Here is a 56,142-nt window from a genome sequence, read left to right as displayed (position 1 = left end):
CATCTCCCAGATCAAGGGAACCCAGCGGCTTTCGGCCATCCGCGGCCTCACCGAAACCCATCCGGTCCTCGGCTGGGGTCTGGTGATCAGCGTTGCAGCCATTGCCGGCCTGCCACCCATGGGCGTCTTCATGAGCGAGTTTCTGCTTGTCAGCTCCACCTTCGCGCGACATCCCCTGCTGGCCGTGCCGTTGGTGTTCGGGCTGCTGGTGGCGTTCGGGGCCTTGTTGCTGCGGCTGACGGGCGTCGCCTTTGGCCAGCCGCGCGGCAGCCGGAAACCAGCCGATGCCTCTTATCTGCCGATGTATTCGCATCTCGTGCTGGTCCTGATCGCCGGCATCTATCTGCCGCCGCCGCTGGTCGCCTGGTTCCAGCATATCGCCAACCTGCTCCGATGAAGGACTGTTTGTCATGCCGGCCTTGATCGCCACCGCCCCGGAGAGCCGTCTGGTCGGGCACCATCGTCCATGGCCGCGCGCGGTCGCCAATGCTGCGGGCTGGATTGCGGTAACCGAGACCCTTGCAGACAGGCAAAGGACATTGCTCGGGCTCTGGGGAGAAGCGGATGCCGTGCACATGGCGGTGTTCGACGAGGCCGACGGCACCGTCGGCGTCATCAGCCTGGAAGGGCTTGAAGGCTACTATCCTTCGGTGGCTCGCCGTCATCCTCCCGCTCTTCGGCTGGAGCGAGCGCTCCGGGACCTGACCGGCCTTGAACCGGAGGGCCTGCCCGACAGCCGGCCGTGGCTCGACCATGGCCGCTGGACCCTGCGCTTTCCGCTGGGTGAGAAGGCCATCAGGCCTGCGGAAGCTGTGCCTTACGAATTCCTGCCGGCGGAAGGCGAAAGCCTGCACCGGATCCCGGTCGGTCCGGTGCATGCGGGCATCATCGAGCCGGGACATTTCCGCTTCACGGCCAACGGCGAGACGGTCGTCCGCCTCGAAGAGCGCCTCGGTTATGTCCATAAGGGCATCGAAGGTCTGATGACGGGGGCCGATCTCGGCAGGGCACTCCAGCTTGCCGGCCGGACCTCCGGCGACAGCACTGTCGCCTATGCCTATGCCTTCTCGCGGGCGGCCGAGGCAGCGCTCGGGCTCGACATCCCGCCGCGCGCAGTCTGGCTCCGGGCGCTGATGGCGGAGTTGGAACGGCTCGCCAACCATCTCGGCGATATCGGCGCCATCTGCAACGACGCCGCCTTCCCGCTGATGCTCGCCCATTGCGGCGCGCTGCGTGAGCGTGTGCTGAGGGTTGCCGATGCCGCTTTCGGCCATCGCCTGATGCGCGACTGCATCGTGCCCGGCGGCGTCGCCGCCGATCTCGACGAGGCCGGTGCGGCGGGCCTGCGCACGCTGCTTGCCGAGATCCGCAGAAAGTTTCCGGCGCTGGTGGATCTCTATGACAATACCGCATCTTTGCAGGACCGGATGGTGGGCACAGGCATCCTCGTGCCGGATCTCGCCCGTCTTTACGGCGCCGGGGGCTATGTCGGGCGTGCGTCCGGGCGCGCCTTCGATGTCCGGCGCGCTTTGCCCTATCCGCCCTACGATGTTCTCCGCTTCGATGTGCCGGTACTCGACCAAGGAGACGTCAACGCGCGCATCTGGATCCGCATCCGTGAGGTCGAGCAGAGCCTCTCGCTCATCGAACAGATTCTCGACCAGTTGCCGCCCGGCCCCACACGGCATGACGTAGCCGACAACGGGGAGGTGCGCGAAGGCATGGCCGTCGTGGAAGGTTTTCGCGGCGACATCCTTGTCTGGCTCAGGCTTGCCGGCAACCGGGTGGATCGGTGCCATCTGCGCGATCCTTCGTGGTTCCAGTGGCCGTTGCTGGAAGCCGCCATCGAAGGGAACATCGTTGCCGATTTCCCGCTCTGCAACAAATCCTTCAACTGCTCCTATTCCGGCCACGATCTCTAACGGAGGCAGATAGCCATGCGCAGGCTCCTTTTCGAAAGTCTGATCCGGCCGCCGCTCACAGAAGCGGCCCCGCGACAATCCGATGCGGCGATAGAGGAGCTTGCCACGGCCGTCGACAGGTCGGCCCGTCGCCGGCTTGGCCGCAGCCTGTCGATCCGCGCTGTCGACGCAGGCTCCTGCAACGGCTGCGAATTGGAAATGCACGCGCTGAGCAACGTCTTCTACGATATCGAGCGTTTCGGCATCCGCTTCGTCGCCTCGCCGCGGCATGCCGACGTGCTGATGGTCACCGGTCCGGTGACGCGGAACATGGCCGAGGCGCTGGAACGGACCTACAACGCTACGCCCGGTCCCAAATGGGTCGTGGCGCTCGGCAGTTGCGCCCGCGACGGCGGCTGCTTCGCAGATAGCTATGCGGTCATGGGCGGGGTTTCGAAGGTCGTGCCGGTGGACCTTCATATTCCAGGCTGCCCGCCGCCCCCGACAGAGATCCTGAAGGGCCTGCTTGCATTGCTCGATCAGGCGGACAAGGGAGCCCGCGCTTCGTGAGGCTACTCCAATGGCTCGACGTCTTCAGACCACAGGGCGAATGACAGGTATCCGGAAGGGGCCGGTCGCGGCGCTGTCTTGCAGGTTCGCCGTCGTCCGGAGCCTGCTGTGGCCCGAGCAGCCTCCACGTCTTCAGGTGCTATATTGGCTGGGCCTGGAGCATCCGACATCTATCGGCCGATATTGCGCCACGTGCGGACGTCCTCGGACGTCACGCGAATATGGCCGGTCGGATCGAATTGTTTTCCGTCGAACTTGTCGCTCGCAATCCGGCTGAAGACTTCGATATGTTCCTGCAGCCTGAATTCATCGGCGCGTGGGGGATCGGCGATGGCCTCAAGCGCATTGTGGGTAACCACGACGACTTGGTCGCCGATCCCTGTATCCATCAACAGGCGACCCTCCTGTCCGGAGGATGTCAAGAATCCTGACTTCAATTTCAGCGGCATGGTAACCTCCCTTTTGGGTTAAAAGGTGAAACTACGCGCATCAGCAGCGTCATCAGTGATCGAGATCAATCCGGGCACTATTTTCGAGTGCTCACGGGATCGGATGCGCGGCGACCGGTCGCTACTTCGCGCGTGCTGATTTCCCTTCGGAGGCCGACCTTTTTTTAAACATCTTGGTCCGGTCTTCTTTCCTGGAACAAAGCCTCAGGTCGTGCGTTGCGGCTCCATGTCCGGCTGACGGCCGAATGGCACGATGGGTGCTTGTCGAATGGATGATGACCGCTTGACCGGCGTTGGCCGGCCAATCCGATCAGGACGAGACATCGGCCGGGACGGCATTTCGGGCGGCCATCGGCCGGCAATCCGAGCCACGATCATCCTTCTTCTGTTTCCGCTTTTGGCGTCATGTTCCGGCGTCCAGTCGGCACTCGATCCGGCAGGCAGCGAGGCAAGCGCGGTCGCAACCCTCTTTTTCGTCATGCTGATCGGCGGCGCGGTGATCTGGGCGGGCGTCGTCGGGCTGCTGTTCCATGCCGCGCGCAAGCGTCGAACCTATTCGGAAAAAGGCGCGGGGCAGCTCATCCTCTGGGGCGGGGCTGTTTTGCCGTCGGTCATCCTTGCAGCCCTCCTTTCCTATGCCGTCTGGCTGATGCCCAATGTCCGGCCCTGGTTCCAGGCAGAAGATCGCGGCCTGCGGCGCGTCGAGGTGACCGGCGAGCAGTTCTGGTGGCGGGTGCGTTATCTCGATGACGGTGGCGCGGTCGTTTTCGAAACGGCCAATGAAGTGCGCGTACCGACCGGAGAGCGCGTCGTCTTTCTGCTGAAATCGCCCGACGTTATCCATTCCTTCTGGATACCCGTGCTCGGCGGCAAGATGGACATGATACCCGGCCGTGAGAACCGCCTCACATTGCAGGCGGAAAAGCCCGGTACCTATCGGGGCGTCTGCGCAGAGTTCTGCGGCGCCAGTCACGCGCTGATGGCTTTCACCGTCCATGCGATGGAACCGGAAGCGTACGAGGACTGGTACAAGGCGCGGCAGGCATCCTCCGGCACCCGTGACGCACAGGGGTTGGAGCTGTTCCTCAGACATGGCTGTGGTGCCTGCCATGGCATTTCCGGCACCGAGGCACGGGGAGCGATAGGCCCCGATCTTACCGCCTTCGGCGAGCGTGGCTCGGCCGGAGCCGGAACCCTGGCCAACGAGAAGGATCAAATTGCGCGATTTCTGCGCGATCCCGATGCCGTGAAGCCGGAGGCCCGCATGCCTCATTTCAGCATGCTGCCGGAGGCCGAGATCGATCGGATCGCCGCCTACCTGAAGGGGCTCAGATGACCATGGAGCTCGGCAATTTTTCGCCGGAGGAGAGGGCGGCGCAGGAGGAACGGCTCCGCAAGGTATGGGAGACGCCGAAGGGCATCCGCTACTGGACCTCTGTCAACAACAGCGAGATCGGCCTTTGGTACGGCGTCACCGCCTTTGCCTTCATGCTGTTCGCCGGCCTGCTCGGGCTCCTGATGCGCCTGCAACTGGCGGTGCCGCAGAACGACCTCATCTCCGCCGAACTCTTCAACCAGGCCTTCACGCTGCATGGCACGGTGATGATGTTCCTGTTCGCGGTGCCGATCTTCGAAGCCGTCGCGATCTTTCTGCTGCCGTCGATGCTCGGCGCCCGCGAATTGCCGTTCCCGCGGCTGTCCGCCTTCGGCTTCTGGAGTTTTCTCATCGGCGGCGTCTTCGTCTGCGGCTCGATCTTCTTCAACGCCGCCCCGAACGCCGGCTGGTTCATGTATCCGCCGCTTGCGACCGACGACGAATATGCCGGCATCGGCGCGGATATCTGGCTGCTCGGCCTGTCCTTCATCGAGGTGGCGTCGATTGCCGCAGCCGTCGAGATCATCGTCGGCATCATGAAATGCCGGGCGCCCGGCATGCGTATCAACATCATGCCGATGTTCGCCTGGTATCTGCTGATCGTCGCGGGCATGATCCTTTTTGCCTTTCCGCCGTTGATCGCGGGCGACATCCTGTTCGAGATGGAGCGGATGTTCGACTGGCCGTTCTTCGACGCGAGGCGAGGCGGCGATCCGCTGCTTTGGCAGCACCTGTTCTGGATCTTCGGCCACCCGGAAGTCTACATCATCTTCCTGCCCGCAATCGCTTTGATGGCGATGATCGTGCCGACCTTCTCGCAGCGGCCGATCGTTGGTTATTCGTGGATCGTCCTGGCTGCCGTCGGTACGGGTTTCCTAAGTTTCGGGCTCTGGGTGCACCATATGTTCGCGACCGGCCTGCCGCAGATCTCGCTTGCCTTTTTCTCGGCGGCATCGGAGGCGGTGGCGATCCCGACCGGCGTGCAGATTTTCGTGTTCATAGCCACCATGCTCGCCGGCCGGGTGATCTTTTCGGTGCCGATGCTGTTCGGGGCCGGCGGGCTGATCATCTTCGTGATCGGCGGACTGACGGGTGTCATGGTGGCGCTCGTACCGTTCGACTGGCAGGCGCATGACACGTATTTCGTCGTCGCGCACCTGCACTACGTGCTGATCGGCGGCATGCTGTTTCCGGTCGTCGCCGGCATCTATTACTACTTTCCGTTCGTGACGGGTAAGAAGCTCAGCGATGCCTGGGGCAGGATCGCTTTCTGGCTGATGTTTGCCGGTTTCAACGTCGCCTTCTTCCCCATGCACTTCTCCGGCCTGCGCGGCATGCCGCGGCGGGTCTTCACTTATCCGGAAGATATCGGCTGGGATTGGTTCAACTTCATCTCGACGATCGGCGCCTTCGTTTTCGCAGCCGGTGTCGCGGCCTTCGTCATCGACATCTTTCGCCCGAAACAACAACCGGCAGGGCGCGATCTCAACCCTTGGAATTCCGGGACGCTCGAATGGACCAACGATCCATCGGAAAGCTGGGGCATGCGCTCGGTGCCGATCATCAACAGCCGTTATCCGCTCTGGGATCAGCCGAACCTGCAGGCTGATATCGAGGCCGGGCGCTTCTATCTGCCGGATGCGAAGTCCGGCAAACGCGAGACCCTAGTGACCTCTGTTCTGGATGCCAAGCCGATCCAGTGCCTGAGGGTCGGCGGCGTTTCCTACGTGACGATCATCGCGGCGATCGCGCTCGGTGGCGTGTTCATCGCGCTGACCTTCAAATTGTGGATCACGACGATCGTCTTCGCGATCATCACCTTCATCGCCATCATTCACTGGCTGTGGAAGGGGACTGCGCCGATCCCCGAAGCGTCGGAGATCGATGTCGGGCTTGGCCTTAAATTGCCGATCTATGTCTCCGGGCCGGCGTCAGTCGGCTGGTGGGCGATGTTCATCACCATGGTCGGCGACGGCACGGCGTTCGCGAGCCTGATTTTCGGTTATTTCTTCTACTGGACCATCCATGACAACTTCACCACGGTCGCCAATGGACCCGGCGTCCTGTGGCCGATGGCGGCGCTGGTGCTCTACGTCATCGCCTGGGGCCTGACGTTGCTGGCGCGTCAACTCAACGACAAGGGCCGGCCGGATGCGCGGTTGGCGCTCACCGCAGCCTTCGCCGTTTCGGTCGCCGCCTCGCTTGCGGGCCTTGCCGGTCCCTATCTGCATGGCATGGATCCGACAGCGAATGTCTATCCGGCCATCGTCTGGATCGTCGCAATCTGGACGGTGACGCACGGCGTGGTCGGCGCGATCATGCAGGCCTATTGCCTCGCCCGCAGCGTCGCTGGACGGATGACCGCGGAATATGACCAGGATAGCCGCAACGTCGCGCTCTACTGGCACTTCATGGCCTTTACCGCCGTCGTCACCTTCGCGGTCATCGGCCTTTTCCCGATGGTGGCATCATGAAAAGCATCATTCCGCGCGAAGTCGAAACGCTTTGGACCCTATTTACGGCGCCGACCGTCTGGGCGCTGCATTTCATCGCCTGTTACGTCACGGTTGCGGTGTTCTGCGCCAAGCGGCTGCCATCCTCGTTCACTTTCGACGGCGTGCGGATCGCACTTGTCATCGTGACTGTGCTGGCGCTGGCGATGATCGTGCTGTCGGGGTATCTCGCCTGGCGGCAATGGGGTTTCGGAGCGGCCGATCCGCCGCATGACGAGCCGACCCGCGATGCCCGTACCCTGTTCCAAGGCTTTGCGACACTGCTGCTGTCTGGCCTCAGCTTCGTCGCCGTGGTTTTCGCGTCGATCCCGCTGATCTTCATCGCCGAGTGTCAGCCATGACAAAGGCGGCGCTCACAACCGGCTTCGTCCTGCTGCTGTTGCTGTGGGGCATGTTTCTGCCCTTTGCCGACCGCAATTCCTTTTCCGTCCACATGATTGCGCATATGGGAGTGGTGGCGGGCGCCGCGCCGCTGGTTGCTGTCGGAATATCGGGGACGGAGCGGGATTTTACCGCCGGCCGGCCGTGGTTCACTCCGCTGCTTGCCTCTGTCATCGAGCTTTTCGCGGTCTGGGTCTGGCATATCCCGGCGCTTCGGGCGCTTTCCGAAAGCTCGATTGCTTTCGCGGCACTCGAGCAGGCAATCTTTTTCGGGGCAGGGCTGGCGCTTTGGCTCTCCTGCTTTGGCGGGTGGCAGGCCGGAAGGGAGGAGCGGCGCCTTGCCGGCACGTTCGGCCTGCTTTTCACATCCATGCATATGACCCTGCTTGGCGCTCTGCTGGCACTTTCGCCGCGCCCGCTTTATGGAGAAGGAGACGTGACCTGCCTCGGCGTTACGCTCGACGCGGCCGCGGATCAGCAGGTCGGCGGCGTTGTCATGCTGCTGGTCGGGGCTGCGGTCTATTTGGCCGGCGGCGTGGCGCTAATGGCCCGCACGCTGAACGCGCCGGTGCCGGATCGCTGAGTCGCGGCGGAAAAGTGGATATGCTCCGCTCCGGTTGGTTGGAAGAGCAGGTCCACAAGCCTGCGGTTGCGGGACAGCTCGCCTCCGGTCATTGGAGAATCCGATCTTACGGAGAACGTGTCGTTGTGGCGTGGAAAAGGCGGAGGAAAGAACGGTCGACCGTTGACATCGTCATTTGCATGACGCTGATCGATGCAATCTCTCCAGCCATCCGGCGCGGCGCTGACCTTCCTGCCCAAATTGGCGTTGCAAGTTTCAGGCTCTGGCTTATTTGATGGAACGTGAACAACGGATATCGGAGTATCAGTTGAATCAAACCCGGCCAGCGCTGCTTCTCGTTACTGCGTCGCTCATCCCGCTTATCATTCTCGCCGCAGTGATGGGCAGGTTCTTCATTCAGGAGCAGCAGAACGCGCTCGACGCCGACATTCGCAGCAAAGCGACGGCCATGGCCGCCACGCTTCAGCGCGAGCTTAAAAGCCAGATTCAGCTTCTGACCGTCGTTGCGGATTCGCCCCGTCTCGATCCGCCCATTCCCCGTTCCGCTTTCGCCGAGACCGCTCGACGCCTGCGGGAGCGAGTGCCTGAATGGGAGCAGATCCGGATATCGGACGAAAAGGGCGAGGTGGTGCTGTCGCTGCCGCCGCTGGAGGGTTCGGTTGAAAAACAGGTCGTCGACATCGAGAGCCATCAGGCCGTGGTTCGCACGGGCGGCGCGGTGATCGGCAATGTTTCGATCGGGCCTCGGGGGCAGGCGGCCTTTGCCGTAAGGGTTCCGATCCAGAGGAATGACAAGCTGCGAGCTATTCTGTCGGTCGTCATCCGCCCGACGATCGTGACAAACCTCCTCTACGCCAATGGGCTGCCGGAAAACTGGGCGGCCTGGATCGTCGATGGTCAGGACCGCCTTGTCGCTTCCACCGGCGCTCCTGCGCTCGCCGGTAACGCGGCAAGCGAGTTCGCAAACTTTTCCGGAACGGATTTTGGTCTGGCAACGCTCAAGAACGGGCAGGAGTTGCGGGTTGCCGAAGTTGCGCTGGGGGAAACCCCATGGCGGGTGAGGGTGGGTCTGCCGGTTGCCGAATATGACAGGCTGGCGCGTAAGGCGACCTTGCTGCTCGCCGCAGCCAGCTGCTTTACGCTGCTGCTCTCAGGCTCGGCTGCCTTTCTCTTTCACAGGGAGATTCGGGCCAGGAACCGCGAACGCGAAAGCATGGCAAACTGGCAGCGCATGGATGCGCTTGGAAAGCTGACGGGCCAGGCAGCGCATGATTTCAACAACCTGCTCATGGTGTTTCAGTCGGGCGTCGAGGGCATCAGGAGGAGGCGGAACGATGAGCAGCGGGTGACGCAGCTCCTTTCGCACATGAGTGACGGAGTGACGAGGGGAAAGACGATCACCCAACGACTGCTGTCTTTCTCCAGGCGCTCCAACCAAGGTGCCGGACATGTGGAGCTGGACATCAAGCTTGCCGAATTGAGACCGCTGCTGCGACAAGCCGTCGACGACACGATTGTCATGGACATCAACGTTCCGGATGACATCTGGCCCGTTCACGTGGATCCCGCGGGCCTCGAGATCGCGCTGATCAATTTCCTGACCAATGCGCGCGAGGCGATGGGCGGCGGCGGTCAGGTAACGATTTCGGCAAGGAACGTCCTCGATGGCGCTGTGGAAGATCCGACCCTCCAAGGGCAATTTGTTGCCTTGACGATCGCAGATACCGGAACAGGCGTCGCATCCGAGCATCTGGGGCGGGTGTTCGAGCCGTTTTTCTCCACGAAGAAGAATGGCGGCCCGGGCCTGGGGCTAACCCAGGTCCATAGCTTTGCGAAGGGGAGCGGCGGTGCCGTCAAAGTGTCGAGCGTGGTTGGCCATGGCAGTGCCTTCACGCTGCTGCTTCCCCGCTCAAGCGAACAGCGCATTCCACGCGAACCCGCAAAGCCGGGGGTAGATCTTCCTGGCCAGCTTTTGATAGTGGACGACACGCCATCATCGCTGGAATCGGTGCGCCTGGCTTTGGAAGGACTGGTTTCCACGATTTTCGTGGCGACAAGCGGCAGCGAGGCAATCGAGGTTCTCGAACGTCACCCGGAGATCGAGGCCGTGATCAGCGACATCATGATGCCGGGCATGTCCGGCATCGAGCTTGCCGAAGAAATACGTCGGAAGAACTCGCGCCTGCCGGTTGTTCTGATGACCGGCTACAGCGACAAGCTTGAGGCTGGCACGGAGGTCGGGTGCCCGGTTGTGGCCAAGCCGTTCAAGATCGAAGACCTGACTGCTTCACTGGAGGCGGCCCAGATTTCGACGGAGAAATCAACAAACGTCGTGCGCCTGGAGATCCCGGCGAAAAGCTGATCGGCGCGAGAGCGCTTCAACTTACCCGACCAGGCTAAGCGGTTTGTGGACCTGCAGCGGTTCGGGAGCCTCCAGAAGCCCCGTCAGATAGCGTCCATAGGCGCTCTTCCCATATTGCCTGGCGAGGCATTCGAGCTGAACGGCGTCGATGAAGTTCAGGCGATAGGCAATCTCCTCGGGGCAGGAAATCTTGACGCCCTGGCGGCGTTCCAGCGTCGACACGAATTCCGACGCTTCCAACAGGCTGTCCGGTGTTCCTGTGTCGAGCCAGGCATACCCGCGTCCCATCATCTCGACATGGAGCGTGCCGCGATCGAGATAGGCCCGATTGACGTCGGTGATCTCCAGTTCGCCTCGGGCGGAAGGTCTCAGGTTGGCAGCAATGTCGACGACGTCCTTGTCATAGAAATAGAGGCCGGTAACGGCCCAGTTCGAACGAGGGCGTTCCGGCTTTTCTTCAATCGAAGCCGCCTTCATCTGCTTGTCGAACTCGACCACGCCGTAACGCTGCGGATCGTTGACATGGTAGGCAAAAACCGTGGCGCCGCTTTCCCGCGCCATGGCGCTTTTGAAGAGGTCGGTAATGCCGTGGCCGAAAAAGATGTTGTCGCCGAGGACGAGGCAGGACGAGCTGGAGCCGATGAAGTCGGCCCCGATGATATAGGCCTGCGCAAGGCCGTCAGGAGAGGGTTGTTCCGCATAAGACAACGAGAGGCCCCATTTGGAACCGTCGCCGAGCAGCAGCTGGAAATTCGGGAGATCCTTTGGGGTCGAGATGATCAGGATGTCGCGAATCCCCGCCAGCATCAGCGTCGACAGGGGATAATAGATCATCGGTTTGTCATAGATCGGCATCAACTGTTTGGACAGCACCTGGGTCATCGGGTGTAGCCGCGTGCCGCTGCCTCCGGCGAGAATAATCCCCTTCATCATTTCACCTCCCGAACTTTCTGTTTTCAAGATCGGCCGGCTCCAGCAGGCGCCTGACGACATATCCCGTCGAGCCCCGCCAATCGGGCATGACGATGCCGTGGCGCCTGTAGAGTCTTGAACAGTCCAGTTGCGAATTGGCGGGTCGCCGGGCGGGTGTCGGGTAGGCGCTGGTGGGGATGCGGACGACCCTTGCGGAAGGCCCGCCATTTGCCGCCGAAATTTTGAAAATCTCGTCTGCGAAGTCTGCCCAGCTCGCCGCGCCCGTTCCGGCCATATGAAAGATGCCGCGCAGGGCACGGTCGTTTGAAGCCAGCAGATTTTGCCCGACGGCGATGATGGCATCGGCAATATCGATCGCCGAAGTCGGGTTTCCGATCTGATCCTCGACGACCTGCACCTCTTCCCTTGCCTCGGCGACCCTCAGCATGGTGCGCAAGAAATTCCGGCTGAACGGGCTGTAGACCCAGGCGGTGCGGAGGATGGCATGGTTTTCGGTTGCGGCCGCCACGTTCCGCTCGCCTACCAATTTGTCGCGGCCATAGACGCCAAGCGGTGCGACCGGATCGGATTCGACATAGGGGGAGGACTTGCTGCCGTCGAAGACATAGTCTGTGGACAGGTGGACGATCGGCACTTGGAGTGCTGCCGCTACGCGCGCCAGTTCCGCAGGACCTGTTGCGTTGACGGTAAAGGCCACCTCCCTGTCGATTTCGGCCTGGTCGACTCCAGTAAAAGCGGCTGCGGAGACGATCAGGTCGGGGCGAGCGGCCTCGACGGCTGCGGCAATGGTCTCCGGCATCGCTAAATCGAGTTCAGGGCGGCCAAGCGCAATGATTTCGACATCGATTCGCTTTTTCGTGTTTTCGAGGAGAGACTGAACGACCTGTCCCTTGAGTCCGGTGACCACGTATCGCTTGGGATTACCCATCATCCAGCACCGGCCTTGAGAAGCCCGAGGCGACTGCCGTCATATCCCTGGCGAAGCGGCGCCCACCACCATTCATTGTCGAGATACCAGCGCACCGTCTTTTCGATCCCGGTCTCGAAGCTCTCCTGCGCCCTCCAGCCCAGTTCCGTTTCCAGTTTGCTCGCGTCGATCGCGTAACGTGCATCATGCCCCGGCCTGTCGGTCACGAACCGGACCAGATTTTCATGGCGGCCTCCGCCCGGCCGCAAATCGTCGAGGATCGCGCAGATGTGCTTTACTACGTCGATATTGCTGCGCTCATTGCGGCCTCCGACGTTGTAGGTTTCGCCGACCCTGCCGCGCTCGGCGATGAGATCCAGCGCCCGGGCATGATCCTCGACGTAAAGCCAGTCGCGAATATTCGCGCCGCTCCCATAGACCGGCAGAGATTTGCCTTCGAGCGCATTGAGGATCGTCAGCGGGATCAGCTTTTCCGGAAAGTGGAAGGGGCCGTAATTGTTCGAGCAGTTGGAGACGATGACCGGCATCTCGTAGGTGCGTGCCCATGCCTTGGCGAGATGGTCCGATGCGGCCTTCGATGCAGAATAGGGTGAACTCGGATCGTAGGGTGTGGTTTCCGAGAACAGCCCATCCCGCTCCAGCGAGCCGTAGACCTCATCCGTCGAAACGTGCAGGAAGCGGAAAGCCTCCTTTTTCCGATGCTCAAGCGATGCCCAGTACTCCCGGGCACATTCGAGCATGGTGAAGGAGCCGAGAATATTGGTTTCGACGAATTGACGTGCGCCGAGGATGGAACGGTCGACATGGCTTTCGGCGGCCAGATGCATCACGCGGTCTGGCCCGAATGTCGAAATCGCGGAACTCACCGCCGCAGCATCGCATATGTCTATCTTGAAGAACCGATAGGACGGCTTGCCTTCAACCGACCTCAGCGACGTCAGCGTGCCGGCATAGGTCAATTTATCGATGTTCAGGACCTCGTAGCCCTTTTCGAGCACGAGGTGGCGGATGACCGCCGATCCAATGAAACCCGCCCCACCGGTCACAAGCACGCGCATGCCTTGAATTACCCCCAAGAGCTCTCGTCAACCGCTGCGGCTGAGTTTGCCGAATTGATCGTTGACGGCATAACTGAAGTTGGACTGAAGCTCGGCGAGCGTCGGCTGCCCCCGATCCTTTTCCGACAGGATCGCCTTGTCTGCCGCGACGGGCCATTCGATCCCAAGCTCGGGATCGTTCCAGAGCAGGCCACGCTCGTGTTCCGCGCTGTAATAGTCGGTCACTTTGTAGGTGATGACCGTATCTGCCGCCAGGGTGCAGAACCCATGTGCAAAACCCGGCGGCAGCCAAAGCTGAAGGGCATTCTCGGCCGATAGTTCCACCGCGACGAACTTGCCATAAGTCGGCGATCCGGCACGGATATCAACCGCCACATCCAGGAATGCGCCGCTCGAACACGAGACCAGCTTGCCTTGTGCACGAGGATGGATTTGAAAGTGGAGACCGCGGACAGTTCCCGCCTCTGCCGAGTAAGACCGGTTATCCTGAACGAACGTGAAAGGACCTACTTCCGATTCAAAAAGGCTTTTCCGAAAGGTTTCCAGGAAATAACCTCGGGAATCGCCGAATTTCTTCGGAACCAATAATAAAACGTCCTCAATGATCGTTCTATCGAAGCGCACAGGGCCCCCATGATCCTGAAACTGCGGAATGTTTAGCCATAAGGGCACATGGGAATTAGCAGCGCAATTCAGGCGCGGCTCATCAGATCGGCGATGGATCGTCCAATAGCGGTAGTGAAGCCTACGCCCGCTATCTTCCGTCGTTCCGACGGCAAAAGTGTTGGGGGAACGAATACGGGCAGATCGACGCCGCGGTAAATCGTCGTCTGGGTGCTCGACCGAGATCACCCGTTCGGGACGAAAGTGTTACCTATGTCTCTGGAGTAAACCGTAACCCATGTGTCCAGAACGGACCGACACAGCTTGGCTGGGGCGCCTGGATTCGAACCAGGGATGACGGTACCAAAAACCGTTGCCTTACCGCTTGGCGACGCCCCACCATGACGGCGGTGATGATACCGCCCAGGCAATGCGGCTTGCTCTAGCAAAGCTTCATTCGGCGAGCAATCACAGAACGGTCGTTTTTTGTTAAATCTCATACTTTCATTGGCTTCGGAAATTTACTCGAAACTGGTGCGCCGCCGCCCCGCGCTCCGAATGCCAGCGTTCACCTTTCGCAAAGCCTGCGCTCACCCCGAAAAGGTTGATAGGTGCAGTCGGAGGCCCGGAAAGAGCGGTAGCTGCGGGAGCAGGCGGTGATATTGCAGGAGGGCGCCGCGCCCGGCTCGCCGGTTGCCAGACCCTTGTTCAGGTCGAAACCGGGAGCGGGCTCGGCCATTGCCGCGCGGATGAAGTCCCGCCAGATCCGGGCTGGAAGCGAGCCGCCCGTCACGCCTTTCATCGGCGTGTCGTCATCATTCCCGACCCAGACGCCGACGACCAGGGGCTCGGTGAAACCGACGAACCAGGCATCGCGATTGTTCTGGCTGGTGCCCGTCTTGCCGGCCGCGAATGTGCCGGGATCTGCGTCACGGCCGGTACCGCGTTCGATGACGAGCTGCAGCAGGCCAAGCAGGTCGGACTCGTAGGGCGACAGATCGATGGAGGGCGTTGTCTTTTCGCCCACCCTGAAAGTCTGGGATTGCCCCGATGCTCGAAAATCAACAATCCCCCATGGCTCGACCGGCGCCTTGCCGAGGCGAACCGACGCATAGGCGCTGGTGAGGTCGAGCAGGTTCACCTCCGATGTTCCGAGCGCCAGAGATGGGGTCGGCGCCAGGGGCGTGTCGATGCCGAGTTCCTTTGCTGCGGCGACGACGTTGTCGAGCCCGACATCCTGGGCGAGGGCGACCGTTGCGGCGTTCAGCGAACGGGCGAAAGCTTCGGCCAATGTGACCCAGCCGCGGTAAGCGCCGCCGGAATTTTCAGGCGACCACCCGTCGATTTCGATTGGTGCGTCGAGGACGCGGTCAAAAAGGGTCAGTCCTTTCTTCAGGGCGGCGTAATAGACGAAAAGTTTGAACGTGGAGCCGGGCTGCCGCATCGCCGTGACGGCGCGGTTGAACTGGCTCGTCTTGTAGTCGTGCCCGCCGACCATGGCGACGACGGCGCCCTCTGGCGTCATCGCCACAAGCGCCGCCTGGCTGGCGCCAAGCGACTTTCCGTCTTCGTCGAGAGCCTGTGTTATCACCTTTTCGGCAATGCGCTGAAGACGCGGGACCAGGGTTGTGCGTACCGTCGTCGAGCCTGGGGTGGCGCCTGCGATCTCGCTTGCCTGCGGCGAAATCCAGTCGGCGAACCAGCTTCCCGAACGGGGTGTCGGCGTCGTCGGGCGGAGCTTGCCAAATTCCGCCCTGGCGGCGGCTGCTTCGTCTGGCGTCAGCTTGGCATTGTCAACCATCGCGGCGAGCACAGTCGCTGTCCGTTGGCGGGCGCCCTCGATATTGTCGATCGGGTTCAACTGGCTCGGCGCCTTCAAGAGGCCCGCGAGTAGCGCTGATTCCGAGACGTTGAGGTCTCGGATGTCTTTGTTGAAGTAAATCCGTGCGGCGGCCGGCATTCCGGTCGCACCCGAACCGAGATAGGCGGCATTCAGATAGCGGGTCAGGATTTCCTGCTTGCCCAGTTTCCATTCCAGCCAGAACGCAATGACCACTTCCTGGATCTTCCGCTTCAGCGTCCGATCGCTTTGCAGATATTGCAGCTTGATCAATTGCTGGGTGATCGTGCTGCCGCCCTGGACCACCGAGCCTGCCTGAAAATTCCTGACGAATGCGCGGCCGATGCCCTGCGGATCGACACCGTAGTGGGTCATAAATCGCCTGTCCTCGATCGACAGGACAGCGTCGACGAGGGACTGCGGAAACTGATTGTAAGCTGCATATGGTCCCTGATACGGGCCTTGCCGCACAAGCGGCGCGCCATCCGCCGTTTCAAGCACGATGACAGGCTTCAGTGTGCCTGCCGCGATCTCCCGCCACGGCACGTCCTTCAAGGCCCATACTAGAACGCCCGCCATGACGAGGACGCAGGCAAATGATGCGAGTGCAGCCACGGTTATCCAGGACAACCGTCTTGACTGCCGGTTCTGCCTTGAAATTGGCCGCCAATGCCGCAAGGCGACCATTGCGGAGAGGGCTTTACTGCGGAGGCCTGAAAGGCGTTCCGCTGCCGGCCTGGATGTCGGGTCGGGTTCTCGCTTTTTCGGCCTTGTGTATTTCTCCCGAACCGTAGCGGCGGCGTTCCTTATCCAGAGAGAGCCCGATCGCCACGACGTTCCGAGATCCTGGCGGAGCGCGGTCAGCAACTCACGGACGGCGCGCCCGCTTTGCCCAAAGACAGGGGCAGAATGACCGCTCGTTTTCTGATCGTCTGGCGGTTCGCCCGGATGCAAGCCTTCTTCGTGAAGGTCGCTCGTTTCCGGCACGTCTTTTGGTGCCGCCTCTGTGTCAGTCATCGGCGCGGGCTCGCTGAGGGCACGTTCATCCGGTTTCTTCGAGCTGTCCTCAGGGCTGGTCATTCACTGCGGTGCGGTTGGTTCTCTTAAATGAAATAGTGCATGACAGCACAAAAGGAAGGTGCTGCCGCGCCTATCGGTGATCGAAGCCGTGACGCTCTACTCCCAATGAAGTAAGCGCGGTCAAATAGATAGACGGCGAAAGCCGTGTCACTATCGGATCTGCAAGTTTGATCTGCAAGCGGAGGAAAAGCATGAAAAAACGGGTGATGAGCGATCCGAACTGGCCGGAGCCGGTGATCGTGACGGTCGGGCGAAGGTCTCCGGAAATTATTCGAACTCCCGCAGAGGCCTTGATCTACCTTACCAACAAATGGCCTGGCGCGCGCAACGAGCGCTACAGGACGGCAACCGAATTCTGCTCGGCTGCGCTGCGCAGACAGGTAGACGCCGCATCTGCACGTGAGACGTTTCTGTCCGCCGCACTCGAAGCGGGAATGCTCCAATAAGCCTGATCTTTTGCGATACAGCCAATCTTCATGGACCTGTTCGCGGATGGATATAGCGAAGCGCCGAAATATCCCGGGCGGCCAGACGGCGGCTGTCGAGCAGCGTCGGTTGCAGACTGGGTATACGGGCCGGAAGCGGTAGGTCACCTGCCATAGCGCGGTGACCATGCCATGTCGTTCAATCCCTGTCGTTCATGGCCGCACGGAGCGTATCGTTGATGCGATCCTGCCAGCCGGGGCCATCTTCCTGAAAATAGGCGATCACGTCGCTGTCGAGCTTCAGCGACACGAGTTCCTTGACATTGGGTGGCGCCCGCCGCTCGACGGCTGGAGCCGGGGCAGCCTTCTTGGCCGGCGAGAACAGCGCCTCGGCAGCTTCGAGTGGATTGACGGGCCGGCGCGGGGGACGTGTCATGATGATCTCCTTGGTCAAAAAGGGGAGGGTGTTCGCCGTCGCAGTTCTGGCCTGCAGACGCGGCTCTTTTCCCGAACTATCAGCAAGCTTGGCGAAATAGCAATCGCGGAGCAGGGCGGTCAGCGGGAAGAGGCATTGCCAATCGGCATGTGGGCCGTACCGGCTCCGCAAACCTCGGAAACCCACTATGGGATTTCTGATCTTGGTCGTATAACCGTCCTCGATCCCGAGAACGCTCTCCCGAGCACTTCTGTTGACGCACGCCGTCTCCGTCGATCGTCCTCGGATCAGTCCCGTTCGACTGGCCTCCGGTCAGTCTGTCCAAGTCCGAAGCCCATCCGTCTCACCCAAGGAGAACGACCATGGATCGCACCGCCGTTGAAAACCGCCGCAAGGCATCGTTGAACACTCCCTCCGATCTGCCCTCCAACGCCACCGCCGATATTGCCGGTGCGCTTGCGGCGCTGCTTGCGGACACGTTCGCGCTCTATCTCAAGACCAAGAATTTTCACTGGCATATGAGCGGCCCGCATTTTCGCGATTACCACGTGATGCTCGACGAACAGGGCGAGCAGATTTTTGCCATGACCGACGCGATTGCCGAACGTGCCCGCAAGATCGGCGGCACGACCATCCGCTCGATCGGCCATATCGGCCGGTTGCAGCGCCTTCTCGACAACGACGCCGATTTCGTCACCCCGCGGGACATGCTTGCCGAACTGAAGGACGACAACCAGCAACTCGTGTCGTTCCTGCGCCAGGCCCACGAAGTCTGCGCCGAACATAACGACGTAGCCACCACGAGCCTGCTGGAAGTCTGGATCGACGAGACGGAACGCCGCGCCTGGTTCCTGTTCGAGACGACACGCGGCGCCGAATAAATCGGTCACCAATTGAAATCTATAAAGCCCCCCCCCGGCGGCAACGGCGTCGCTGCCGCCGATCGTCGCGATGACATCTCATCCATCGTTCAGAACCCGTACAGGCATTTCATGATTCAAGACTTCTCCTCCATCATCGACCGCTTCGGCATCGGCAGCCGCGGAAGTTCGGCTGTCGTGCATCAAGGCACCGGCTACTTCGCCGTCACGCCTCAAGCCCCCTATGACGGTAATTTGAGCACCGCCGAACAGACCCGGCAACTGCTCGCCAAAGCCGAAGCGCGGCTTGCCGAAATCGGCAGCGCCAAGCAGGGCCTGATCTTCTGCGCGATCATATTGGCCGACATGGACGGTTATGCCGAAATGAACGAGGTCTGGGACGCCTGGGTTTCGGGCATGGCTCCGCCCGCCCGGGCCTGTTTCGAGGCGCGGCTTGCCAATCCCAATCTGAAAGTCGAGATGATCATGGTGTGCGCTGCGGCATCGACCAAGGCGGAATAGCGGGCATTTCCGCAAGACCAATGCAGGTTTTGCATGGGTGCCCTGAGGCTTTGTTGCTTTTACAGGCAGGTGGGAAGGATTATATCCCTGTCATCGAACGACGCCGGAGCCAAGAACGGTTGCTGACGTCAGACAGTCTCAGGAAAGGGACCCGATCATGAACGTAGCACGCTCTTTCAACAACTGGCGCAAGTATCGTCAGACCGTCACCGAACTCGGCCGCATGACCAGCCGAGAACTGCAGGACCTCGGCATCGACCGCTCCGACATCCGCAACGTCGCCCGCGCAGCCATCGCTCGCTAATCCCGATATTGCTGCTTGGACCATGCACGACGCCCGCCATTGCCGCGGGCGTTTCTGCGTCAGAAGATGTTCTGCGCGCCAGACCTCTTTGAGACTTTCACTACCCGTTTGCAGGTATGCATTTTTCGTATAGCTGCACTGCAACATAATGACTATCAATAGTGCAGCATCGTTGTATAGTCATACTTATCGAAGCGATGCACCTCCTCCCGCAGAGCTTCGTGTTATCAGACGGCCCACTCCTCCTCCCAGGGACGTCTGTAGGAACGGCGGCACTCCTCCTCCCAGCCGCTGTTCGGTTCTTTACGGAAAGCCTGCCGCACCTCCTCCCGCGGCAGGCTTTTTCGTTTTGGGGCTGAGGGTTTTTCAGAATTCAAAATCGCGCGTTTAACCGAGGTCGCTCAGGTGGCATCCGGCGATGTCGATTCGTGCCTGAAAGTCGAAGACGCGGCGAGGCGATCCGTTGCCGCATCGCGGAGAAGGGGCACTCGCCGGAAAACGGTCTTCTACGGATTCTCACGGCAACCGAATCTCCATAACAGCCAGAATCGCAGCCATCATCGAAGCGCCGGAGGAGATGATTCGCGTCCGGCGCATCGCCCTGTCGATCTGCTTTTCCCTTCCTCGCTCCCGGTCTTCTCTTCGTCGCGAAGCCTATGTTGCCGAGGTGGACCTGGTGCAAGGGAAGATCGTAACGATCGGTTAAAACCAGGCCCTCCAAGGGGCTCTTGTTTACCAATTGTTAACCATATCGGGGCTAAAAAATGGTCACGATTTCTTTACGCAGATGACCAAAATGCTAACAGACGCTCGCGCTATCCGTATCAAGGGCCGTTCTTTTCTGGCGGTCGTGCTTGCTCCCGACCTTCCCTTCGACGACTGGCTTGTCAGGCTGGATGATCTCGCGGCGCGTTCCGCCGGGTTCTTTCTGGGCCGACCGGTCGTGCTCGATGTCACCGATCTGCCGATCGATCGCGCTCAGTTGAAAGAGCTCATCGCCGAGCTTGCCGGGCGCAGCGTCAATATCATGGGCATCGAAGGCGGCCGTCCTTCGATCCTTGGGCCAGGCATGCCTCCGGCACTCAAGGGTGGTCGGCCGGTCTCCGACGAAGCCGTCGCCAAGGAGCCGATCATCGAACTGCACAACAGCGAGCCGAAACCGTCGGTGCCGGAGATGCGTCCGACCTTGCAGTCCATCGTCATTCGCGATCCCGTGCGGTCGGGGCAGTCGGTGATCTTCCCCGAAGGTGACGTGACGATTATCGGATCGGTCGCCTCGGGAGCTGAAATCATCGCTGGTGGCTCGATCCACATTTACGGGACCCTGCGTGGCAGGGCCATGGCAGGATCGCTCGGAAACGCATCGGCACGCATCTTCTGCCGCAAGCTCGAAGCCGAGCTTTTGGCAATCGACGGCATCTACAAGATGGCGGACGACATGGCCCCCGGCCTTCGCGGACATTCAGTCCAGCTTTGGCTCGAAGGGGATTCGATCATGGCAGAGAAACTTATTTGAGCCGCAACCGGCCAGCAAACAGGAGAGCAAGATGGGGAAAGTCATCGTAGTCACTTCAGGCAAGGGCGGGGTTGGCAAGACGACCTCGACTGCCGCACTCGGAGCGGCTCTGGCCCAGCGAAACGAACGGGTTGTCGTCGTCGATTTTGACGTCGGGCTGCGCAACCTCGACCTCGTGATGGGCGCCGAACGTCGGGTCGTTTACGATCTGATCAACGTCATCCAGGGCGAGGCGAAGCTCTCGCAGGCCCTGATCCGCGACAAGCGCCTGGAGACGCTGTTCCTGCTGCCGGCATCGCAGACGCGCGACAAGGACAACCTGACGCCCGAGGGCGTGGAGCGGGTCATTACCGAATTGAGGCGGGTCTTCGACTGGGTCATCTGCGATAGCCCCGCCGGTATCGAGAGCGGCGCCACGCTCGCCATGCGCCACGCCGATATGGCTGTGGTGGTCACCAATCCGGAAGTCTCGTCCGTCCGCGACTCGGACCGCATCATCGGTCTGCTGGATTCGAAGACGATGAAGGCCGAGCGCGGCGAGCGGATGGAAAAGCACCTGCTTTTGACGCGTTACGACGCCAACCGCGCTGAGCGGGGCGATATGCTGAAGGTCGAGGACGTGCTGGAGATCCTCTCCATCCCGCTGATCGGCATCATCCCCGAAAGCATGGATGTCCTGCGCGCCTCGAATATCGGTGCGCCGGTCACCCTGGCGGACGCACGCAGCGCACCGGCCATGGCCTATTTCGATGCCGCACGCCGGCTTGCAGGAGAAGTTCTGCCGATCACGATCCCCGGGGAAAAGCGGGGGATATTCGGCAAGATCTTCGCACGGAGGGCCGCATGACCATATTCAACCTTTTCCGCAAACAGCGCTCCGCACCCACGGCCCGCGAACGCCTGCAGGTGCTTCTCGCCCACGAACGCTCGTCGACCGGCTCAGACCTCGTATCCTTGCTTCGCGAGGAAATCCTTGCGGTGATCGCCAAGCATGTGCAGGTCGACAGCGACAAGGTGCAGGTCAAGATGGACCGCGACGAGAACGTCACGATCCTCGAGATCGACGTCGAGATCCCATTGGGTGCCGTCAGCCAGGCTGCCTGAGCCGGCAGTATTCGGCAAACTCGAATTTTGAAACGCGGACAACCTGGTTGTCCGCGTTTCGTATTTCGCTTTCTCGCGCGAAGGAAGACTGGCGACGCGCTGAGTGGAAACGGCCGCCAATCCGGCCCGCTTGACAGGATTGCTGAAAACCGACAGTTATCGTCGTAATTCCGAGGGGGGCATCTTGACGATGCTGAGATGGCGGCGAGCCGGACCCTTGAACCTGATCCGGGTCATGCCGGCGTAGGAACGGAAATAGGCGTCGTCCGACGGCACTTTCTCTTCTCCGCTTCACCTGGGTCTCCGTGATTGACTGATCTGGAGATCGACCGATGACATCCATTCTTTCCGTTGTCCCCAACGGGTATCCGGCCGTCACGTGCAGGTTCGACGCGTAGCGTCATGCGTGCATCCCATGCGGTCATCGGCCTCGTCCTGCTTGTCGCCCTCTGGCAAGCCGGGGTCTGGCTGTTTGCTCCGCCCCGCTATATTCTGCCGTCGCCTGTAGCCGTCGCGTCCGCCTTCCTGCGGCAGCCTGGTTTCCTGCTGCAGAACAGCGCCGTCACGCTGATCGAAATCGCGCTAGGCCTCGCGATCGGCGCAGGCCTCGGCATTGCCACGGCCTTCGGCGTTGCGGCGCTGCCGCGGCTCGGCCGTCTCGTCTGGCCGATGGTGCTGATCCTGCAGGCCTTTCCCGTCTTCGTGCTGGCGCCGATCCTGGTTCTCTGGCTGGGTTTCGGGCTTGCCTCGAAAGTGGCGATGACGACGATCATCATCTTCTTTCCGGTCGCCTCCGCCTTTGCCGACGGTCTTCGCCGCACCGATCAGGAAATCCTCGACGCCGTCTCGCTGGAGGGCGCCAGCCATTGGCAGACGCTGGTGTCGATGCGCGTGCCGCTGGCGATCCCGAGCCTAGTTTCCGGCCTTCGGGTCGCCGCCCCGCTGGCGCCGCTTGGTGCGGTCGTCGGGGAATGGGTGGGCGCGTCCGGCGGGCTCGGCTTCGTGATGGTCCAGGCCAATGCCCGCATGCAGACCGACACGGTGTTCGCGGCGATGACCATACTCGCCATTCTCACTCTCATTCTAAGGCTTCTCATCGACCGGCTGACCGCCGGGCTCGCCCCGTGGGCCAGCGAAACCGACCCTTCATCTTCATCCGCATCAGGGAGTTCCGTCCGATCATGATCCGTATCCTCACCGCGTCCCTCATCGCGCTGGCAAGCCTCGCCGCGCCCGCGCCCTCGCAGGCGGCCGACAAGCTCAGCGTGCTTCTCGAATGGTTCGTCAATCCGGACCACGCGCCGATGGTGATCGCCCAGCAGCGCGGACTGTTCGCCGATGCCAATCTCGACGTCGAGCTCATCCCGCCGTCCGATGCCTCCGCGGTGCCGCGGCTGGTTTCGGCCGGCCAGGCGGATATCGGTATCCACTACCAGCCAAACCTCTATCTTGATCATGAGGCTGGCCTGCCGCTCGTGCGGTTCGGCACGCTGGTCGAGACGCCCTTGAACACCGTCACGGTGCTGGCGGACGGTCCGATCAAGAGCCTCAAGGATCTGAAAGGCAAAAAGGTCGGCTTTTCCGTCACGGGTTTCGAGGATGCGATGCTGAAGCGCATGCTGGCCTCCGAAGGGCTTTCCAGCGACGACGTGGAGCTGATCAACGTCAATTTCTCGCTGTCGCCGTCGCTGATCGGCGGCAAGGTGGATGCGACACTCGGCGGGTTCCGCAATTTCGAACTGACCCAGATGAAGCTGGAAGGCCATGCGGGCCGCGCCTTCTTCCCGGAAGAGCACGGGGTTCCTGCCTATGACGAGCTGATCTTCGTCACCCGCCGTGATCTTGCTGGCGACAACCGGCTGCCGCGTTTCCTGCATGCGGTCGAACAGGCATCGATCTACATCACCAACCATCCGCAGGAGGCCTGGCAGCTTTTCATCAAGGCCTATCCGAACCTCGACGATGAGTTGAACCGCACCGCGTTCTTCGACACGCTGCCGCGTTTTGCCAAGCGTCCGGCCGCACTCGACCAAGGCCGCTACCAGCGCTTCGCCGCCTTCATGAAGGAAACGGGGCTAATCAAGGCAGCGCCTCCGGTCTCCGACGTCGCGGTCGAAATCAAATAAGCCAAGTTGCTGATATCGTTTGATTTGAGCTCCGGGGTTCGCGTAACGTGATTTTCATGCCAGACAGGCTTTCCACGTTACGTGACCCGGAGTTTGCTTGACCATCGGACTTGCCCATGCGGAACTGATCGCGGTTCTGTCCGCCGTCACCGGCGACGAGCCGCGCGTGATGACGGTACGCTCGGGAGATGCGCTGCCGTCCGGCCCTTTCGAGCTCGGCCATCGCAGCCTGCAGGCCGGGCTTCGCGAATGGGTCGGCGACCAGACAGGCCATCCGCTCGGTTATCTCGAACAGCTCTATACGTTCGCCGACCGCGACCGCACCCATGAGGATGCCGAGGGGCGGACGATCTCGATCAGCTATCTCGGCCTCGTTCGCGAACAGGCCGCACCCGGCGCCGGAAAACCCGGCTGGCACGGCTGGTACGAATATTTCCCCTGGGAGGACCATCGCGGGGGGAGGCCGGAGATACAGGCGGCCATCACCGACCGCCTGCAGGATTGGGTCGCTTCGGAAACGGCGCGCCGCGAACACCGCCAGCGCCGCGTCGATTTTGCCTTCGGGCTAGACGGTGCCGCCTGGAACGAGGATCTCGGCCTGCAGCGTTACGAGTTGATGTATGAGGCAGGCCTTGTGACCGAGGCCGGTTGTCCGCCGGCCAAAAATTTCGGTCGCTCGATGTTTGCCGATCACCGCCGTATCCTGGCGACCGGGATCGCGCGGCTGCGCGCCAAGATCAAATATCGCCCGGTAGTCTTCGAACTGATGCCGGAGAGTTTTACGCTGTCGCAATTGCAGCGCACCGTCGAGGCGCTCGCCGGCCTGACGCTGCACAAGCCGAATTTCCGCCGGCTGATCGACCAGCAGGAGCTGATCGAGGAAACCGGGGAGGCTACCAGCGAGACTGGCGGCCGGCCTGCCAAGCTCTTCCGCTACCGTCACGCGGTCCTCGAAGAGCGTGCGCTTTCCGGTTCGAAACTTCCGCTTTCACGCAATTGACATAAACTCTAAACGAGAATATGTCTCTGCGCCGGATATACTCACTTCGAGTATAAAAGGAGTCGCTCATGAATTCCCCGGTTTCGGTTTCCCAGCTTTACGATCGTGTCAGCCGCGTCATCCCGAAGGCCGAGTGGATGAGCTACGAGGCGGATGTCGCCGCGATCCTGGAGCTCAAGCGCACCCGCAACGCCGTCATCCTCGCTCACAATTACCAGACGCCGGAAATCTTCCATGGCGTCGCGGATATCGTCGGCGACAGCCTGGCGCTTGCCCGCAAGGCGATCGACGTGGATGCGGATGTGATCGTGCTCGCCGGCGTGCATTTCATGGCGGAGACGGCAAAGCTCTTGAACCCGGGGAAGACGGTACTGATCCCGGACATGGCGGCGGGCTGTTCGCTGGCGGATTCGATCACGCCCGAGGACATCGCGCTGCTGCGGCAGGCGCATCCGGGCGTGCCGATCATCACCTATGTGAACACGTCTGCAGCGGTGAAGGCGGCGTCCGATATCTGCTGCACCTCCGGCAATGCCAAGCAGGTGGTGGAATCGCTCGGCGTTCCGAAAGTGCTGATGATCCCGGATGAGTACCTAGCGCAGAACGTGGCGCGGGAAACCAATGTGGAGATCATCGCCTGGCACGGCCATTGCGAAGTGCATGAGCTGTTCAATGCGCAGGACGTCCGCGATCTGCGCGAGGCGCATCCGGGCGTGGTGGTGCTGGCGCATCCGGAATGCCCGCCGGAAGTGGTGGCCGAGGCCGACTTTGCGGGATCGACCGCCGTCATGTCGGACTATGTCGGCCAAAAGAAGCCGGCCCGCGTCGTGCTTCTGACCGAGTGCTCGATGAGCGATAATGTCGCCGTGCATCACCCGGATGTGGAATTCGTGCGGCCCTGCAATCTCTGCCCGCACATGAAGCGCATCACGCTCGCCAACATCCGCAAGGCGCTGGAGGAAAACCAGCACGAGGTGACCGTCGATCCGTCGATCGCGGTTGCCGCCCGCCGCGCCGTCGAGAGGATGCTCGCCATATGACCGAGATCCTGGACCATCTCGCCGGCCGCGTTGCGATCGTCGGCAGCGGTCTGGCGGGGCTTGTGACGGCGCTGACATTGGCGCCGCAGCCCGTCGTCCTGATCACCCGCGCCGCCTTGGGTGCGGAAACGTCGAGCGCCTGGGCACAGGGCGGCATTGCCGCAAGCCTCGGGCCCGACGACAGCGCGGACCTGCATCTGGCCGATACGCTCGCAGCGGGTGACGGACTTTGTGATCCGGCTGTAGCGGCTTCGATCCTGAACGAAGCCCCGAACGCCATCGCCATCCTGGAAAAATTCGGCGTGCGTTTCGACCGGGCCGGCGATGGCTCGCTTTCGCTCGGCCTGGAGGCTGCCCATTCGCGCCGCCGTATCGTGCATGTGGCGGGCGACGGCTCGGGTGCGGCGATCGTCCGGGCTCTGGTCGAGGCTGTCTCCGCAACGCCGTCGATCACGGTGCTGGCCGGTGTCGAGGTGCGGCGGCTTCTGACGAACGGCGGCGCGGTGTCCGGCCTGCTTTGCGCGACGGGCAAGGGCGCGATCATCCTGCCGACCTCGCGGGTGGTTCTCGCGACCGGCGGTCTCGGCGGGCTCTATGACGCGACCACCAATCCGACCGGTAATTTCGGGCAGGGCATAATGCTCGCCGCGCGTGCCGGCGCGATGCTGGCGGATATGGAATTCGTGCAGTTCCATCCGACAGCGCTCGATTCCCAACGACGGCCGCTGGCGCTGGTGAGTGAAGCGGTACGGGGGGAAGGGGCGGTGCTGGTCAACGAAAAGGGCGAGCGTTTTCTCGCCCGCGAACCGGGCGCGGAACTTGCTGCGCGCGATATCGTGGCGCGGGCTATCAGCGCCGAGATCGCCCGCGGCGGGCGTGTCTTTCTCGATGCCCGGCCGGCGCTCGGAAGCGGTTTCTCCAGCCGTTTCCCGGCAATCGACGCACTCTGCCGGGAGGCGAGTGTCGATCCCAATTCCGACCTCATCCCGGTTCGTCCCGCCGTTCATTACCACATGGGTGGTGTGGCGACGGACGGAAACGGCCGCAGTTCCGTGCCTGGCCTCTGGGTGGTCGGGGAGGCGGCTTCGACCGGCCTCCACGGCGCCAACCGGTTGGCCAGCAACTCGCTGCTCGAAGCGGCCGTTTTGGGCATGCGGGCCGCGCAGGATCTCTCGGCAACCTCCGCTGAAATGCCTCACCGGGTCGCCAATGCCGAACTGCCGGTGCCGGCGGATATTTCCGCCGTGCGGCCGATCGTGTCGCGGCATCTCGGTGTACTCAGAAATGCCGGTGCCATCCATGGTGCGATCGCCAGCCTGCTGCCGCTCGTCGAGGGCGAAGGATTCGCTGCCGATCCGGCCATCGTCGCGCTGCTGATTGCAGTCTTCGCCTCGCTGCGAAAGGAATCCCGCGGCGCGCATGCCCGCACCGATTTCCCATTGAAGTTCGCCTATGCGGAGCGGCGGCAGATGTGCTTCGCCGACGCGCTGGAGATCGCCCGCGCGACCGCCTCCCATCCCCTTGCCCGGAGTGCCTGACATGATCCTTGCTGCTCTTCCGCGACTTCTCGTCGAACCGCCGGTGCGCGCCGCACTTCTGGAAGACCTCGGCCTGGCCGGCGACGTCACCTCGACGGCGGTCATTCCGGCCGGTCATCGCTCGACGGTCGTCATGGCCGCCCGCAAGCCCGGCGTCATTGCCGGCCTCGATGCGGCGGAACTGGCCTTCCAGCTCGTCGACCCCAAGATCGTCATGACCCGCCATATCGAGGACGGCGAGGCGGTGACGCCGGGTGACGTGATCGCCACGATCGAAGGCCCGTCCAGAGGCCTTCTCACCGGCGAACGCACGGCACTCAATTTCCTCGGCCATCTCTCCGGCATCGCCAGCGTCACGGCCGGCATCGTCGCGGCGATCGAAGGCACAAGGGCCTCCGTCGTCTGCACTCGCAAGACCACGCCGGGGCTCCGCGCGCTGGAGAAATATGCGGTGCGCGCCGGCGGCGGCATGAACCATCGTTTTGCGCTCTATGACGCGGTGCTGATAAAGGACAATCACGTGGCGATTGCCGGCGGCATTGCCGAATCCATCCGTCGTGCCAAGGCCGGCGTCGGTCATATGGTCAAGATCGAGGTGGAGGTGGATACGCTCGAACAGCTTCGCGAAGCCATGGACGTGGGTGTCGATGCGGTGCTGCTCGACAACATGACGCCGGACCAGCTTCGCGAAGCCGTCGGCATCGTCGGCGGCCGGGCGATCACCGAGGCGTCCGGCGGGATCACGCCGGTGACGGCCGCAGCCGTGGCGGCCTCGGGCGTCGATCTGCTCTCCGTCGGCTGGATCACCCACAGCGCGCCGACGCTCGACATCGGGCTCGATTTCCGGTCCGCAAATTAGGTGACCGACGGCGCCGGAGGCTTCCGGTGTCGTTGAAAACAATGGTACATCCTTGATCCGGAACACCGAACGGGCAAGGAGTGCAAGATGCCGAGAATACCCGAAGACCAGATCGACGCCGTGCTGGCTCTTGTCGATGCCGAAATCGACGAGAGCCTCGCGCGCCTCTTCGACCTGATCCGTATTCCGAGCATCTCCACCGATCCCGGCTATCGCGATCAGTGCAAGGCGGCGGCCGAGTGGCTGAGCCGCGATCTCGGAGCGATCGGCTTCGATGCCTCCGTCCGGCCGACCACGGGCCATCCGATGGTCGTTGCGCATCAGAAGGAGGCGGCCGGGCCGCATCTGCTGTTCTACGGGCATTACGACGTCCAGCCGGTCGATCCGCTGGCGCTCTGGACCAGCGATCCGTTCGAGCCGCGGCTGGAGCCGTTGCCGAACGGCGATACCGCGATCGTCGCGCGCGGCGCTTCGGACGACAAGGGCCAGATGATGACCTTCGTCGAAGCCTGCCGCGCCTGGAAGGCGGTGACCGGCAAACTGCCGGTGCAGGTCAGCATCCTTTTCGAGGGCGAGGAGGAGGCGGGCAGCCCGAGCCTTGCGCCGTTCCTCGATACCAGCGCGGAGGAACTGAAGGCCGACATGGTCTATGTCTGCGACACCGACATGTGGGACCGCGAAACGCCGGCCGTCACCACCATGCTGCGCGGTCTCTACAGCACCGAGGTCGAGATCACCTGCGCCGACCGGGATCTGCATTCGGGCATGTTCGGCAATGCCGCCCGCAACGCGCTGCAGGTGCTGTCGGATGTCGTGTCGAGCCTCAGGACGCCGGATGGCGGGGTGGCGATCGAACGTTTTTACGATGGCGTCAAGGAATTGCCGGAAGCCATCAAGGCGCAGTGGCAACGGCTGCCGTTCGATGAGAAAGGGTTTCTGGCCGATATCGGGCTGACCATTCCGGCGGGCGAGGCGGGCCGGTCGATCCTCGAACAGGTCTGGGCGCGGCCGAGCTGCGAGATCAACGGCATCAGCGGCGGTTATACGGGCGAGGGGTTCAAGACAGTGATCCCCGCCAAGGCAATGGCGAAGATCTCGTTCCGGCTGGTCGACGGCCAGGTTCCGGAAAAGATCCGCGACGCCTTCAAGGCGCATGTCGCGGCGCGCATTCCGGCCGACTGCTCGGTAACGTTCAAGGATTTCGGCCTGGCGCCGGCAACCGTCATGCCGATCGAAAGCCCGTTCCTGACGAAGACGTTAGCCGCACTTTCCACCGAATGGGAATGCGAGGCCGCACTTGCCGGAACTGGCGGCTCGATCCCGATCATTGGCGAGTTCAAGCGCCGGCTCGGCTGTGACGCGCTGCTTGTCGGCTTTGCCCGTTTCGACAACCGCGTTCACAGCCCGAACGAGAAATACGACCTGTCGAGCTTCCACAAAGGCATCCGCTCCTGGGTGCGTATTCTCGCAGCGCTCGCCGACTGATCATATCGCCGCTCAGGCTTTTTCGAAGAGCGGCGAGATCACCATTTCCGGCACCAGGACAAGTCCCTTGTCGGTGATGCGGATCTCCGGGATGACCGACAACGGGATGAGGTTGAAGCCCATATAGGCGATGGTGCAGCCGGCCTTTTCCCATTCGAGCTTGAGGACCTTCACCTCGTCGGCGACCTCGTGGACACGTTTGTCGGAGAGCAGGCCGGCGATCGGCAGCGGCACCATCGCCGTGACCTTGCCGTCCATGACAACGCAGACGCCGCCCTGTTTTTCCTCGATCGCATCCAGCGCCAGCTGCATGTCGAGCTCATTCGTGCCGGCGACGATGATGTTGTGGCTATCATGGCCGACGGAGGAGGCGACGGCGCCCTTTTTCAGGCCGAAGCCGTTCAGTAGCCCGTGCGCGACATTACCGGATGACTTGCCGTGGCGCTCGACGACGGTGACGAAGCAGAGGTCATGATGGTCGAAATGCGCCTGCCAGTCGTTGGCGGGTTCGAGCGTCACTGTGACATGGCCGAGCGTGATGCCGGGAAGCTCGGTGCGGATCGTATGGGCGGTGACCGTGTCGGTCGGAAGATCGGGCGCCAGCTTGAGGTTCTTCGGCAGCTTGACGGTGTGGTAGGCGGCCTCCGGATAGCGATAGGGTTTTGAAAGCGCTTCATCCAGGATTAGCGTGATCTTGCGGTTGTCGACCACGAGTTCGCCGCCGTACCAGGTGCTGACCGGCTTCAGGTCGTCGGTCAGAAGCACGAGGTCCGCCCTTCGTCCGCCGCCCATGCCGCCGATTTCGCCTTCCATGCCGAAACGGGTCGCGCCGTGCAGCGAGCCCATCGCCCAGGCCTGTTCCGGCGTCATGCCGGCCTTGACCGCCTCGCGTGTCACCCAGTCGAGCCCGAAGGCGAGCAGGTCCTCGGCGTCGCGATCGTCGGTGCAGACCGCGACGCGTTTGTGCGAGGCGCCGAGTTCGGTGATCGTCTTGATTGCATGCGGCAGCGAATGCCAGGGCGTCGTCGGCGGGCCGCCGCGCAGGAAGAGCCAGACGCCGGCTTCGAGCAGATCGTCGGCGATGTCGCGGTCGATCGCCTCATGGGTATCGGTGACGCCGGACGCGGCATAGGCGGCGACGAATTCCCTTCCGTAGACATGCCCCGAGACCGGCCGGCCACGCTGGAGTGCCGCGGCAAGGATCGCATGGCTGCGCTCGTCGCCCATCGCGACGGGGACGAAATCCATCTTTTCGCCGAGCGCCACGGCCTCCGGCCACTTGTCGAACAGAGCGGCGATTTTGGCGGGCGTCAGGTCGCCGCCGGCGGTTTCGAGTTCCGGAGACGTCGCAGGCACGGTGCTCGGCACGGTCAGGAAAATCGACAGCGGTGCTTGGCGCGCATCTTCCAGCATCGCCTCGACGCCCGCGACATCCATGACGTTGCCGATCTCGTGGCTGTCGCAGAAGATCGTCGTGGTGCCGTTGAGAAGCGCGGCCTCGGCATAAGCGCAGGCTGTCACCATCGAGGATTCGATGTGGATATGCGGATCGACGAGGCCCGGGGCGATGATGCCGCCCTTGGCGTCGTAGAGCTTTGCCGAGCCATTCCGGTAGCTGCCGGCCGGTTTGACAGCGGCGATGCGGCCGCCCGAGATCCAGACTTCGCGACCGTCGAGAATGCGCTCCGAATAGGTGGACAGCACGCGCGCACCCTGGATGACCAGATCGGGGTCGCGACGGGCCGAGGCGACATCGGCGAGACGGCGGGTCATGGTCGAAAGCGGCTGAACGGAGAAGCGGGTGAGGGTGCTCATGAAAATCTCATTTCCAGGATTCGGGCAGGACAGGTGGATTGTAGGGAAAGCTGGCGAGGCAAGGAAGCGCCAATAGGGGAGGCAACACAATTGGAGCGTTGCCGAAATTCGAACTCTTGCGGCGAAATATGCTGCTTTTCAGCAACGCCAAGGTTTGGGATAGTGCTGCGGATGCAATGAGAGGCAAACGATCCGATGGCCTATATCATCACCGAACCCTGTATCGACGTGAAGGATGGCGCCTGCACGGCTGCCTGTCCCGTCGACTGCATCTACGAGGGTGGGCGGATGTTCTATATCCATCCGGACGAGTGCATCAATTGCGGCCTCTGTCTTTCCATCTGTCCGGTCGATGCCATCGCCTACGACGAGGAGGCGACCGAGGCGCAGATAGCGTTCGTTCCGGTCAACCGGGATTATTTCGGTCCCGATGTCACCGGGCTGGGATCACCCGGCGGCTGGGACAAAAGCCGGACGAGGGCCATCGATCACCCGGTGGTGACATCAGCACCCGTGCGCGAGGCGGCTCACTAAGCGTTGGTCCAGCTTCCGTAATAGGCGCGGGTGGCGGCGATCAGCTTGCCGCATCTCTCCCGCTCGATTGCCAGGCGCGGCAGGTCGGCCTTGGCCTGGGCCAGCAGTTCCTTGCGGGCCGTCTCGAAATCGACATTCACGAGCCTGCCGTCCTGCATGACCGGCCGGCCGGCGACATAGACGGCCTTGGCATGGGCGGCGGACATGCGGTTGAGGAGCACCTCAGCTTCGTCGAGATCGTCGAAGACACTGTCGGCGATCAGGGCTTCGTAGTCGACGACCGTAAAATCCTCTCCGAGCGGGGCGTTGACGACGGTCGCGCCGGTGCGGATCGCGGCGTCGAAAATGTTGGCAGCGGTGAAATCTCGCTCAAGCTCGCGTCCGCCATGCAGGAAATAGAGGAGCCGCATTTCGCGCCAGAGATCCTGGTCGTCGTCGAAGGCGCTTCCGTCCAGCCCGATGCCAAAGCGCAGACCGCTTTTGACGGCATCCGCCAGCGGGGCCATGCCGGAGCGTAGGCGCAGGTTGGCGGAAGGGTTGGAGACGAGCTGGACACCGCGTTCGGCCAGCAATTCATACTCGTCCGGGCGGAGCTGCACGCCGTGTGCAACGGCAAGGCGCGGCGAAAGGAAGCCGATGTCGTCGAGATAACGGACGATACCCTGTGGGAAGCGACGGTCCAGCCATGCCCGTTGCCGCGGGCTTTCGAGCAGATGCATATGGATGCGGCGATTGTTGGTGGCCGACGCCTCCGCAATCGCCTCGAGCAGGGCGTTGGAGCACCATTGTGGGCCGACTGGGCCATACTGGACATCGACCAGCGGATTAGTATTCGCGGTTGCCACTGCATCGGCGGCGGCGAGCTGATCGCGGAAAGGCGCATAACGGGGCGCAAGGGGCGACAGTGCCTCCCAGTCCGCACCGCTCAGGAACGACTTCAACCGTTCGGGGCCGCCGTCATAGGCCCAGGCGTCGTGGTCAAGAAGCGGGCAGGAGAGGCCAAGCCGGATGCCGACATCCTTTGCGGCGCGGATCACCTCCAGGGCCTCGTCGACCATGCGGGCCGCATTGAGGGAATTGTGGCAATGGATGGTCGCAGCGACGCCGGTCTTTGCGAGGCGCCCGAAGGCGACGAGGGCTTCGAGATAGGCGTCAGTGCAGGGCCTGAGCCGCATGGTCGGGATCCAGGTTTCCAGCGCATCGTCGAGGCTGCCGAAATCCAGGGTGCGGATGCCGTAACCGTGGTCGTGGGCGTTGACCGGCATGGGTAGAAGCAGCTCTCCGTCGGAAAGCGGAATGGCGGACGCTGGAGCGGGAAGGGCGGCTCGTACTGCCTGGCCACGCAGGGCTTTTTGATGGCCCGGATGCTGCAGGAAGCGCTTGTCTTCGTTCGATGTCACCGTTTGATGACCTCCGCGATCTGGTTGCTGAATTTTTCGAGATCGACGCTCAGCGCCTCGATCACGGCTTCCGTGGCATGGGTGAGCTGACGGTTATGGGGCGCGACGATGCCGACCTCCATGTTCTGCAGGCGGGAGCCGGCGATCGGCAGGGCAACGACGTCGCCGGCCTTCAACTCCTTCAGGAGGCCGAGCGGCGTGAAGAAGGCGACGCCTTCGCCGGAGAGGATCAGCGGTTTCAGCATCATCTGGTTGTTGGTGGCCACAAGCGTGCGGCCGACGCGATCGAGCGAGGCGAGCTCGACGGCGATCATCGAGCTCATCACCTCGTTGTCGAGTTGCAGCAGCAGCTTGAACTGGGCGCATTCCTGCAGGGTGGCGCTTTTCTGGCGGGCCAGCGGATGGTGTTTGGCAACCATCACCATCAGCGGCATGCGCACGCCGTGGACCAGCTTGATGTCGTGCGGCCGGGCGAGATCGAAGGTGATGCCGATATCGCAGTCGCCGTCGGCAACGAAATGAAAAATGTTGTTGAAGTTGTCGGCGCGGATGCGGAAATCGACGGCCGGGTTCTTGTGATGAAATCCCATCACGAATTCCGGCATGAACTGCACGGCCAGACTGTCGAGGCAGGCGATGTGGACGCGGCCGGTGCGCTTGCCCTGCAAGTCGCCGAGATCGGATTTCATGATCTCGTAGTGATGAATAGTCTCCTTGGCGTGCTTCAGCACCACCTTGCCGGCGGAGGTGAGGCGCAGGCCATCGGAGAACCGTTCGAACAGCGGCGTGCCGAGCTCGTCCTCAAGCTTGCGGATTTGCCGGCTGACGGCGGAGGTCGCGACGTGCAGCTCTTCGGAGGCCTTGCGGATCGAGCCGGCGCGCGCAACTTCGACGAAATATTTCAGGATACTGGCGTGCATATTCATCCCCCAAGATCCTGAAATTCATACCATGGCTGAAGCGTGTTGCGATCCTTCGGATTCGCTTGCCACGCTTCCGTTCCTTGTTCGATGCATGTCTTTACCGCAAAACCGCCGCACACTTTTGCGCGACATGCATCAGCGGCCCTGCCAAACCGGAGCGCGCTTTTCGCGAAAGGCCGTCACGCCTTCGACGGCGTCTTCGCTCTGAAGCGCACGGATCAGCGCGGGGGTGCGCAATCCTTGAGCTTCGGCGGGGCTGAGATGAGCGGTGCGGTTGACCGTCTGCTTGATCGCCTTCAGCGACAGCGGAGCACAGGCGATGATGTCGCCCACCCATCTGTCGACGGCTGCATCAAGCGCATCGAAGGGCACGGTCTCGTTGACGATGCCGAAGCCCTGCATTTCGGAGGCGGTGAACTGCCGGCCGGTCAGCATCACCGACATGGCGAGGTTGTGGGGGATCTTGCGCTGCAGGAGCACCATGCCGCCATCCAGCGGCATGCGGCCGACGCGTGCTTCCGGCAGGCCGAACTTGGCGGTGTCGGCGGCGATCACGATATCGCAGCCGAGCACCATTTCGAAGCCGCCGCCGAGCGCATAACCGTTGACGCGGGCGATCACGGGCACGTCCAGCGATTTGCGGAAGGCGAGGCCGCCGAAGCCGTTGGTGCGGCTTTCCGCCCAGTATTCGAGCCCGCTCTTGGTGGCGCCGCCCTTGAGATCGGCGCCGGTGCAGAAGGCCTTTTGGCCGCTGCCGGTCAGGACCACGCAGGAAATGTCGTCGCGGGCCTCGATCTCGGTCCAGATCGCCTCGAGTTCCTTTTCGGTCGCGGCATCGACGGCGTTCATGCGGTCCGGGCGGTCGAGCGTGACCCGTGCGACGCGGTTCTCGACGGAAAATCCGACGGTCATGCCGCGTCTCCGCGTGCCGCTTGCAAAGACTGGGCCTCCAGCGAGGCGAGGATCTCGTCATTGTGCTGACCGAGGCTCGGCGGTGCGATGCGCACCGAAACCGGAGCGGCCGACATGTCGATTGGCGAACCGATCAGGCGGATGGGACCGGCAGCCGTTTCACCCGCTTCGAGGATCATCTTGTTGATGACGGTCTGCGGGTCCTGCAGCGCTTCGGCAAGGTTACGCACGGGCGCACAGAGGATATCGACATCTTCCAGGCGCTTCAGCCAATGCGCATTGCTATTCCTGGCAAAGTTCGCGCGAAAAATCTCCTGCAGTTCCGGGCGGTGCGCCATCTGGGAGTCGAAGTCCTTGTAGCGTGGCTGGGCGGAAAGATCTTCGATTTCGAGCGCGTTGCAGATGTCCTGCAGCGGGTTCTGCTTGAAGGCGCCGACCATGACGATCGCGCCGTCGGTCGTGTCGAAGACGCCGGTCAGCGGAAAGGCGCCCCAGTTCAAATCCTTCTCGCGCATCATGTGCGCGGCACCTTCCTGCATCTGCATGGCGAGCATGGAATTGTAGAGGCTGACGGCGACCTGCTGGCCTTCTCCGGTCTTTTCCCGGTGCAGCAGCGCAAGCAGGATACCCTGCACGAGGTGCATGCCAGCGGAGTAGTCGGCAAGCGGTGTGGCGTAGATGGAGGTCGGATGGGCGCTGTCGGACTTGCGGCGCATGACGCCGGAAAGCGCCTGGGCGAGAATATCCTGACCGCCCTTGTGCTGGTAGGGGCCGGTCAGGCCGAAACCGGTACCGACGGCGTAGATCAGCCGCTTGTTGATCTTCTTCAGGTCATCGTAACCGAAGCCCATGCGCTCCATCACGCCGGGGCGGAAGTTGTTGACCACCACGTCGGCGCCCGCGATTAGGGCTAGAACGGCGTCGCGCGCTTCGGTGAGCTTCAGGTCCAGCGCCAGGCTCTTCTTGTTGCGGTTGAGCGAGCAGAAGACCGGGTTGTTGAGGCCGTCCGGATCGGAGCCGAGCGACCAGCGGGACAGGTCGCCGATCTTGGCCTTCTCGATCTTGATGACCTCGGCGCCGTAATCGGCGAGCGTCTGGGTGCAGCAGGGGCCGAGCATGACCTGCGTGAAATCGATCACGCGGATGCCGTCGAGGGGTAGAGAATTCATTCCGCAGCCTCCAAGAATGTTGCATTGTCGGAGGGCACGTCGCCGGGATCGGCACCCTGGGCCCGCATCTGTTTCTGGATCGCGCGAACATCGGCTTTCCGTACGGTGGTTCCGGCATTGAGCGCCACAATGGCGGCGACGCCTGCGGCCTCGCCCATCGCCATGCAGGGCGGGATCTCGCGGCTCGACTTCTGCGCCTGGGGTGTCGCCGAGTAGTGACGTCCGGCGACGATCAGCTGGTCGACCTCGCGCGGCAGCATCGAGCGGTAGGGCGTGTAATAGTCGCGGCCGCGGCAGACGGTGTCGGAGAAGTGGATACGGTTCATCACGTCGTCCTTGGTGACCACGTATTCGCCCTCGAGCAGCCGCGTCTGGCGCACGCCGGTCTGCGGCGCGAAATCGACCACATAGGCCTTTTCGAAACCCGGCATCTTTTCGCGGGTGAAATCGAGCAGGCGGGCGATGCGGTTGCGGCCTTCGAGTTCGGCCTTGGTGAGGTCCTCGGTCTTGAGACCGGAGAGGTTCGGCATATGCGGGCAGTTGAGCCATACGACGCCCGGCAGCGGGGTCTTCAGCCACCAGAAGGACCAGCAGCCGCCGATCAGGCGTTTCGCCTCGTGGTCGATCTTCTTGAAGGCTTCCGGCTCCTCGAATTCGAAACGCTCGGCTGCATCCGTATCGACGCCGCCCCAGCGGGAGACGGTGGTCAGGATGAAGTTCGATTCCACATGCGAGGCGCCGGCAGACGCCGCGACATCGAGGTCGCCGGTCGTGTCGATGACGATATCGCCGAGGATCGCTTCCATGCCGGACTTGGTCTGGCAGATGACGCCCTTGATGGTCTTGCCTTCCATGATGGCGGAGGAGAACCAGCTATGGGTCCTGAGCTTGACGCCGGCTTCGGTCAGCACGTCATAGGAGGCGCGCTTGAAGCCGTCCGGGTCGAAGGCGGCGGAAAAGCAGATCGGGTGCGGCATTGACTGGGTGTGAAAATCGAAAAGGCCCCAGCGCGCCCAGCGCTGCCAGGCGTCCGGCGTCTCGCGGATGTCGAGCTCGCGGTCGCGGCCGGTCGGGGTGACGCAGAGGCCCCATTTCTTCATCCGCTCGATCATCTCCATGCAGATGCCCTGCACGGTGATTTCGAGGTTGTTGATCATGTCGTCGAGCACCAGCACCATGCCGCCGGCGGCAAGCCCGCCGACGTAAGGATAGCGTTCGAGGAGGGTCACCTCGGCGCCGTTGCGGGCCGCGGAAACGGCTGCGGAAATGCCCGCCGGTCCCCCGCCGACCACCACCACATCGGAACGGTCGACCACTGCGACGTTGCGCGCCGCCTGAAGAATTGTCTGTTGCATTGGTTCAAACTCCCAAAGAGTTGGGCCTGAGGACAGTTGGCTCGGTGTGTTGGGCTCAGTGCGATCCGGCCGGCTTCCAGCGGATCATCCGGGCTTCGATCACCGAGACGATGAAGAAGAGGACGACGGCAAGGATCGCAGCGATCACGACGGTTGCGTAAAGCAGCGGCGAGCGGAAATTGTAGGTCGCCTCGATGATCAGGGCGCCGAGGCCGAAGCTGGAGCCGATCCATTCGGCGACGATGGCGCCCATGACGCTGCTGGTCGCGGCGATCTTCAACGCCGCAAACAGGAACGGCATGGAACTCGGCAGCCGCACCTTCCAGAGGATTTCCGTGTTGCTGGCAGACAGCACCCGCATCAGATCCAGCATGGCGGGGCTCGCTGATTTCAGGCCCTGGACCATGTTGACCAAAGTCGGGAAGAAGCAGATCAGCCCGGCGATGATGATTTTTGGAGCAAGCCCGTTGCCGAAGATCAGGACGAGGATCGGGGCAAGCGCGATGATAGGGATCGCCTTGATGAAGACGGCGATCGGATAGAAAGCTTTTTCCGCCGTCGAACTGTGGACAAACCAGATCGCCAGAAGGATGGCGACGAGATTACCGAAAACGAAGCCGAGGAAAGCCTCGAAGATCGTCGGCAGCATGTTGGTCCAGAGGATCTTGGCGTTGTCTTGGAAGGCGTAGGCGACATCGACCGGGCTTGGAGCCATGAAGGTCGGGATCTTGAAGAACCAGACGACGAACTGCCAGAGGACCACAAGCCCGACGGCGGCTGATATCGCCGGCATATGCTTGACGAGCACGCCGGCCGTTGCATCGAGAAGCGCAATTTTGCGCTCGGGTGGGGCACCGGTCTTGGTGGTGGAGGAAACGACGTGGCTCACAGGCATTCCTCCAGAAGGCGGCGCAGATGCGCGGTGACGCCGATGAATTCGACGGTGTCACGCACGGCAAGCGAACGCGGGAAGGGGAGATCGACCTTCATGAACTCCTTGACGCGACCCGGATGAGCCTGGAGCATCAGCACGTTCTGGCCGAGGAAAGCCGCTTCCGGAATGGAATGGGTAACGAACAGGATCGTCGTTCCCGTCTCCTGCCAGACGCGCAGCAGTTCCTCGTTCAGCCGGTCGCGGGTGATCTCGTCGAGCGCCCCGAAGGGCTCGTCCATCAGCAGGATGCGCGGCCGCGTGATCAGCGCGCGGGCGATCGCCACGCGCTGGCGCATGCCGCCCGAGAGCTCGTGAGGGAGCGCGTTTTCGCGCCCCTTCAATCCGACCATCGCCAGCAGTTCATGCGGGTCCGCATGGTTGCCGGTTTGGGCGTGTTTTCCGACTTCCAGCGGCAGTCGGACATTGTCGAGTACGTTCCGCCAGGGAAGCAGCGTCGCGTCCTGGAAAACGAAGGCGAAGTCGCGGCTTTCGCGAGCCTCCTGGGGACTGCGGCCAAAGACGGAAATCGAACCGTCGCTGATGTGGACGAGGTCCGCCACACATCTGAGCAGGGTCGATTTTCCGCAGCCGGACGGCCCAAGCATGGTGACGAAGGCACCTTCCGGTATGTCCACGGAAACGTCGGAAAGGGCCGTGAACTCGTTGTTCCTGTCACCAAACCGGACGGAGAGGTTTCGGATCGAAACCGCCGTGGCTGCCGGTTCGGTCTGGGGAACGTTCGTCATCAACTTCGCCGTTCCTAACATGGCCATCACCCCACCTGTTTGCGGATGTCGCTGGTGGCTTCGAGGATGGAGAAGTTCGCGACGTCGTCGACCGTCGGAACCGTTCCTTTGAACTGCTTGAGATCGGCATAGGCCTTGATCTGCGCCGCCCAGTTTTCACGCGACATGGTGCCCCAGCCGGACGCCTTGGTGGTCGCGCCGAAGGAGAAGTCGACGCACGGGGCCACGGCTTTCATTTCGCTGGCCTTGTCGAGGATCGGATAGGCCTCACAGAGCATCTCGACCGCTTCCTTCTGATTGTTGCGGACGAAACCCCAGCCCTTGGCGGCGGCGCGGGTGAAACGTTCGAGAACATCGGAATGTTTGGCGATCTGGTCGTCGGTCGTGTAATAGACGTTGGCGTACAGTTGAAGGCCGCTGTCCCAGAGCATCATATCGACGCGATTGTCGCCGAGGACATCGAGGGCATTGACGTTGGTGAGCCAGCCGGTGACCGCATCGGCCTGGCCGGTGATCAGCTGGTTCATGTCCGAACCCATGTTGACCATCTTCACCTGGTCCTCGGCGATGCCGTTCTGAGCGAGCAGTGCGCGCAGCAGGATGAAGGCGGTCGGCTGGGTGGCAATCGTCTTGCCGATCATGTCTTTCGGGGTCTTGATCGCCTTGTTCTTCAGCGAAAAATAAGTGAAGGGGTGCTTCTGGTAGCCGGACAGGAAGGCCTTGACCGGCAGTCCTGCCGAACGCGCCAGCATCACGGACGGGCTGGAGGAAATCTGGCCGGTTGCGGACTGGCCCGATGCCACGCCCGCGACGCCGTCGACGCTCGGTCCGCCGGGGACGATTTCAAGCTCGATGCCCTGTTCTTCGAAGAAACCCTTCTTGATGGCGGCGACTTCGCCGAGTACGCCGTTCGAGACGAGCCAGCCGAGCTGCATGCGCACCTTGGCCACATCCTTGGCATTGCCGGCGCGGATGCCGAGGACGCTGGAGGCGGCGGCGAAGCCACCCAAGGCCGCAGCGTTGGATATGAAACGGCGGCGATTCAGTGTGAAATGAGACATAGCGTTCCCCTGTTGGCCTTATGGCCTGATACATTTTCGCTTGACTTGGCCGGTCTCAGCGCCGGATTGAGGGGAGGATGGCGCAATGTCGCGTTCTAATAAAGAACAATATTTCGCATATTTAGTTGCCGAAAAGGCAACGCCAAAACGCGCGGCAATTCTATTGAATTTGCAATCGTCAAGTCCGTCGCCCGAACCGAAGCATCGATTTAACGCCAAGACTTTGCGAAGCCCTGATTTATGGTGGACGTTTACTTAATTATCCACTCAAGATAGAAAATGCTTGCAGGGGTACTCGGCAACTTATCGATGATAGGATACAAATAACACGTCAGTATCCTAGTGCCAAAGAGATGGTCCCTCAGTGAGCAAAGCACCGAATGCAGCCGACAGAGAGGTTGGAAAGCGGATCCGCCTCTACAGGCGAGAGAAAAAACTTACTCAGCCGCAACTTGCCCACCATGTGGGCATCACGTCTCAGCAGCTTCAGAAATATGAAAATGGCATTAATCGGATTGCTGTCGGCAAGCTCGTGGAGATCGCGACCGCGCTGAAGGTCGAGATGGTGGCGTTCTTCGATCGGATCCCGACAGTCGAACCATCGAACGACAATCAGCTCGAAGACCCGCAATTCGATTTCACCCATGAAGCGCTGCTGATGAGCACCGCATTCATGAGCATTTCCAAACCGGTTCTTCGCAAACGCATCCTGGAATTGGTTCAGGCGGTTGTTGCAAGGGAATTCGAGGCGGAGGCGCTTTTGGCCGATATCGAAAGACGGCCGGCCCAGTCAGCGGTCCCTGACGTTTAAGTCCTGGGACCGTCCTCATCGAGGGCTATCTTCGTCTTGCTGCGGAATATCGCATTCAGCTTCACGCTCCTCTCGTTTTCGGGACTGGTGCCTTCCCAATCGAGCGAGAGTTGAAGGAGAGCCATGTTCGTCAAGTGGACGACCGTGGAGAGCCGAAGTGATTCCGCTTCCTTGTTGACCGCGGAAAGCATGCGGAACAGGCGGGCATATTCGTCGCTGGCGACGTCGTGGGCGAGATCAATCATTCATGGATCCTTGCGACGAGTCCATCTCGTCGCGCAGTTTTTCCCAATGGGCGGTCTGTGCGAACGTCCATTTGGAGTGTTTACGGGAACTGGTAATGCCGTTGAGCCAAACGAGAACGGCCCTCGCATCCTCACGTTTCAATTCCACCTTGTGGCGTTTAATGTCGTGAAGGATCACCGCACTACGCTGAGGATCACTGAACTCGCATCGTTCGAGAATGGCCTGATAGGTCCGCTCGGTGTAGTGCATGAAATTGGCAGCGAGAAAAAACCGTTCCCGCTCGGCAGCTGAAATGAGCCCCATCCGCCCAAGCTTGCGGATCGTTGCCTCGTAGTCGACGCGCGGCACCGAGAGCGGCATCCATCCGAGCTCCTCGGGGCCGTGGATCAATGCTACGGCCTCGTCATCGATCAGCCGGCCAGCGGCATAGTCGGAATATATCCGGCCGATGCCGATCATTCCGAATGCCTCGCATTCGGCAGCGCGCAGCGCGCCCATGCTCGAGCCGCCGCCGATGGAGACATCGCGGCTCAGCGCATAAAGAATCTCCTTGTGCCACACGGAGGCGGACTCGCCGAAATAGCCGTCGATCAGGGCGATCGCCGTGGCGCCGTCCTCGACCGCCTTCAGGATGTCTCCGCGGGCTGCAGGTCCGCGGAAGGTCAGCGATGGGAATCGCTGTTTCATCTGGCGGGTCGACGACCCGAGGCTTGGCCCGACGAAAACGACTTTCAATGCCGTGATCTCCTTATGGCATTTGCAGCGCGGATACCGAGCTGCAAATATTGTCCGGAAAGTTCGACTTCCAGGCCTGGAACGATGACCCGGACGACCGAAACGGGGAGCCCGGCATCCTGCATGGGAACCGCAACCACCTGCCTGATGCCGGCAAGCCTGAGACGGCCGAGTATGTGATCGATCGTGCCGTTGATGGAGTGGCGGGTTGCGTCAAGCTCGCGATACTGGACCGGGCGCCTGTCCAGCGACGACAGGGCGACCAGGCGGCTGAGAGCGTTATCCGCCCGTATGTGCTGATAGATGCGGGGCGAAAAATCGTCGCGGCTGCCGGCAATCGCGGTCAGACGGCTCTGTGCTGCTTCGGTTATGGCGCGCAGCATTGCGCGCACCGGGTCGGGATGGCAGCCGCAGCCGCCGCAAATCTGGCTCCAGCGCGGGTCTGACCGCTTGGCCGTAGAGTCCGGGATCAGCACGGCCAGGAATGCCGGAACCTGGAGATCCGTCGTCATGTCGAGGAGGAGCAGCTGTATGCCCGCGTTGCGAAGGCGGCGCACCATGAGGTCGAGCACGGCATCCTCGACGCTGGCCGGATCGACGAGGCAGGCGTTCAATTCGTGCTCGGATTTGAGCTGGACAAGGGTCCAGGCATCGCGCTCGACGAGTTCGCACAGCCCGTGCAGGAGTGCCTCCGCATGAGTGTTTCCGGATGCGAGGCCATCGCTGGACTGCTCGAACCCTGCAGGCCGTTCGCCTCGGTGATCCATCCCGGCGAGCCACCAGGGCACCATGATCTGATTGCCGGAGAGGATGTCGAGACCGGTGACCCAGGGTATCTGACGGTCGCCGATTTCGGAGGGTACGCACCGTGCGGTCGAATGAAGGTCGATCATGCTCGCTGCAGAGCCGGCGACGTCGTTGACGGTCGCCCAGGTCAGCGATGCCGGTTCGACCTCGGCAACCCGTGTCTCCAGGGCTTCCATGGCGGCTGAGGTGCGCGCCGCATCGGTATCGACGCCTTTGCCCTGGAAGACGGAGAGAGTGTAGCTGTTGGGCCGCGTCGCAAAGGCGACGGGAATGCCGACCCGGTCGAGGCCGGTCAGGAAGCCGACCCGGGTAATGCCGAGATCTCTGAAAAACGGGCTGATCGCGTCGAAGGTTTCCGCCGGCGACACGCGCCGGTCATGATACGTGCTGAAACCCTGCTCCCGCTGTGTGAGGGAGGCTGCGAATTTCTGGATCGTCTGCGTCGATGACTGGATCTGCATCATCATTTCCGGCTGCCAAATTTCGAAGGACCCTGACCTCGAACGAGATTGGGCGGGCGACTGTCGGGTCTGCAAAAGTGGTTGCGATGCCGAACTCATCCCGTCGATTCGTCCTCTCCAAGGGTCTCTATGGGAGAGGAGACCAAAGGCACCGTGACTTGGGCGTGACAGGCTTATTAAGGGGGCAAGTTTGGTTGCTTAAAAGATCTTTTGCTTGGCGGCATTCCAGAGCCGTCGCGGCTCGTGGTTAAGCCCAAGGCAACCGTCGGCACCTTGGGCTTCCAGGCTCATTACTGATATCTCATTGCATGCGTGACCTGAGAGAGCGCGTTCGCGGCAATCTCGGTCCGGCCGCCAAGCACGGCTTCGGCAGCGGCGGAAAACCGCAACGTCGGGGCAGAGGTAGTGGTTTCGACCGGCTTGGATGTCTTGAACTTCGTTTCCATGCTTTCTCTCCGCTAATAGGCAGCTTGTGCTGCGTTGCGTAGAGAAAGGACCACACCGGGTGTTATTCCAGCGTGACAGGCATTTTCACGCCTTTTTACGGTAGCCCAGCGAGCCTGAGGCCGTGAATGAGCAGCTCGGCATGCGCCGGGTCACGGTCCGGCACGAAGTAGCGGATATCTTCGCTGCGGAAATCGGGGAAATTTTCCCGGACGATCGCCGCATATTTACGCGCAGCCGGCATGTCGCCTGCCATCGCGTGACTGGCGGCAAGCAGCCGCGCGGTGGCGTGTTTGCTGCGGACCGGGTCGATCGTATCGATCGCTTTTGAATATTCCTGGCGCACGTAATGGGTGGAGCCCAGTATCCAGTAGTAATAATCCGGCGGCAGAGGGTTCAGTTTGAAGGCGGCGAGCCCGAGATCGAGAGCCTTGTCCAGGTCGCCGGCATGCGACAGAGCGTCCGAATAATCTATCAGCACGTCCGCGTCGCTCGGATTAAGGTTCTGAGCCTCCTGAAAAAGGTCCAGGCTTTCGTCGAAACGTCGGCGATAAAGCGAGATGAAGCCGAGCTCGCGGAAAGCGCGGCCGCTGCCGGGATCGAGATCGCGGGATGCGCGGGCGGATTGATTGGCCACATCCAGCAGCTCGTTGTCCTTCATGCCGCGCACCAGCCATTCCATGCCGAGCGACCGCGAAATTCCGGCATGCGCCGGCGAAAAGCTGTCACAGCGCTTGACCGCTGACTTGAACCATTTGCGCGCCTGACGCAGATGCGGCAGGTCCGTGCCGGACAGATAGCGCTTTCCTTCGAGGTAAAGGCGGTAGGCAGAGGGGTCGACGTCGTCGAGAGACCTGGCGATTTCATGCCGTTCGATGACATCGGTCAGCGACATCGAAATACGCCGCGCCAACTGGCTGAAAGATGCTCTCATCTGCTGGACGTCGAGCGGCAGGTTGATGGCCCAGAGCACTTCGCCGGTGCCCACCCGCGTCAGCCTGCAGGTCGCAAAAATCTCGTCGCCTTCACCCTGGATCGTCACGAATACGGAATAGTCGAACTGAAGGTCGCTGAGGGCCGATTGGCGTTGATTGGGATCGCCCGATCGATTGAGCAGTTCGAAACTCGTATGGGCGGCGATGATCTTGAAAACACGTTGGTGGCTGAGGCCGATCGTGACGTCTTCCAAAAGAGCTCTACCGAGGCGCTGCACCAGTGCGTCCTGGACGATGGTCTCGGGCGGCAGGATCACCACCCGCGGCTGTGCCGGCATGACACTCTTTGGGCGTTCCTCCGCTTCGGGCGTACGGTCAGAACCAGGCCGGCTGAGGATGCCGAGTTCGTGGGCAAGCCCAACCGTCTCCGGTGTCGGCGGCGTGCCGTAATCAGCCCTGAGCTGGTCCCGGCATCGACTGTAGGCCTGGCGAGCGGCGGCCAAGTCCCCGTGGCCGACGTGATATTTCATCAGCGCCCGCGCTGCGCCCTCGTGAGAGGCATCCAGTTCGATCAGGCGGTTGGCAAGCAAGGGTAGTGACGAGGACTGTTGGTGCGACGATATCGCGAGCAGGCTTTCGATGTGGCTCGATCGCCAGTCACCGACCTTGCGCCGCGCGTCCAGAAGCCAGTCCTCCGCACCGCCGGTCGGAGCCTCGACGGCTTCGAGCAGTTCGCCATGAACAAGGTCCCAGTTATTCTCGTCTAAGGGACCTGCCTCCATCAACGCGAGGAGATCGACTGTGAACCGATCGCAATCAAGCCGCAGCGTTTCTTCGTCGTTGACGAGGATGGCCGGGGCGTCCGGGCCGACCGCCTTGGCGATGCGTGCCAGAAGCTGACGCAGGCTGTTGGCGCGCTTTTCCGCATCATGGGAGGGCCAGAGCAGCCGCCGTATCGTTTCGCGGTCGACCGTCAATCTGGGCGCCATCGCAACGACAGCAAATAGAAAATAGGCTTTTTCCGGCAACGCGATGCTCACGCCGTCCAACTCAAGCGAGGGGCGACCGAGCAACCGGATTTGGAGCATCGTATTTTCGAGCATTGTATTGCTGTTCGGAACTACGCGTTGTTGTAGAAAATATGTATCGTTATGGGGACGGTCTGTACATTCATTTCTGATACTGCTGAGCTAATAAGCTCCAAGTACGAAACCCGCTTCGGCAAATTACGTTGTATTGCTCTAGTCGAAGACGCGTTTTCATCCTCCGCCGCAGATCGGAAGCAGGTTGTAAGATATTTGCTCGACCGACATCAGGATATCGGCCTCGGTCGGACCGGATGAGCTCGGGAATTACGCCGGGCTTCCGAGGAACTGGAAGTACGCCCAGGCGAGAACAAGGCATACGATCACGGCTGCAACAACTGCCAACTTGCGTAGCAACGGATTCGGCTCTCGCGGCGGCGGTTCCGGGCGTCGGAATTTGATGACGTTGTCGTTCATGAATCTGCTTTTACCGCTGAACGTCTTGAACCGCTACAGGGTTGCGATTGTTTTATGGTGTTGCGGGTGCGAGCCGCATCCGAGACGTGCATAACAGCACATCGATCCGCGTTCAACTTGCCATATTCACGGCAGTCCCTGCGTTCAGTGGGCATTCCAAGCGTGGTTCTTGACCTCCCTACTTCACTGCTCCCGCCGTCATGCCGTTGATGAACTGGCGGGACAGGATGATGTAGACGATGATGACCGGCGCCGAGGACAACAGAAGCCCCGCGAACAGCACGCCCCAATCTGTCGTGTATTCGCCCATGAAGGTCGTGAGGCCTTGCGGCAGGGTCTTCAGGTTGTCCTTCTGGATGAAGATCAGCGGGAAGAAGAAGTCGTTCCAGATCGGCACGACGTTCTGAATGCCGGCGATCACCAGGGCCGGCCGCACCAGCGGCAGCATGATCGACCACATGATCCGCGGTTCGCTGGCGCCGTCCATGCGGGCCGCGTCCTCAAGTTCGTTCGGAAGCGTGGCGATGAAGCCGGTCATGATGAAGACGGTGGTCGGCAAGCCCATCGCCACATAGATGACGATCAGCGACAGCTGCGTGTTCAGGATGCCGAGATCGCGCATCAGGATGAAGAGCGGGATGATCGCGAGCTTCAGGGGAAGCGTCAGTCCGGCCAGGAAGAACATCAGCACGAAGCTCGATCCCCGGAACTTGTAGCGACCGACGGCATAGGCCGCCATCGTCCCGAGCGTCAGGATCACGACGATCGACGCGCCGGTGACGATCACCGAATTCAGGAGATAGCGCAGGAAGTTGGTCTGGCTCCAGATCTTGACGATGTTGGCAAGGTTGGAGAAATCCGGGATGCCGAACGGCGACTGGAAGATCTGCGCATTGGTCTTGAACGCGGCAAACAGCATGATGACGATGGGGGCGAGCATCACCACCGTATTCAGGATCAGGATGATCTGGATCAGCCCATCCTTGCCGAGCGTGGCGAGCATGCCGCGCCGATCGTAATAGCTTTGCGAAGCAGTGCTCATATCTGGATTTCCCTGGCCCGCAGCTTGAAGGTGATGACGCCGGCCACCAGCGCGATGAAGACGAAGATCAGCACGGCAAGTGCACTGCCGGCGCCGAAATCCTGGCCCGAGCCGGACATGTTGCCGAAGGCGGTGCGGTAGAAATAGAGCCCGAGCACATCGGTTGCGCCGTGCGGAGAGCCTTCAAGGCCGACCATCACGTAAGGAATCTCGAACCAGTTGAAGCTGCCGACGAAAAGAAGCGTGAAGACGACCGTGGCGCTTGGCGCCACCAGCGGCCAGACGATCTTGGTGATCTTGGTCCACTCGCTTTCGGTTTCCATGCGAACGGCATCGAGGATTTCACCCGGAATGCGCTGCATGCCTGCGAGGAAGACCAGCGTCGGGAAGCCGACCATGTGCCACGCATTGGCGAATATCAACGACCAGAGCGCGGTGGAATCCTGACCCAGCCAGGGCTGGGCAAGTCCGCCAAGGCCCAGCCCGCGGAACGAGATGTTGACCACGCCGAAAAGCGGATGAAGGAAGAGCTTCCAGAGAAAGCCAACGATGATGGTCGACAGTACGACCGGCAGGAAGACGGAAATCCGGTGGAAGGCAGCACCCGGCAGCTCGCGCCAGAGACAGTAGGCGAGCAGGAATCCGACGCCGTTCTGCAGCACCATCAGCGCAAAGAAGACCCAGACGTTGTGAAGGAACGCGTTGACGGTCCAATCGGCATAAGGCTGGGTGAACAGCACCTTGTAGAAGTTTGCGAAACCGACGAATTCGCCGCGCGCCAGCCCGTTCCAATGGAAAAAGGCATAGGCGAAGGCCGAGATGATCGGGTAGACGACAAACAGCGCTACGAAGGCAAGCGGCGGCACGATCAGGGCCGAAATCCAGAGCCTTCGCGAAACAAGGGGCGATCCGGGCATTACAACTCTCTTGAGATTGGAAGCGGGGCGGCTTGCAAAGCCGTCCCGCCGCTTGAGGTCACTTCTTGAACGGGGCGTACCAGTTCGCAAGGCCGGTCGTCAGGTTCTTTCCGACCTCTTCCGGGGTCGCCTTGCCGCCAAGCAGCTTCTGGATCTCGCTCTGCAGCAGGACCGAACCGGACGGCTCGCCGTAACGGAAATGGACCAGCATCAGATAGGGGATCGAGTGCTTGTTGAGGTCGGCGACTTCGCCAAGCAGCGGGTCCTTGAACGTCACGCCGGGTACTGCCGAGATGTTGTTCAGGTCGTTGGCGAACATCTGGCCGAATTCCTGGCTGGCGAGGAAGTTCAGGAACTTGACCGAAGCTTCCTTGTTCTTGCCCTTGGCGTTTGCCGCATAACCGCCGTCGAAATAGAGGGCGACGAGCTTCTCGTCCTCGGCCTTCAGGCCGGGAGCCGCGAAGATGCCCATCTTCATGTTGGGGTTCTGCTTCTTGAAGTTGGCAAGCTCGTAGGAGCCGCCGACAAACATGCCGGCCATGCCCGATGAGAAGAGCTGCTGGGCGGAAGCGTAATCAAGGCCGATGAAGCCCTCCGGGAAATATTTGGTGATTTCCTTGAGCTTGGTGAGTGCCCCGACATAACGCTTGTCGGTGAAGTCCGCCTTGCCAGCCATCAGGTCATCGTAGAAACCGCGGCCCATGATCGAGGATACGAGGCCGCCGACCACGACTTCGTTCTGCCAGGCGGTTGCCGTGCCGTTGGCAAACGGCATGACGCCGGCAGCCTTCAGCTTTTCGGATGCCTTGATGAAGTCATCCCAGCTCTGCGGCTCGCTCAAGCCGTTCTTGTCGAAGATATCCTTGTTGTAAATCACCAGCATGGTCTGGCTGGCAAAGGGTACGGCGTAGGTGGTCTTGTTCGAACGCATCGTCTCCGAGGCGAGCGCCGGCGCGGTGAAGGTCGAGAGGGCCGGGACATTGGTCTTGTCCAGAGCCAGAAGATAGCCACCGCTCGCGATCGTTTCCATGCCGCCATAGGTGCGGGTGAACATCAGGTCCGGTCCCGAACCGCCAGCAAGCGCGGTCGACAGGATCGTGTTGTAGTTCGTCGCTTCGAACGTTTCGAACTTGACGGTGATGCCCGGGTTCTTCGTCCCGAAAGCTGAGATAAATTTCTGGTACTGGGCCTTATCTTCCTGCCGCCAGCTCCAGAAGGTCAATTCCTGCGCCATTGCCGGCAAAGCTGTCGCCAGGGCTCCCAAGGCTACTATCGTGCTGCAAACTAGCTTTTTCATCTGGTTCCATCCTCTTGGTATTTATAGGAGACGAAAGTGCTTTCAGGCCGCCAACCTCTCCCTCGTTGCGCGACTGAAATAGTGGATTTCCTCTGAGGCCACCGTGATGACTACCGGCGTGTCCGGAGGCAGGTCGACCGAGGCCGAGGACCGGATACCGACCAGCGTGCCGTCGCCGAGGCGCACATACACATACGTGTTCTCGCCCAGATATTCCGTGTAGACGACAGTGCCCTTGAAGCCATCGGTGCTCTCGTCGGTGGAGACCGTCATCGCATCCGGCCGGACGCCGATCACGAGATCCCGCTCGTCCGATTGCGGCAGGCGGGAAACATTGATCGATCCCGATCCGGGAAGGCCGAGATTGTTGCTGTCGCGTTCAACATTGAGAAGCGACATTCGGGGCGAGCCGATGAAGGTGGCGACGAACGTGTTGGCCGGCCGTTCGTAGAGTTCGCGAGGGCTGCCGAACTGTTCGACCTTGCCGTTGTTCATTACGACGATCCGGTCGGCAAGCGTCATCGCCTCGACCTGGTCGTGGGTGACGTAGATGGTGGTGCCGCCGATTTCGCGGTGAAGCCTGGCGATCTCCAGGCGCACGTCGGAGCGCAGCGCCGCATCCAAGTTGGAAAGCGGCTCGTCGAGAAGCAGGACTTTCGGCTTTCTGACCAATGCGCGGCCGATCGCGACGCGCTGGCGCTGGCCGCCGGAAAGTTCGCGGGGCTTGCGCTTCAGGAGCGGATCGAGCCGCAGCATCTTGGAGGCTTCGTCGATGCGCTTTTCGACTTCGTCCTTTTCGAGGCCCATCAACCGTGCGCCAAAAGCCATGTTTTCGTAGACATCCATATGCGGATAGAGCGCATAGGACTGAAACACCATGGCGATGCCGCGGCGCGACGGGGCGACGTCGTTCATCCGGCGGTCGTCGAGGTGAAACTCACCGGAACTGATCGTATCGAGGCCCGCGATCAATCTTAGAAGCGTCGATTTTCCGCATCCCGACGGGCCGACGAAAACGACGAATTCCCTGTCGGAAATCTGGAGGTCGATACCGTGCAGCACGTCGACGGATTTGAAGCTTTTCTTGATGCCGCTGAGGGTCATTCGAGCCATGCCGAAACTCCGTACTCGTCAATTCAAAGTGTGCTCGGCGGCAAGTGCCGTGAGCAATTCAGCCGTTTCAAACGGATCGCGATGAAGGATGCAATTCTGCCATCCGAGCTCGCGCGCTGCCACGACGTTTTCCTCGATGTCGTCGATGAAGATGACGTCCTTTTCCGAACATCCTTCGACTTCTGACACCGCTTGAAAAATCATCCGGTCCGGTTTTTCAAGGCCCATGTCCTGGGACAGGTATTCACGATCGAAATAACCGGCGCCCAGGAGATTGTCGCTAATATAGCGCCAGTGGATCGGCTGATTGTTGCTGAGGCAGACGACGCGATGATTTTCCCTGAGCTTGCGGACAAAACCGATGAATTCGTCAAAACCTTCGGCGACATAGGCGTGTTCGGCTTCATAGACGCTTTCGGCCGGCACGCCGAATACCCCGGCGAGCGCCTGCACGTAATCGGGCTCCGTCGACCGCCCCAGCCGGAAATCGCGGAAGATCGCCTCCGGAACGTCGCTATACCGCAGGGACGGACCTGCGCCGCCGGGCTTCGATACCGCGCGGTCGCGGGAAGCCGGATCGAGCTTCACGAACACGCCGCCAATATCAAAAATGAAGAGCTTTTCGCGTTTCTTCATGAGCCGGTTCCAGCACCACTCCCTCATCCCTTAAGTGTTAACAACCTATTAGATAATTCCGCCCTGTCAATTAAGTATGGAATTTTTTATTCGTATCGAATGTTTTCAACAGGCTGTTGCCGCCTTCGCTTCATTTTGGTCGGAGATCTAATATGGGTATTGGTGCGGGATGTAATGAGCCGCAGGCGATAAGGCCTTAGAAATACGCCTGATTTGCGGGTGAGTCGGTCATCTCGCAACGGCAATGCCGMGTGGCGGAATGGAATATAAAATTCTTTATGTTTTTACTGATGGGAATTTTCTATCGTAATCGTTTTGGTCACAAGGATCGCCGATCGAATGATCGGCGGGAAGACCGATATCGGGGTGGCCGGCATCATAATGGCAGGCGGTTGATTGTGTTGGGGAAGCGCGGCCGCTCGGATGTTAGCGGCAGGACGGTCGTCGGTGGTGTTCGTGGCAGACGTCGTGTGTGAGAATGGCCTGTAGCCATGCCGGGACCACTACGGTCGGGCCGGCCAGGGGGCACGGCTGCTTCTCAAGGTCCGCAGCACAATGCAATCGCCCTCCGCCGCGAGCGGGCCTCGGTGGAGAGGGCGACGGATATTATCGTGGGGTACCCGATCGCCTGTATCTCTTGGAACAGGCGATCGGAGGACGGCTCCGACGGGAGCTTGGTCGGGGCGATCGTTACGCCGCGACGGGCTGGGCGGGCGCCTTGGCGCCGGTCATGAACGCGACCGCGTCGGACATCGTGTATTCTTTCGGATCGATCACGGTCAGCCGTCGTCCAAGCCGATGAATATGGATACGGTCGGCCACCTCGAACACATGCGGCATGTTGTGCGAGATGAGCACGATCGGAATGCCGCGCGAGCGCACGTCGAGAATAAGCTCCAGAACTTTCCGGCTTTCCTTGACGCCGAGTGCGGCGGTTGGTTCATCGAGGATGATGACCTTGGAGCCGAATGCGGCGGCCCGGGCCACCGCAACGCCCTGACGCTGCCCGCCAGACAGGGTCTCGACGGCCTGGTTGATGTTCTGGATCGTCATCAGCCCGAGTTCGGTGAGCTTGTCTCGCGCCTGCTTTTCCATCGTCGGTCGGTCGAGCATGCGGAACCACTGACCGAGCACGCCCGGTTTGCGGATTTCGCGCCCGAGAAACATGTTGTCGGCGATGGATAGCGCCGGTGAGAGCGCGAGGTTCTGGTAGACGGTTTCGATACCCGCATCGCGGGCTTCGAGCGGCGACTTGAAGTGCACCGGCCGGCCTTCCAGGGTGATTTCACCCTCGTCGGGCCGCACCGCGCCGGAGATCGCCTTGATCAGCGAGGATTTGCCGGCACCGTTGTCGCCGATGACGGCGAGGATTTCACCGGGGTAGAGATCGAAATCGGCGTTGTCGAGAGCGGTCACGCGTCCGTAACGCTTGACCAGGCCGCGGGCTGTGAGGATGGGTTCGACACTCATGATTACACCGAGACCTTTCTGATCCACTGATCGATGGCGACGGCGGCGATGATGAGCCAGCCGGTCAGCATGACTTTCCATTGAGGGTCGGCGCCGAGCATGTTGAGGCCCATCGACATGACGCCGACGAGCATGGCGCCGAACAGCGTGCCGAGGATGGAGCCGCGGCCGCCGAACAGCGAGATGCCGCCRATCACAGTCGCGGTGATTGCCTGCAGGTTATAGTCGGTCACCGCGGAGGAGGGGGATATCGAACCGTTGCGGCCGATCGAAACCCAGGCGGCGAAGGCGGCGATGATACCGGCGATCGTGTAGACGCTGAGCAGAACCTTGCGGGTCTGGATGCCGGAGAGTTTTGCTGCTTCCGGGTCGTCACCGACGGCGTAAACATGCCTTCCCCAGGCCGTATGGTTGAGGATGTACCAGAGCACTGCCACGAGCAGGACCATGGCGATGACACCAAGTGTCAGGATGGCGCTGCCTACCTTGAAATTGAGAGCGAAGAGATGGAGGAGCGGCGCCTTTTCATCCACGTCGGTGTCGCGGATCGTCTCGTTGGCGGAATAGATGAAATTCGTCGCCATGATGATGTTCCAGGAGCCGAGCGTCACAATGAACGGCGGCAGCCGCATGACCGCCACAAGGAACCCGTTGAAGAAACCGCAGATGCCGCCGGTGATCAGGCCGACAAGGATCGCGATGCCCGCAGGCATGCCGTAGGTAACGGCGAAATTGCCCATGATGACGGCCGATATCACCATCACCACCCCGATCGAAAGATCGATGCCGGCGGTGAGGATAATCAGCGTCTGGGCAGAGCCGAGAATACCGACCACCGCGATCTGCTGAAGGATCAGCGTCAGCGTATAGGACGAGAAGAACCGTCCGCCGATGGCGATGCCGAAGATGATGACGGACAGGATCATTACGATCAGCGGCACGGCAGCGGGTGTCGAATGCAGAAAATGCTGCGCGCGTTTTAAGAGAGAGACGTCCTGGCTCTCGAACGAGGCAACGCTTTTGTCGCTGCCGTCGAGAACACGCTCGAATTCCTGTGTTCCACTCATGTTTCCTCCTCCGCGCGCCGAATGCGCAGGAACCGTCCGTTGAGTTCGCCCGGTCTTCGCCGGTTGCTTCCCAGCCGCGTATCACTGGTCGAAAAGGGCCGGGGATTTCGCCCCGGCCGGAATGGGGCTATATGATGAGGATCAACCCCAGCACTTAGCCGTACCTTCCTTGACGTCGATCGACTTGACGCCGGGAACCGGTTTGTCGGTGACCAGCGAGACGCCGGTGTCAAAGAAGGACTTGCCTTCGGTCGGCTTCGGCTTTTCCTTGGTGTCGGCGAACTTCTTGATCGCCTCGATGCCGAGCGATGCCATCAGCAGCGGATATTGCTGCGAGGTGGCGCCGATCACGCCTTCCTTGACCGACTTGACGCCCGGGCAACCGCCGTCGACCGAGACGATCAGCACGTTCTTTTCCATGCCGACAGCTTTCAGGGCCTGGTAGGCACCGACGGCGGCGGGCTCGTTGATCGTGTGGATGACGTTGATGCCGGAATTTTTCTGGAGAAGGTTTTCCATGGCCTTGCGGCCGCCTTCCTCGTTGCCGTTGGTCACGTCGTGGCCGACGATGCGCTTGTCGGTTTCGTCACCGATCTTGTCCGGGTTCTTGGGATCGATGCCAAAGCCGATCATGAAGCCCTGGTCGCGCAAAACGTCGACGGTCGGCTGGTCCGGGGTCAGATCCAGGAAGCCGACCTTGGCATCCTTGGCCTTGTCGCCCATGGTTTCCTTGGCCCACTGGCCGATCAGCTTGCCGGCAAGAAGATTGTCGGTGGCGAAGGTCGCGTCGGCGGCGTTGATCGGGTCGAGCGGGGTGTCGAGGGCGATGACGAGGACGCCGGCATCCCGGGCCTTCTTGACGGTCGGCACGATGCCCTTGGTGTCGGACGCGGTGATGAGAATGCCCTTGGCGCCGTCGGCGATGCAGCTTTCGATGGCTGCGACCTGGCTTTCGCTGTCACCGTCGATCTTACCGGCATAGGATTTCAGCGTCACGCCGAGTTCCTTGGCCTTGGCCGAGGCACCTTCCTTCATCTTCACGAAGAAGGGATTGGTGTCGGTCTTGGTGATCAGGCAGGCGGACACGCCGGCGGCCTGGGCAGGGGCGGAAAACGCGACGCCCAGGACAAGGGCGCCGAATGCGGCGGACAATACGGATTTCTTCATGGTCTCCTCCCAGAGTTAAGATTGTCCGCCATGCGGACCAAACGTTCGGACACCGGTGCCACCGAGTTCGACAGGCGTCTCCTCCAAGCCGTCCTGTGCCCTTACACCCTAATTAAGAACGAGTTGAAATAGCCTGTCAATAATTAATTCCGATTGAATTATTTATTTCTCGTGCCATAGTTTGCCGAAGTGGAGGTTCAGAATCTGGCGATCCGTGTGCGGTACGTCTTTGGGATTGGGGTGGGATATCAAAAAGATACCCAGCGTTCCCGAATGAGACTTCTCCGTCGGTTCAAGGCTTCTGGGAGGAAGAGCCATGTCGGTTTCGGATAGTGTGGCGCAAGGCCATGCGCTGCTGGGCAATTTTACCGGCGGCTCAAATCAGGTGCGGGTGAGGGCCTATAACGAGCGGCTCGTGCTTTCGCTTGTGCGCCTGAACAGCTCGATGTCGAAGGCGGATATCACGCGACGCAGCGGGCTTTCCGCCCAGACCGTCTCGGTCATCATGCGGGCGCTCGAAAAGGACGGTCTACTGTTGCGCGGTGAACCGGTGCGCGGCCGGGTGGGGCAGCCTTCGGTGCCGATGCGCCTCAATCCGGATGCGGCCTACTCGTTCGGCGTGAAGATAGGTCGGCGTAGTGCCGACCTGGTGCTGATGGATTTCGTCGGTCATATCCGGCTGCAATATCACGAGACCTATGCCTATCCGCTTCCCGGGAAGATCATCGAGATCATCACGTCCGGCATCGCCCGGCTCGAAGGCCAGTTGAATGAGGCACAGCGCGGCCGTATCGCCGGGATCGGGATCGCCGCACCGTTCGAACTCTGGAACTGGGCCGAGGAGGTGGGCGC

At 61.4% G+C, this 56,142-nt stretch carries 55 protein-coding genes, 1 tRNA gene and 1 riboswitch (2 of these 57 running past the window's edge); of the genes, 25 read left to right on the top strand and 31 right to left on the bottom strand.

Annotated elements, in window-relative coordinates:
* The 3 genes in view from AC1D3C_RS11050 to AC1D3C_RS11040 are tightly spaced (at most 15 nt apart) and all read left to right on the top strand, a layout consistent with a single transcriptional unit that may run on beyond the window.
* Nucleotides 1–397: the final stretch of a hydrogenase 4 subunit F gene (locus tag AC1D3C_RS11050; RefSeq protein WP_247138223.1), read on the top strand. 1,064 nt of this gene lie to the left of the window's left edge; only the last 397 of its 1,461 coding nucleotides appear in the window; its start codon lies beyond the left edge, outside the window; its stop codon occupies nt 395–397.
* A gap of 13 nt (nt 398–410) precedes the next feature.
* The gene (locus AC1D3C_RS11045; RefSeq protein WP_477482906.1) at nt 411–1,922 is read left to right on the top strand and encodes a hydrogenase large subunit; all 1,512 of its coding nucleotides are present in this window, start codon (nt 411–413) and stop codon (nt 1,920–1,922) included.
* Between the two features lie 15 nt (nt 1,923–1,937).
* Nucleotides 1,938–2,471 (top strand): NADH-quinone oxidoreductase subunit B family protein, encoded by a 534-nt coding sequence (locus tag AC1D3C_RS11040; protein WP_247137654.1) that lies wholly within the window; start codon nt 1,938–1,940, stop codon nt 2,469–2,471.
* 170 nt (nt 2,472–2,641) lie between these two features.
* On the opposite strand, the gene AC1D3C_RS11035 is transcribed toward AC1D3C_RS11040, so the two are convergent.
* A complete protein-coding gene (locus AC1D3C_RS11035) occupies nt 2,642–2,860 on the bottom strand; it encodes a hypothetical protein (protein ID WP_309493821.1) in 219 nt (72 codons plus the stop codon).
* A gap of 328 nt (nt 2,861–3,188) precedes the next feature.
* Between AC1D3C_RS11035 and coxB the strand changes: the two genes are divergently transcribed.
* From coxB to AC1D3C_RS11015, 4 genes are read left to right on the top strand one after another with little or no spacing between them, the layout of a single operon-like run.
* Nucleotides 3,189–4,256: a cytochrome c oxidase subunit II gene (gene coxB, locus AC1D3C_RS11030; RefSeq protein ID WP_477482905.1), complete on the top strand. Its 1,068-nt coding sequence runs from the start codon at nt 3,189–3,191 to the stop codon at nt 4,254–4,256.
* Nucleotides 4,253–6,769 carry a cytochrome c oxidase subunit I gene (gene ctaD / locus AC1D3C_RS11025; protein ID WP_477482904.1) on the top strand — a complete coding sequence of 839 codons (2,517 nt, stop codon included), beginning with the start codon at nt 4,253–4,255 and terminating at the stop codon, nt 6,767–6,769. The genes coxB and ctaD overlap by 4 nt, the downstream gene beginning before the upstream one ends.
* Nucleotides 6,766–7,149 (top strand): hypothetical protein, encoded by a 384-nt coding sequence (locus AC1D3C_RS11020; RefSeq protein ID WP_247137657.1) that lies wholly within the window; start codon nt 6,766–6,768, stop codon nt 7,147–7,149. Before ctaD ends, AC1D3C_RS11020 begins: the two co-directional genes overlap by 4 nt.
* Nucleotides 7,146–7,772 (top strand): cytochrome c oxidase assembly protein, encoded by a 627-nt coding sequence (locus AC1D3C_RS11015; RefSeq protein WP_477482903.1) that lies wholly within the window; start codon nt 7,146–7,148, stop codon nt 7,770–7,772. Before AC1D3C_RS11020 ends, AC1D3C_RS11015 begins: the two co-directional genes overlap by 4 nt.
* Before the next feature lie 106 nt (nt 7,773–7,878).
* Here the strand turns inward: AC1D3C_RS11015 and AC1D3C_RS11010 are convergent, their stop codons facing one another.
* Nucleotides 7,879–8,463 (bottom strand): hypothetical protein, encoded by a 585-nt coding sequence (locus tag AC1D3C_RS11010; protein ID WP_477482902.1) that lies wholly within the window; start codon nt 8,461–8,463, stop codon nt 7,879–7,881.
* On the opposite strand from AC1D3C_RS11010, the gene AC1D3C_RS11005 reads away from it, so the two are divergent.
* Nucleotides 8,398–10,134 carry a hybrid sensor histidine kinase/response regulator gene (locus AC1D3C_RS11005; protein ID WP_477482901.1) on the top strand — a complete coding sequence of 579 codons (1,737 nt, stop codon included), beginning with the start codon at nt 8,398–8,400 and terminating at the stop codon, nt 10,132–10,134. The two genes, AC1D3C_RS11010 and AC1D3C_RS11005, sit on opposite strands and share 66 nt — an antisense overlap.
* Before the next feature lie 21 nt (nt 10,135–10,155).
* On the opposite strand, the gene rfbA is transcribed toward AC1D3C_RS11005, so the two are convergent.
* From rfbA to AC1D3C_RS10975, 6 genes are all read right to left on the bottom strand, one after another.
* Nucleotides 10,156–11,064 (bottom strand): glucose-1-phosphate thymidylyltransferase RfbA, encoded by a 909-nt coding sequence (gene rfbA / locus AC1D3C_RS11000; RefSeq protein WP_477483014.1) that lies wholly within the window; start codon nt 11,062–11,064, stop codon nt 10,156–10,158.
* A gap of 4 nt (nt 11,065–11,068) precedes the next feature.
* Nucleotides 11,069–11,998 carry a dTDP-4-dehydrorhamnose reductase gene (gene rfbD / locus AC1D3C_RS10995; RefSeq protein ID WP_477482900.1) on the bottom strand — a complete coding sequence of 310 codons (930 nt, stop codon included), beginning with the start codon at nt 11,996–11,998 and terminating at the stop codon, nt 11,069–11,071.
* Nucleotides 11,995–13,053 carry a dTDP-glucose 4,6-dehydratase gene (gene rfbB / locus AC1D3C_RS10990; RefSeq protein ID WP_477482899.1) on the bottom strand — a complete coding sequence of 353 codons (1,059 nt, stop codon included), beginning with the start codon at nt 13,051–13,053 and terminating at the stop codon, nt 11,995–11,997. Before rfbB ends, rfbD begins: the two co-directional genes overlap by 4 nt.
* Before the next feature lie 27 nt (nt 13,054–13,080).
* Nucleotides 13,081–13,677: a dTDP-4-dehydrorhamnose 3,5-epimerase gene (rfbC, locus tag AC1D3C_RS10985; protein WP_477482898.1), complete on the bottom strand. Its 597-nt coding sequence runs from the start codon at nt 13,675–13,677 to the stop codon at nt 13,081–13,083.
* 304 nt (nt 13,678–13,981) lie between these two features.
* Nucleotides 13,982–14,055: transfer RNA gene (locus tag AC1D3C_RS10980), tRNA-Gln, on the bottom strand.
* A gap of 169 nt (nt 14,056–14,224) precedes the next feature.
* Nucleotides 14,225–16,075 (bottom strand): PBP1A family penicillin-binding protein, encoded by a 1,851-nt coding sequence (locus AC1D3C_RS10975; protein WP_477483013.1) that lies wholly within the window; start codon nt 16,073–16,075, stop codon nt 14,225–14,227.
* A gap of 692 nt (nt 16,076–16,767) precedes the next feature.
* Between AC1D3C_RS10975 and AC1D3C_RS10970 the strand changes: the two genes are divergently transcribed.
* On the top strand, nt 16,768–17,022 hold the full coding sequence (locus AC1D3C_RS10970) for a DUF982 domain-containing protein (RefSeq protein ID WP_038543958.1): 255 nt from the start codon (nt 16,768–16,770) through the stop codon (nt 17,020–17,022).
* A 178-nt stretch (nt 17,023–17,200) separates the two neighbouring features.
* Here AC1D3C_RS10970 and AC1D3C_RS10965 read toward each other — a convergent pair whose 3' ends face one another.
* A complete protein-coding gene (locus tag AC1D3C_RS10965) occupies nt 17,201–17,437 on the bottom strand; it encodes a BrnA antitoxin family protein (protein WP_477482897.1) in 237 nt (78 codons plus the stop codon).
* Between the two features lie 362 nt (nt 17,438–17,799).
* Between AC1D3C_RS10965 and AC1D3C_RS10960 the strand changes: the two genes are divergently transcribed.
* From AC1D3C_RS10960 to AC1D3C_RS10900, 13 genes are all read left to right on the top strand, one after another.
* Nucleotides 17,800–18,318 (top strand): Dps family protein, encoded by a 519-nt coding sequence (locus tag AC1D3C_RS10960; RefSeq protein ID WP_038543954.1) that lies wholly within the window; start codon nt 17,800–17,802, stop codon nt 18,316–18,318.
* A 111-nt stretch (nt 18,319–18,429) separates the two neighbouring features.
* Complete coding sequence (locus tag AC1D3C_RS10955; RefSeq protein WP_038593626.1) at nt 18,430–18,819, top strand: RidA family protein; 390 nt, start codon at nt 18,430–18,432, stop codon at nt 18,817–18,819.
* A 157-nt stretch (nt 18,820–18,976) separates the two neighbouring features.
* On the top strand, nt 18,977–19,123 hold the full coding sequence (locus AC1D3C_RS10950; RefSeq protein WP_477482896.1) for a DUF1127 domain-containing protein: 147 nt from the start codon (nt 18,977–18,979) through the stop codon (nt 19,121–19,123).
* Between the two features lie 787 nt (nt 19,124–19,910).
* Complete coding sequence (gene minC, locus AC1D3C_RS10945; RefSeq protein ID WP_038543950.1) at nt 19,911–20,639, top strand: septum site-determining protein MinC; 729 nt, start codon at nt 19,911–19,913, stop codon at nt 20,637–20,639.
* A 31-nt stretch (nt 20,640–20,670) separates the two neighbouring features.
* Nucleotides 20,671–21,486, top strand: coding sequence for a septum site-determining protein MinD (gene minD / locus AC1D3C_RS10940; protein ID WP_477482895.1), 816 nt, complete (start codon nt 20,671–20,673; stop codon nt 21,484–21,486).
* Entirely contained in the window at nt 21,483–21,743 is a 261-nt protein-coding gene (gene minE / locus AC1D3C_RS10935) for a cell division topological specificity factor MinE (RefSeq protein ID WP_477482894.1), read from the top strand. Before minD ends, minE begins: the two co-directional genes overlap by 4 nt.
* Before the next feature lie 163 nt (nt 21,744–21,906).
* A riboswitch (TPP riboswitch) is annotated at nt 21,907–22,010 on the top strand.
* A gap of 135 nt (nt 22,011–22,145) precedes the next feature.
* Nucleotides 22,146–22,928 (top strand): ABC transporter permease, encoded by a 783-nt coding sequence (locus AC1D3C_RS10930; protein ID WP_477482893.1) that lies wholly within the window; start codon nt 22,146–22,148, stop codon nt 22,926–22,928.
* Nucleotides 22,925–23,869, top strand: coding sequence for an ABC transporter substrate-binding protein (locus AC1D3C_RS10925; protein ID WP_477482892.1), 945 nt, complete (start codon nt 22,925–22,927; stop codon nt 23,867–23,869). The genes AC1D3C_RS10930 and AC1D3C_RS10925 overlap by 4 nt, the downstream gene beginning before the upstream one ends.
* A 97-nt stretch (nt 23,870–23,966) precedes the next feature.
* Complete coding sequence (locus tag AC1D3C_RS10920; protein ID WP_247138530.1) at nt 23,967–24,869, top strand: NUDIX hydrolase; 903 nt, start codon at nt 23,967–23,969, stop codon at nt 24,867–24,869.
* Between the two features lie 68 nt (nt 24,870–24,937).
* Complete coding sequence (nadA, locus tag AC1D3C_RS10915; RefSeq protein ID WP_255761674.1) at nt 24,938–25,909, top strand: quinolinate synthase NadA; 972 nt, start codon at nt 24,938–24,940, stop codon at nt 25,907–25,909.
* A complete protein-coding gene (locus tag AC1D3C_RS10910) occupies nt 25,906–27,447 on the top strand; it encodes an L-aspartate oxidase (RefSeq protein WP_477482891.1) in 1,542 nt (513 codons plus the stop codon). Before nadA ends, AC1D3C_RS10910 begins: the two co-directional genes overlap by 4 nt.
* Before the next feature lies 1 nt (nt 27,448).
* Nucleotides 27,449–28,306: a carboxylating nicotinate-nucleotide diphosphorylase gene (gene nadC / locus AC1D3C_RS10905; protein ID WP_007772731.1), complete on the top strand. Its 858-nt coding sequence runs from the start codon at nt 27,449–27,451 to the stop codon at nt 28,304–28,306.
* Nucleotides 28,307–28,393: 87 nt separating this feature from the next.
* On the top strand, nt 28,394–29,791 hold the full coding sequence (locus AC1D3C_RS10900) for a M20/M25/M40 family metallo-hydrolase (protein WP_477482890.1): 1,398 nt from the start codon (nt 28,394–28,396) through the stop codon (nt 29,789–29,791).
* Between the two features lie 12 nt (nt 29,792–29,803).
* Here the strand turns inward: AC1D3C_RS10900 and AC1D3C_RS10895 are convergent, their stop codons facing one another.
* Nucleotides 29,804–31,606, bottom strand: a complete 1,803-nt coding sequence (locus tag AC1D3C_RS10895) for an adenine deaminase (RefSeq protein WP_477482889.1) — start codon at nt 31,604–31,606, stop codon at nt 29,804–29,806.
* Nucleotides 31,607–31,801: 195 nt separating this feature from the next.
* Here AC1D3C_RS10895 and fdxA point away from each other — a divergent pair, with 195 nt between their 5' ends.
* Nucleotides 31,802–32,140, top strand: coding sequence for a ferredoxin (gene fdxA, locus AC1D3C_RS10890; protein ID WP_477482888.1), 339 nt, complete (start codon nt 31,802–31,804; stop codon nt 32,138–32,140).
* On the opposite strand, the gene AC1D3C_RS10885 is transcribed toward fdxA, so the two are convergent.
* The 8 genes from AC1D3C_RS10885 to AC1D3C_RS10850 all read right to left on the bottom strand — a co-directional run bounded on the left by AC1D3C_RS10885 (nt 32,137) and on the right by AC1D3C_RS10850 (nt 40,640).
* Entirely contained in the window at nt 32,137–33,540 is a 1,404-nt protein-coding gene (locus tag AC1D3C_RS10885; RefSeq protein WP_477482887.1) for an amidohydrolase family protein, read from the bottom strand. The genes fdxA and AC1D3C_RS10885 overlap by 4 nt on opposite strands.
* The gene (locus tag AC1D3C_RS10880; RefSeq protein WP_038549375.1) at nt 33,537–34,460 is read right to left on the bottom strand and encodes a LysR family transcriptional regulator; all 924 of its coding nucleotides are present in this window, start codon (nt 34,458–34,460) and stop codon (nt 33,537–33,539) included. The genes AC1D3C_RS10885 and AC1D3C_RS10880 overlap by 4 nt, the downstream gene beginning before the upstream one ends.
* Nucleotides 34,461–34,598: 138 nt before the next feature.
* On the bottom strand, nt 34,599–35,375 hold the full coding sequence (locus AC1D3C_RS10875; protein WP_477482886.1) for an enoyl-CoA hydratase-related protein: 777 nt from the start codon (nt 35,373–35,375) through the stop codon (nt 34,599–34,601).
* Entirely contained in the window at nt 35,372–36,544 is a 1,173-nt protein-coding gene (locus tag AC1D3C_RS10870) for a CaiB/BaiF CoA transferase family protein (protein WP_477482885.1), read from the bottom strand. The genes AC1D3C_RS10875 and AC1D3C_RS10870 overlap by 4 nt, the downstream gene beginning before the upstream one ends.
* On the bottom strand, nt 36,541–37,899 hold the full coding sequence (locus AC1D3C_RS10865) for an FAD-dependent oxidoreductase (protein ID WP_477482884.1): 1,359 nt from the start codon (nt 37,897–37,899) through the stop codon (nt 36,541–36,543). Before AC1D3C_RS10865 ends, AC1D3C_RS10870 begins: the two co-directional genes overlap by 4 nt.
* A 55-nt stretch (nt 37,900–37,954) precedes the next feature.
* Nucleotides 37,955–38,788, bottom strand: a complete 834-nt coding sequence (locus AC1D3C_RS10860) for an ABC transporter permease (RefSeq protein ID WP_477482883.1) — start codon at nt 38,786–38,788, stop codon at nt 37,955–37,957.
* Nucleotides 38,785–39,579: an ABC transporter ATP-binding protein gene (locus AC1D3C_RS10855; RefSeq protein WP_477482882.1), complete on the bottom strand. Its 795-nt coding sequence runs from the start codon at nt 39,577–39,579 to the stop codon at nt 38,785–38,787. The genes AC1D3C_RS10860 and AC1D3C_RS10855 overlap by 4 nt, the downstream gene beginning before the upstream one ends.
* Before the next feature lie 26 nt (nt 39,580–39,605).
* Nucleotides 39,606–40,640, bottom strand: a complete 1,035-nt coding sequence (locus AC1D3C_RS10850; protein ID WP_477482881.1) for an ABC transporter substrate-binding protein — start codon at nt 40,638–40,640, stop codon at nt 39,606–39,608.
* A gap of 364 nt (nt 40,641–41,004) precedes the next feature.
* On the opposite strand from AC1D3C_RS10850, the gene AC1D3C_RS10845 reads away from it, so the two are divergent.
* On the top strand, nt 41,005–41,451 hold the full coding sequence (locus AC1D3C_RS10845) for a helix-turn-helix domain-containing protein (protein ID WP_477482880.1): 447 nt from the start codon (nt 41,005–41,007) through the stop codon (nt 41,449–41,451).
* Here the strand turns inward: AC1D3C_RS10845 and AC1D3C_RS10840 are convergent.
* From AC1D3C_RS10840 to AC1D3C_RS10780, 13 genes are all read right to left on the bottom strand, one after another.
* Nucleotides 41,448–41,696, bottom strand: coding sequence for a hypothetical protein (locus tag AC1D3C_RS10840; protein ID WP_477482879.1), 249 nt, complete (start codon nt 41,694–41,696; stop codon nt 41,448–41,450). The genes AC1D3C_RS10845 and AC1D3C_RS10840 overlap by 4 nt on opposite strands.
* On the bottom strand, nt 41,689–42,432 hold the full coding sequence (locus AC1D3C_RS10835; protein WP_038543911.1) for a TfuA-like protein: 744 nt from the start codon (nt 42,430–42,432) through the stop codon (nt 41,689–41,691). The genes AC1D3C_RS10840 and AC1D3C_RS10835 overlap by 8 nt, the downstream gene beginning before the upstream one ends.
* Complete coding sequence (locus AC1D3C_RS10830) at nt 42,429–43,706, bottom strand: YcaO-like family protein (protein ID WP_477482878.1); 1,278 nt, start codon at nt 43,704–43,706, stop codon at nt 42,429–42,431. Before AC1D3C_RS10830 ends, AC1D3C_RS10835 begins: the two co-directional genes overlap by 4 nt.
* Before the next feature lie 284 nt (nt 43,707–43,990).
* Nucleotides 43,991–44,146 carry a hypothetical protein gene (locus tag AC1D3C_RS10825; RefSeq protein ID WP_173426750.1) on the bottom strand — a complete coding sequence of 52 codons (156 nt, stop codon included), beginning with the start codon at nt 44,144–44,146 and terminating at the stop codon, nt 43,991–43,993.
* Between the two features lie 95 nt (nt 44,147–44,241).
* Nucleotides 44,242–46,182, bottom strand: coding sequence for a BTAD domain-containing putative transcriptional regulator (locus AC1D3C_RS10820; RefSeq protein WP_477482877.1), 1,941 nt, complete (start codon nt 46,180–46,182; stop codon nt 44,242–44,244).
* 577 nt (nt 46,183–46,759) lie between these two features.
* Entirely contained in the window at nt 46,760–47,623 is an 864-nt protein-coding gene (locus tag AC1D3C_RS10815; protein WP_038543907.1) for a carbohydrate ABC transporter permease, read from the bottom strand.
* Entirely contained in the window at nt 47,620–48,540 is a 921-nt protein-coding gene (locus AC1D3C_RS10810; protein ID WP_038543905.1) for a carbohydrate ABC transporter permease, read from the bottom strand. Before AC1D3C_RS10810 ends, AC1D3C_RS10815 begins: the two co-directional genes overlap by 4 nt.
* Nucleotides 48,541–48,598: 58 nt before the next feature.
* Nucleotides 48,599–49,837, bottom strand: a complete 1,239-nt coding sequence (locus AC1D3C_RS10805) for an extracellular solute-binding protein (RefSeq protein WP_477482876.1) — start codon at nt 49,835–49,837, stop codon at nt 48,599–48,601.
* Between the two features lie 42 nt (nt 49,838–49,879).
* Nucleotides 49,880–50,950 (bottom strand): ABC transporter ATP-binding protein, encoded by a 1,071-nt coding sequence (locus tag AC1D3C_RS10800; protein ID WP_477482875.1) that lies wholly within the window; start codon nt 50,948–50,950, stop codon nt 49,880–49,882.
* 18 nt (nt 50,951–50,968) lie between these two features.
* Nucleotides 50,969–51,586, bottom strand: a complete 618-nt coding sequence (locus AC1D3C_RS10795; RefSeq protein ID WP_477482874.1) for an HAD-IA family hydrolase — start codon at nt 51,584–51,586, stop codon at nt 50,969–50,971.
* A gap of 690 nt (nt 51,587–52,276) precedes the next feature.
* Entirely contained in the window at nt 52,277–53,056 is a 780-nt protein-coding gene (locus AC1D3C_RS10790; RefSeq protein WP_038543897.1) for an ATP-binding cassette domain-containing protein, read from the bottom strand.
* A 2-nt stretch (nt 53,057–53,058) separates the two neighbouring features.
* On the bottom strand, nt 53,059–54,123 hold the full coding sequence (locus AC1D3C_RS10785; protein WP_477482873.1) for an ABC transporter permease: 1,065 nt from the start codon (nt 54,121–54,123) through the stop codon (nt 53,059–53,061).
* Nucleotides 54,124–54,264: 141 nt separating this feature from the next.
* Nucleotides 54,265–55,290, bottom strand: coding sequence for a sugar ABC transporter substrate-binding protein (locus AC1D3C_RS10780; protein WP_038588060.1), 1,026 nt, complete (start codon nt 55,288–55,290; stop codon nt 54,265–54,267).
* A 316-nt stretch (nt 55,291–55,606) separates the two neighbouring features.
* On the opposite strand from AC1D3C_RS10780, the gene AC1D3C_RS10775 reads away from it, so the two are divergent.
* Nucleotides 55,607–56,142: the beginning of an ROK family transcriptional regulator gene (locus AC1D3C_RS10775; protein ID WP_051899752.1), read on the top strand. It continues 709 nt past the right edge of the window; 536 of the gene's 1,245 nt are visible here — the first part of the coding sequence; it begins with the start codon at nt 55,607–55,609; its stop codon lies off the right edge, out of view.

It is taken from the genome of Neorhizobium sp. P1_A6 (genome assembly GCF_056406795.1).
Note: the sequence above shows the minus strand (reverse complement) of the source record. Positions and strands in the feature narration are given on the sequence as shown.

What these genes read in the sequence shown, in the direction of transcription:
- AC1D3C_RS10795 (WP_477482874.1), bottom strand. Translation starts at nt 51,586, where the DNA reads ATGAAGAAACGCGAAAAGCTCTTCATTTTTGATATTGGCGGCGTGTTC.
- nadA (WP_255761674.1), top strand. Translation starts at nt 24,938, where the DNA reads ATGAATTCCCCGGTTTCGGTTTCCCAGCTTTACGATCGTGTCAGCCGC.
- AC1D3C_RS10970 (WP_038543958.1), top strand. Translation starts at nt 16,768, where the DNA reads ATGAAAAAACGGGTGATGAGCGATCCGAACTGGCCGGAGCCGGTGATC.
- AC1D3C_RS10880 (WP_038549375.1), bottom strand. Translation starts at nt 34,460, where the DNA reads ATGCACGCCAGTATCCTGAAATATTTCGTCGAAGTTGCGCGCGCCGGC.
- AC1D3C_RS10840 (WP_477482879.1), bottom strand. Translation starts at nt 41,696, where the DNA reads ATGATTGATCTCGCCCACGACGTCGCCAGCGACGAATATGCCCGCCTG.
- AC1D3C_RS10850 (WP_477482881.1), bottom strand. Translation starts at nt 40,640, where the DNA reads ATGTCTCATTTCACACTGAATCGCCGCCGTTTCATATCCAACGCTGCG.
- AC1D3C_RS11045 (WP_477482906.1), top strand. Translation starts at nt 411, where the DNA reads ATGCCGGCCTTGATCGCCACCGCCCCGGAGAGCCGTCTGGTCGGGCAC.
- AC1D3C_RS10870 (WP_477482885.1), bottom strand. Translation starts at nt 36,544, where the DNA reads ATGAATTCTCTACCCCTCGACGGCATCCGCGTGATCGATTTCACGCAG.
- AC1D3C_RS10780 (WP_038588060.1), bottom strand. Translation starts at nt 55,290, where the DNA reads ATGAAGAAATCCGTATTGTCCGCCGCATTCGGCGCCCTTGTCCTGGGC.
- AC1D3C_RS10820 (WP_477482877.1), bottom strand. Translation starts at nt 46,182, where the DNA reads ATGCTCGAAAATACGATGCTCCAAATCCGGTTGCTCGGTCGCCCCTCG.
- AC1D3C_RS10855 (WP_477482882.1), bottom strand. Translation starts at nt 39,579, where the DNA reads ATGACGAACGTTCCCCAGACCGAACCGGCAGCCACGGCGGTTTCGATC.
- ctaD (WP_477482904.1), top strand. Translation starts at nt 4,253, where the DNA reads ATGACCATGGAGCTCGGCAATTTTTCGCCGGAGGAGAGGGCGGCGCAG.
- AC1D3C_RS10825 (WP_173426750.1), bottom strand. Translation starts at nt 44,146, where the DNA reads ATGGAAACGAAGTTCAAGACATCCAAGCCGGTCGAAACCACTACCTCT.
- AC1D3C_RS10895 (WP_477482889.1), bottom strand. Translation starts at nt 31,606, where the DNA reads ATGAGCACCCTCACCCGCTTCTCCGTTCAGCCGCTTTCGACCATGACC.
- AC1D3C_RS10830 (WP_477482878.1), bottom strand. Translation starts at nt 43,706, where the DNA reads ATGATGATGCAGATCCAGTCATCGACGCAGACGATCCAGAAATTCGCA.
- AC1D3C_RS10955 (WP_038593626.1), top strand. Translation starts at nt 18,430, where the DNA reads ATGATTCAAGACTTCTCCTCCATCATCGACCGCTTCGGCATCGGCAGC.
- AC1D3C_RS10815 (WP_038543907.1), bottom strand. Translation starts at nt 47,623, where the DNA reads ATGAGCACTGCTTCGCAAAGCTATTACGATCGGCGCGGCATGCTCGCC.
- AC1D3C_RS10930 (WP_477482893.1), top strand. Translation starts at nt 22,146, where the DNA reads ATGCGTGCATCCCATGCGGTCATCGGCCTCGTCCTGCTTGTCGCCCTC.
- AC1D3C_RS10790 (WP_038543897.1), bottom strand. Translation starts at nt 53,056, where the DNA reads ATGAGTGTCGAACCCATCCTCACAGCCCGCGGCCTGGTCAAGCGTTAC.
- minD (WP_477482895.1), top strand. Translation starts at nt 20,671, where the DNA reads ATGGGGAAAGTCATCGTAGTCACTTCAGGCAAGGGCGGGGTTGGCAAG.
- AC1D3C_RS10950 (WP_477482896.1), top strand. Translation starts at nt 18,977, where the DNA reads ATGAACGTAGCACGCTCTTTCAACAACTGGCGCAAGTATCGTCAGACC.
- AC1D3C_RS11035 (WP_309493821.1), bottom strand. Translation starts at nt 2,860, where the DNA reads ATGGATACAGGGATCGGCGACCAAGTCGTCGTGGTTACCCACAATGCG.
- AC1D3C_RS10810 (WP_038543905.1), bottom strand. Translation starts at nt 48,540, where the DNA reads ATGCCCGGATCGCCCCTTGTTTCGCGAAGGCTCTGGATTTCGGCCCTG.
- AC1D3C_RS10800 (WP_477482875.1), bottom strand. Translation starts at nt 50,950, where the DNA reads ATGGCTCGAATGACCCTCAGCGGCATCAAGAAAAGCTTCAAATCCGTC.
- AC1D3C_RS10910 (WP_477482891.1), top strand. Translation starts at nt 25,906, where the DNA reads ATGACCGAGATCCTGGACCATCTCGCCGGCCGCGTTGCGATCGTCGGC.
- minC (WP_038543950.1), top strand. Translation starts at nt 19,911, where the DNA reads ATGACCAAAATGCTAACAGACGCTCGCGCTATCCGTATCAAGGGCCGT.
- AC1D3C_RS10965 (WP_477482897.1), bottom strand. Translation starts at nt 17,437, where the DNA reads ATGACACGTCCCCCGCGCCGGCCCGTCAATCCACTCGAAGCTGCCGAG.
- rfbA (WP_477483014.1), bottom strand. Translation starts at nt 11,064, where the DNA reads ATGAAGGGGATTATTCTCGCCGGAGGCAGCGGCACGCGGCTACACCCG.
- AC1D3C_RS10865 (WP_477482884.1), bottom strand. Translation starts at nt 37,899, where the DNA reads ATGCAACAGACAATTCTTCAGGCGGCGCGCAACGTCGCAGTGGTCGAC.
- AC1D3C_RS10975 (WP_477483013.1), bottom strand. Translation starts at nt 16,075, where the DNA reads ATGGCGGGCGTTCTAGTATGGGCCTTGAAGGACGTGCCGTGGCGGGAG.
- coxB (WP_477482905.1), top strand. Translation starts at nt 3,189, where the DNA reads ATGGATGATGACCGCTTGACCGGCGTTGGCCGGCCAATCCGATCAGGA.
- AC1D3C_RS10960 (WP_038543954.1), top strand. Translation starts at nt 17,800, where the DNA reads ATGGATCGCACCGCCGTTGAAAACCGCCGCAAGGCATCGTTGAACACT.
- AC1D3C_RS10925 (WP_477482892.1), top strand. Translation starts at nt 22,925, where the DNA reads ATGATCCGTATCCTCACCGCGTCCCTCATCGCGCTGGCAAGCCTCGCC.
- AC1D3C_RS11010 (WP_477482902.1), bottom strand. Translation starts at nt 8,463, where the DNA reads ATGGCTCTCGATGTCGACGACCTGTTTTTCAACCGAACCCTCCAGCGG.
- minE (WP_477482894.1), top strand. Translation starts at nt 21,483, where the DNA reads ATGACCATATTCAACCTTTTCCGCAAACAGCGCTCCGCACCCACGGCC.
- AC1D3C_RS10805 (WP_477482876.1), bottom strand. Translation starts at nt 49,837, where the DNA reads ATGAAAAAGCTAGTTTGCAGCACGATAGTAGCCTTGGGAGCCCTGGCG.
- AC1D3C_RS10875 (WP_477482886.1), bottom strand. Translation starts at nt 35,375, where the DNA reads ATGACCGTCGGATTTTCCGTCGAGAACCGCGTCGCACGGGTCACGCTC.
- AC1D3C_RS10900 (WP_477482890.1), top strand. Translation starts at nt 28,394, where the DNA reads ATGCCGAGAATACCCGAAGACCAGATCGACGCCGTGCTGGCTCTTGTC.
- AC1D3C_RS11015 (WP_477482903.1), top strand. Translation starts at nt 7,146, where the DNA reads ATGACAAAGGCGGCGCTCACAACCGGCTTCGTCCTGCTGCTGTTGCTG.
- rfbB (WP_477482899.1), bottom strand. Translation starts at nt 13,053, where the DNA reads ATGCGCGTGCTTGTGACCGGTGGGGCGGGTTTCATTGGATCGGCGGTC.
- fdxA (WP_477482888.1), top strand. Translation starts at nt 31,802, where the DNA reads ATGGCCTATATCATCACCGAACCCTGTATCGACGTGAAGGATGGCGCC.
- rfbD (WP_477482900.1), bottom strand. Translation starts at nt 11,998, where the DNA reads ATGATGGGTAATCCCAAGCGATACGTGGTCACCGGACTCAAGGGACAG.
- nadC (WP_007772731.1), top strand. Translation starts at nt 27,449, where the DNA reads ATGATCCTTGCTGCTCTTCCGCGACTTCTCGTCGAACCGCCGGTGCGC.
- AC1D3C_RS11020 (WP_247137657.1), top strand. Translation starts at nt 6,766, where the DNA reads ATGAAAAGCATCATTCCGCGCGAAGTCGAAACGCTTTGGACCCTATTT.
- AC1D3C_RS11040 (WP_247137654.1), top strand. Translation starts at nt 1,938, where the DNA reads ATGCGCAGGCTCCTTTTCGAAAGTCTGATCCGGCCGCCGCTCACAGAA.